The following is a 56,644-nucleotide window of genomic DNA, read 5'->3' as shown; positions in this document are numbered from 1 at the left end:
GAACCCTCCCGTGGGCGATGCAGGCGTGCCGGAATTTCCTATCCGCGGGCCGGTGACCCGCGGCAGCGTGGCACGCATGATCCTCATCACCGGTGCCACCGGCACCATCGGCAGTGACGTCGTCCGCCTCCTTGTCGCGCGCGGCGTCCCGCACCGCGCCCTGACCCGGGATCCGGCGCGCGCCCGATTCGGGCCCGGTACGGAGGTCGTGCGCGGCGACTATGACGACCCGGAATCGCTCACGGCGGCCGCCACCGGCGCCGACGCCGTGTTCATGGTCAACGCCCCGGGCGCCGCCGCCCCCGGCGCCCACGACCGGGCGCTGCTCGCGGCCGTCGGCGCGGCGGGGGTGCGGCGTGCGGTGAAACTGTCCGCGATCGGCACCGGGGAACCTGGCTCCGGCCGGTTCAGCGCATGGCACGTGCCCGGTGAACAGGCGCTGCGCGACGGTCCGTTGCGGTGGACCGTGCTGCGTCCGTCCATGTTCGCCTCGAACTTCCTGTGGTGGGCCGACGACATCCGGGCCGGCCGCCCCGTGCCCGACCAGTACGGCGGCGGCGCCCAGGGGGTCGTCGACCCGGCCGACATCGCGGCCGTCGCTGTCGAGGCGCTCCTCGCGGACGGCCACCACGGACGCACGTACACCCTGACGGGGCCCGAGGCGCTCGCGGTGCCCGACATGGCGGCGTGCGTCGGCAAGGCGCTCGGCAGGGAGGTCGCGTCGGCCGAGGTGTCGGAGGCGGACTCCCGGGCGTTCGTGATCTCCACCGGCATCCCGGCGGAGTTCGCGGACGGCGTCCTGGAAGGCCTCGCGTTCGTCCGCGCCGGGGGCAACGCCGTCGTCACCGACGATGTCGAGCGGGTGCTCGGGAGGCCGCCGCGCACGTTCGAGGAGTGGGCGCGCGAGCACCGGGCGGCCTTCGCGTAGGCGTCGACGGTGCGGCAGGGCGGCGCGATCCGGGGAGCCGGTCACAGACCGAAGACACCCGGGTCCGTCGCCAGCTCCTTGAAGACCTCCCTCGGATCCTTGACGAGTTTGCGCTCGGTGAGGTCCAACAGGCCGCCCACCGAAGTCACTTCGGCCGACACGGTGCCGTCACTCCTCCTCACCGTCTGCAGGATGCGGAACGTCTTGCCCTCGCCCCACTCGAAGACGCAGTCCACGTCCACCTCGTCACCGGCGCGCAGCTCGCGCAGATAGCGGATGTTCGTCTCCAAGGCGACCGGCCCCACCCCGTGGCCGAGCAGCTTGCTCTGCTCGATGCCGCCGTGCCGCAGGAGCGACCAGCGCGCGTGCTCGGCGTACTGCAGATACACCGCCTGGTTGAGGTGGCCCTGCGAGTCGGTCTCGTATCCACGGACCTCGATCCGGACGGAATACGGCTCTGCCACGGCGTTCCTTTCGATGAGGGGAGAGTGCGGGTCGACGAGGGGAGGGTACGGGGATGCGCGGACACGGTGCTGCGGCCGATCCATGACGGCGCTACGCCCGTCTGGGCGAGGCCAGCAGATAACGGCCGCCGCGCGCGGCCGCGTGCTCGCTCACCTGCCACCCGGCCCGCTGAAGTGCCGCCGCGCACTCCGCGAGGCCGGCCGGCTCCGGGTGGTGTACGGCGACGGCCTCGGGCTGCGGGGTGGCCGTCACGCGGTAGCCGGGCTCCGTGCCGCTCGCAGGCGGGCACTCTGCCGCCTCCAGGGCGAGCGCCGCCGCGTGCGGGAGACGGCCCCGCTCCCAGGCGCAGGGCCGGTCGGTGGAGCCGCCCGTATTGGTCATGCGGCGGATCTCCATGAGCCCCTGCCAGGCCGTACGCACCTCGCGCGCCCGCACCGGCGAGGCCACGGCGTCCGCCTCGCCGCCGAGGCGTGCCACGAACACGCCGTCGGACGCGGGCGGCGAGGACTCAGGCGGGGCGGGCTCCGGTCCGGCCCGGCGGACCAGGTGCCCGGCCGGCGTCAGGAAGTGGTCGTGCGGCGGCCGCGGATGCCGGAACGCCAGCTTCAGCACGACGAGCCGCGTCAACTGGGCCGCGCTGCCGCTGATCCGGCCGGTCCCGGGATCGGCGGCGTCGATGATGCGCCGCTGCGCGGCGGTCGGCGGTCTGGTCATGGCGCACCTCCTGCCGACGATGGTGCACGACGGCACTGACAACGGGCGCCCGAACGGATCAGCTGCTCGGCGGCCGCAGGTTCCAGCCGGAGACCACGGGCCTGCCGTGCTCGGTGCTCAGCCGGCTCACCGTGCCGGTCGCCAGCAGGAAGTGCGCGCCGCCCGACGGGGGCAGACCCAGGCGCCGGGCGGTCAGGACCCGCAGGAAGTGACCGTGCGAGACCAGGACGACGCTGCCCTCGTTGTTGGAGAGCGCCGCGTCCACCTTGGAGAGCATCCGGTCCGCCCGCGCGCCTACCTGTTCCGGGGTCTCGCCCGGGTGCTCGGGCGGTCCCGGCGGCACCCCGTCGTCGAACAGGTACCAGTCGGGGTGGGTGCGCTGGATCTCCCGCGTGGTCACGCCTTCGTAGCCGCCGTAGTCCCATTCCCGCAGGTCCGGGTCGAGGGTGAAGCGGTGCAGGCCGGCCAGCTCGGCGGTCTCCCGGGCCCGCTCAAGGGGGCTCACGAAGACGGCCCCGACGTGGTAGCTGCCGACGAGAGGCGCGACCCTGCGCGCTTCTTCGCGGCCGTTCTCGGTGAGAGGGATGTCGGTGAGGCCGGTGTGCTGACCGGTCAGCGCCCACTCGGTCTCACCGTGCCGGACGAGGAGCAGATCACCCACGGTGCACGCCTGTTCTGGGGGTCGGTTCGGGACAGGGACATTGTTGAACGAACCGTACACGGGGGCGCGGGCCGAGGGATGGCTCGGGCCCCCGTGCGAGGGCCCGCGGATCAGGGATTGTCGGACCCGGCCCGTAAGGTCTAGAGGTCCGACGGAGTGTGAGCCAGGTGAGCGGAGAGGGGAGGTGGCGTGGCCGTGCCGGAGCTGCCCGGCGTCGCCCTCGACGCTGCCGCCGTCTTCCTGCCCGCGGCCCTGCCGCGCGAGGGGAAGGTCGCGTTCTGGTCGCCGGACGGCGCGGGTCCCCCCGGCGCCGACACGGAGATCACGGTCGTGCGGCCGCACGGATCGGGGGTGCGCGGCCGCAAGGTGCCCGCGCTCGTCCTGCCGGTCGTCGACGCGCTGCCGCTGCTCGTGCGGGCCCGCCGCACCCGGGGCGCGCACCCCGCCGCGGCCGCCTGGGGCGCGGCCGCCGCGCACGCCCTGCACCTCGTGGCGCGCGGCCGGCTGCTGCCCGGACTCACCGCGTCCGACCACGACGCGTGGCGGGCGGGCCCGCTGGACGCGGACGACGTCGCGCAGCTCCACGGCATCGCCGCCGCCCTGCCTCCCGAGGGGTACGCGACACCGGTCCCCGGCCGCAGGCCGGTCCGGCTGCCCGAGCCCGAGGCACTGGTCCGCGCCTTCCTCGACGCGGTCGCCGACGCGCTGCCGCGCACCCCGGCCGCGGCGCATGCGGCGGGCGCCCCGTTCGCCGCCGTCGCCCCCCAGCACATCCCGCACGCGCGGCCCTGGGCCGTCGAGGCGGCGGCCGGGCTCGACGCGGGAGTGCGGATCTCCCTGCGCCTCGACCTGTCCCACCAGCTGCTGTTCGACGGGGCCGAGGAGAGCGAGACGCCGGACGAACCGGGGGAGCGCCGCGCCGCGGCCGCCGTCGTCCAGGTGCACAGCCTCGCGGACCCCACGCGCGTGGTGGACGCCGCGCACTTGTGGACGGGCGACGCCTCCGACCACTTCGGGCCGCGTGCCCGGATCGACGCCGTCCTCGCCGTGCGCCGGGCAGTAGCCGCCTGGCCGCCGCTCGGCCGGCTCCTGGAGCAGGACGTGCCGGACGTGCTCGCGCTCGCCGAGAGCGAGCTGATCGATCTGCTCGGTCCCGGCGCGGCCCGGCTCGCCGAGGCGGGCGTCACGGTGCACTGGCCGCGCGAGCTGGCCCGCTCGCTCACCGCGACGGCCGTCGTGCGCGCGCAGACCGCGCCCGGCTCTGCCACCGACGGCACGACCTTCTTCGACAGTGACGAACTGCTCGCATTCAACTGGCAGTTGGCGCTCGACGGGGACCCGCTCACCGAGTCCGAGATGGACCTGCTCGCCGAGTCGCACCGCGCCGTGGTCCGGCTGCGCGACCAGTGGGTCGTCGTCGACCCCGACCTCGTCCGCAAGGCGCGCAAGCGGGAGCTGGGCCTCCTGGAGCCCGTCGACGCGCTGGCCGTCGCGCTCACCGGCGAGGCCGACGTCGACGGGGAGCGGGTCGCGGCCGTGCCCACCGGCCGCCTCGCCGAGCTGCGCGACCGCCTCACCCGGGGCATCGACACCGTCGAGCAGCCCGAAGCCCTCCACGCGACGCTGCGCGACTACCAACTGCGCGGCCTGGCCTGGCTCGACCTCATGACCTCGCTCGGGCTCGGCGGCTGCCTCGCCGACGACATGGGCCTCGGCAAGACGGTCACGCTCATCGCCCTGCACCTGCGCAGGAACCGGACGGCGCCGACGCTGGTCGTCTGCCCGGCCTCCCTGCTCGGCAACTGGCAGCGGGAGATCGAAAGGTTCGCCCCCGGCGTCCCCGTGCGCCGCTTCCACGGCACCGACCGCACCCTGGACGGGCCCGGCGGCGGATTCGTCCTCACCACGTACGGCACCCTGCGCACCCGCGCCGCCGAACTCGCGGGCCACACCTGGGGCATGGTCGTCGCCGACGAGGCGCAGCACGTCAAGAACCCGAACTCGGCCACGGCGAAGGCGCTGCGCCAGATCGACACCCCCGCGCGCGTGGCGCTCACCGGCACCCCCGTGGAGAACAACCTGTCCGAGCTGTGGGCCCTGCTCGACTGGACGACGCCCGGCCTCCTCGGCCCGCTCAAGGCGTTCCGCGCCCGGCACGCGCGCACGGTCGAGGGCGAGGTCCCCCTTCAGGGACAAGGAGGCGTGAATCCCGAGGCGATCGAGCGGCTGGCCCGTCTCGTACGCCCGTTCATCCTGCGCCGCAAGAAGTCCGACCCGGGCATCGTGCCCGAGCTGCCGCCCAAGACCGAGTCCGACCACCCGGCGGCCCTCACCAGGGAACAGGCGTCGCTGTACGAGGCTGTAGTGCGCGAGTCCATGGCGAACATCGAGGCCGCCGAGGGCATCGGTCGTCGCGGCCTCATCATGAAGCTGCTCGCCTCCCTCAAACAGGTCTGCAACCACCCCGCGCAGTACCTCAAGGAGGGCGAGAGCGACGGCGGCCGGGCCCGCCTCGCGGGCCGTTCGGGCAAACTCGCCCTGCTGGACGAGCTGTTGGACACGATCGTCGCCGAGGACGGCTCCGGCGGCTCGGTGCTCGTGTTCACGCAGTACGTGACGATGGCCAGGCTCCTCGCCACCCACCTGGACACCCGCGGCATCCCCAGCATGCTGCTGCACGGCGGCACCCCGGTCGCCGAGCGCGAGCGCATGGTGGACCGCTTCCAGTCCGGCGAGGTCCCCGTGTTCCTGCTGTCGCTGAAGGCCGCGGGCACCGGGCTCAACCTCACGCGCGCGGGTCACGTCGTGCACTTCGACCGCTGGTGGAACCCGGCGGTCGAGGAGCAGGCCACGGACCGCGCGTACCGCATCGGACAGACCCAGCCCGTCCAGGTGCACCGCCTCATCACCGAGGGGACCGTCGAGGACAAGATCGCCGAACTGCTCGCGGCCAAGCGGGCGTTGGCCGACGCGGTGCTCGGCTCCGGCGAGGCCGCGCTCACCGAGCTGACCGACCGGGAGCTGACCGACCTGGTCTCGCTGCGGAGGGAATCGACATGAGCCCTTCTCGCCCTTCTCGCCCTTCTCGTCCTTCTGGTACGGGACAGCACAGCGCGCACATCCCGGGGCGGGCCCGCGCGGGGGAACAGGCGCAGGCCCGGCACATGGACACCCGCCGCACGTTCCCGCCGCTGCCGCCGCGCGCCCAGCAGGGCGACGGCGCCGCCCTGACCTGGTGGGGGAACGCGTGGGTGGACGCCCTGGAGGACACCGCCCTCGACCCGGCCCGCCTCGCGCGCGGCCGCGCCTACGCAGACCGCGGGCACGTCGACGCGATCACGGTCACCCCGGGCCGGGTCGTCGCCTACGTCCACGGCTCGCGGCCCCGCCCGTACCGCGCCGAACTGCGCCTGCGCACCTTGTCGGACGACGAGTGGACCCGCTTTTTGGAGACGGCCGCGGCCCGCCCCGACCACATGGCGTCCCTGCTCGACAAGGACGTGCCGCACGCGCTCGCCGCCGCCGTCGACCTGCTGCCCGCCGTCGACGAACTGGTCCCCGAGTGCAGCTGCCCGGACCGCGTCCACCCCTGCAAGCACGCGGCGGCGCTGTGCTACCAGACGGCGCGGCTCGTCGACGAGGACCCGTTCGTCCTGTTCCTGCTGCGCGGGCGCGGCGAGCAGGAGCTGCTCGCCGACCTCACGCGGCGCAACGCGTCGCACACCGCGCAGGAGCAGCGCACCGCCGAGACGCCGTCCCTCGACTCGGTCCCCGCGCGCGACGTGCTCGCCCGCGCCGCGCAACTCCCGCCGCTGCCACCGGAGTTCCCCGCTCCCGCGCACCCCGAGCGCCCGCCGTCCTACCCGCAGGCCCCGGGCGCCCCCGACCCGCTCGCGCTCGACCTGCTCGCCACGGAGGCCGCCGCCCGCGCGCACACCCTGCTGACCACGGGCTCGGACCCGCTCGCGGCCCTCACCCCCTGGCAGGACGCCGTCCGCCTGGCCGCCGCCCACCCCGGCTCGGGCCTCACCGCGGCCACCCGCGCGCTGTACGCCTCGCTCGCCCGCGGCACCGGACGCACCCCGGCCGACCTGGCCCGCGCGGTCGCGGCCTGGCGCCAGGGTGGCCTCGCGGGGCTGTCCGTCCTGGAGGAGGAGTGGGACCCGCCGGCGGGCCCCTTCGACCGCGCCCGCCCCGCCCTCCTCGCCACGGGCCACCCCGAGTTCCGCCCCCGCCGCAACCACCTGTCGACGCCGTCCGTCCAACTCCGGCTCGGCCGCGACGGGTTGTGGTACGGATACGAGTCCGACCCGGGCCGCGAGGACTGGTGGCCCAGGGGAGATCCCGGCCCGGACCCGGTGTCGGCCCTGGAGTCACTGCTCGGCGGGGTCTGACCCGGGCTCGCCCGTGAGTCCTCGCCGGTGGGCGATGGCCGCGGCCTGGGTGCGGGTGGCGGCGCCGAGTTTGGCCAGGATGTGCGAGACGTGGACGCCCGCCGTGCTGGGTGAGATGTGCAGACGTCCGGCGATCCGACGGTTGCTCAAACCCTCGGCGAGCAGAGCGAGTACGTCGTGTTCGCGTGCGGTGAGTCCGCTGTCGGCCGCGGGCGCGGACCTGGCGGCCAGGGCGATCCGGCGGGCCAGGGGAGCCGCGCCCAGGGCGGCGGCCAGCTCCGCGGCCTCATCGAGCAGAGCCGCGGCGCTCCGGTCACCCGCGGCGAGGGCCGTCTGCCCGCAGTGCAGCAGGCTCTGGGCCAGCTCGTAGGGCTGCCGCAGCTCCCTCCACGCGGCCACGGCCAGGTCCCAGCCGTCGTCGTCGAGCAGGGCGCGGAGGTGAACGCGCTGGGCTCGCTCGTACGGCCCTTCCTCTCCCAAGTCCGCATCCAATGCGGCCAGTTCGGAGCAGCGAGACGCGACCCGCTCCTTCGTCGAGGCGCCGCCGCGTGCGAGGCGCGCCCGTTGCACCACGGCTCCGGCGATCAGGACGGGACGGGCCTCGCTGCCGTGGATCTCGCCGAGTCCCGGATCGGCCAGGGCGACGGCGAGGAGCCGGTCGGCCCGTTCCGGATCCCCCTGGGCGAGGGCGAGCAGGCACAGCCATTGGCGGCGGTGGAACAGGCCGCCGGCGCGCAGGGCGTCCGCGGGCTCGGCCGCGGCGGCCCCGGCGGCCGTCACATCGCCGCGGAGCAGCGCCACGTACCCGCCCAGGGAGATCAGATCCTGCCGCGCGGACGGGGGCGGCTGCTCGGCGAGAGCCTCGTCGACGAGGGTGGCGGCCCGGTCCCACTGCCCGGTCAGGAGCAGCCCGCGTACGGCGTGACAGGAGAGATCGGCGCCTCTGCTCAGGCCGAGCCCGAACCGGCGGGCGAGCCGGATGCCGTCCATGGCCGCTTCGATGCCGCGCCGGTGCTCGCCGTTCCTCGTGTGCGCCGTGGACTCGTACATCGGCACGGTCAGTAGCAGGTCCTGGCTGTCGAGCCGCTCGGCGAGCTGCCGGGCCTCGGCAAGCGCCTCGATGTCGCGGCTACGGGCACCGGCGCCCAGGAGCCCGCGGACGGTGACCATCGCGTCGCCGGTTCGCCGGCCGATGCGCAGCGCCTCGGTGAACGACTGCCGGGCCGCGGCGGCGTTCGGCAGCAGCCCCATGGCCAGCACCCCGAGGACCCGCCCCCGCTGCAACTGGCCCGGGCCGTCGGGCAGCAGTCGCAGCGCGTGCTCGAAGTCGTCGATGCCGGTTCCGTCGAGCCGGTGCCGGAGCCTGCCCCGGTGTTCGAGGAGCAGAGCGGCGCGCTCGGGGGCGTCCCGCTCGTCGAGGGCGGCGAGACCGGCCGTGGCGTGGTCGACACCGCGCAGGTACTCCCCGCTGAGCATGCAGGACTCGGCCGCCTCGGTCAGCACGCCGACCCGGTCGGTGCCGGTCCGGTCCCGCGGATCCGGTACGTGGTCCCACAGTTCGAGGACCCGCCCGAGCATGCGGCCCTGCTCCTCGTAGGCGTAGGAGCGGCGGGCCCGGCCCGCGGCCCGGTAGGCGACGGTCAGGGCCTGTTCGTGATCCCCCGCCGCGTAGGCGTGCGCGGCCAGCTCGGCCGCGTGGGCGTCGTCGGAGCTCAGGGCCGCGGCGTAGCGGGCGTGCAGCCGCGTGCGTTCGCCGGGCAGCAGGTCCTCGTACACGGCCTGCCGGATGAGCGCGTGCCGGAACGCGTAGCCGTCGCCCGCCGTGACGAGCAGGCTCCGGTCGACCAGCGCGCGCAGCAGCGCGTCGAGGTCCGTGCCGCTCTCGTCGGCCACGTCCTCCAGGAGGCGGTGCGCGACGTGGTCGCCGCCCGCCGACACCAGGCTCAGCAGCCGGTGGGCGGGGGAGGGCAGCGCGTGCGGGCCCCGCAGGAGCAGCTCGCGCAGGCTGTCCGGCGTCTGCGCACCGCCGTGGGCGAGCGCCTCGACGAACAGCGGATTGCCGTCGCTGCGCCGGTGGACGCGGTGCACGGCGGCGGCGTCCGGTGCGGCTCCGAGAATCGCGGCCAGCTGGCGGCCGACGTCCTGTTCGGTCAGCCGGGGCAGTCGCAGAATGGTGGTGCGCGGGCCCCGGGCGAGTTCGGACAGCAGGGGGCCGAGTTGTCCGGTGCCCGTCCCGCCGGGCCGGTAGGTGGCGAGCAGCAGGACTCCGGGCCGCGTCAGGTTGCGGGCCAGGAACGCGAACAGTTCCCGGGAGGCGGTGTCCGCCCAGTGCAGGTCCTCGACAGCGACGACCAGCGGCCGGTCCACGGCCGCGTGCTCGACGAGGGCCAGGATCTCCTCGTAGAGCCGGTGCTTGCCGGTGTCGGCCCCGGCGGCCTCGCCGAGCTCGGGGAACCAGCGAGCCAGCTCGGGACAGTGGCCGGCCCGCGCCGCCCCGTCGCGGATCAACCGGCGCAGGACCGCCACGAACGGGGCGTACGCGAGCCCTTCGGCACCGAACTCCGCGCAGGCGCCCCGCACCGTCCGCACCGAGGTCTCCAGCGACTCGGTGAACTCGGTGAGCAGCCGCGACTTGCCGATCCCGGCCTCACCGGCGATCAGAGCGACCGCGGGCCCCCGCGACCGCGCGGCGTGCCACGCCTGCGCGAGCGCTGCCAGCGCGTCGTCGCGGCCGACGAACACCGGACTGACCACGCGTTCCGCCACCATCGCGCCAGCATATAAATACCGAACTCGCCCGATGCGGTACGGGTGTTCACGAGGTCAGGCTCGACCCATGAACACATCCCACCCGCTGCGGACCATCGAGGCCCACGAGTTCGACGCCTGGGCCCGCATGATCACTACGACGTACGGCCAGGACTGGCGCGAGGGCGCCCTGCGCAACGCCCGCTCGGTGCACGACCCGGCGCGCACGCTGGCCGCGTACGACGGCCGGGACATCGTCGGCGGCACGTCGATCTACGGCCGTACCGTGACGGTCCCCGGCGCCTTCGTCCCTGTCGCGGGCATCACGCTCGTCGCGGTTCTGCCCACCCACTGCCGGCGCGGCATCCTCACCGCGATGATGCGCGAGCAGCTCACCGGCCTGCACGAGTCGGGCGGCGAACCCATCGCCGCGCTCAACGCCGCCGAGGCCACCATTTACGGCCGCTTCGGCTACGCCATCGCGTCTCACCGCGCCGAACTCCGGTGCGACAAGCGGGATATGACGCTGCGCCCGGACGCCGACCCCGGCAACGGCCGCATCCGCCTGCTCGCCGGTGACGAAGCACGCCCCCTGCTCGAAAAGGTCCACGACACGGTGCGCCGCCAGGCGCCCGGCTGGGTCGACCGGACAGAGAAGTACTGGGACGCCCGGCTCCACGACGCCGAGCACATCCGCGACGGAGCGACCGAACTGCGCTACGCGCTGCACACCGAACCCGGCGGCGAGGCCACCGGCTACGCCCTCTACCGCTCCAAGGGAAGCACCGTCCAGATCGTCGAACTGGCCGCCACCACCCGCCAGTCGTACGCGTGCCTGTGGCGCTACTTCATCGACCTCGACGCCCACGACCGCCTCACCTGCGACGCGGCCGTCGATGAGCCGTTGCCGCACCTGCTGACCGACCCACGGGCGGCGCGCGCCTCGGTGGTCGACAATCTGTGGGTCCGCCTTGTCGACGTCGACCGGGCTCTCGCCGCACGCCGTTACGCGGCCCCGCTGGACCTCGTCATCGAGGTCGAGGACGCCTTCTGCCCCTGGAACGCGGGCCGCTACCAGCTGCATGCCGACGACTCCTCGGCCATCTGTGAACGCACCAGGGACCGCCCCGACCTGCGCCTCTCCGCCGCGGAACTGGGCGCTGCCTATCTGGGCGGCCCCACCCTGTCGGCCCTGGCGGCCGCCGGACGGATCGAGGAACTGCGCCCCGGCGCGGTGGCCGCCGCCTCGCTCGCCTTCCGCGGGACCCGCGAACCGTTCCACCCCTCCGGCGCGGCCTTCCCCGCCTTCTGAGCGGCGCGGCTACCGCACACGGCGACTACTGCACGCTCGGCGCCGCCGCCGCCACGAACGCGCTCAGCGCGTCCTTGCAGCGCTGCGAGCGCTGGTCGCGGTCCTGTTCGTCCGTGGACTCGTGCAGGCAGTTCGCCAACTCGAACGCGGTTTCGGCGAGTTGGCGTATCCGTGGTACGTCGCAGACCAGTTGGACCCGGGCCAGTGCCTGACGGGCCGCGATGCGGGCTTCGTACGAGGCGAAGCGGGCTGCCTCCGCCTCGGGTGCGCCGGGTTGCTCGTGGGCGCGGAACCAGCGGTCGTTCTGACCTCGCCGGTAGTCGAAGAGGGCGCCCGCGAAACCGCTGTAGCTCGCGATGCGTTCCTGGCGCAGTTGCTCGGCGCGGGCGAGCTCCGCGCCGCGCACCGTCGCACGCCCTTGGAAGTAGTGCGTGACCACCGAGCCGAGCAGGGTGCCGAGTACCGCTATCAGTGCCGCGTCCAAGGTCCCGTACTCCTCAATGCCGAACAATGCCGATCAGTGCGAATCACTGCCAACGGGCGATAAAACAGGTCGATTTCAAGCGCCCCCGTTGACTACCGTCAGGGGCGTGTCCACGAAACTCAATCAGATCATCGCTGTCGAGAAGGGCGTGAAGGCCAAGGCCCACCAGGACCTGACGGCAGCCCACCACGGATTGCAGAAGCCCGCGTTGCTGACCGGCATCGCGCGCACCTACCAGCCCAAGGACGAGGAGGGCGAGCAGTTGCCCCCGGAGTCCACGCGGGTGCAGGTGCGCGCCGAGGAAGTGCTGCGCAGGACCGCGGAGTCGCTCACCCGGCTCTTCGACGTGACCGCCACGAAGGACTGGGCGAACCGCGAGGCCCGCGCCGATGTGAGCGTCGACGGACAGGTTCTGATCGCCCAGGTACCGGTCTCCTACCTCCTGTTCCTGGAGAAGCAGCTGACCGACCTGAACACCTTCGTGCGCAGGCTGCCCGTGCTCGACGCCGCCGAGTCGTGGACGCAGGACCCCTCGACCGACGACTGGCGCACCGAGCCGGTGCGCACCGTGCGGACGAAGAAGGTGCCGCGCAACCATGTGAAGGCGGAGGCCACCGAGAAGCACCCGGCGCAGGTCGAGGTGTACTACGAGGACGTGCCGGTCGGCTACTGGACGACGGTGAAGTTCTCGGGCGCGCTGCCCGCCCGCCGGATCAGCCAACTCCTCGACCGGGTCGAGAAGTTGCAGCAGGCGGTGAAGTTCGCCCGGGAGGAGGCGAACGCGGCGGAGGTCACCGACCGCCGCGTCGGCGACCCGGTCTTCGGCTACCTCTTCGGCTGAACCGAACCGCTGTCACCTGGACATCTGCCACCATGAAGACTCCCCGGCCGTACGTCTCGTACGGCGGCCGGGGTGCGCGAGGAGCGCAAAGCTGAAACTGAAGCTTGTCGTGAAAGAGCGGTGCGCACAGAGCAGGACGCGTACCGCCGTCAATCTCAGACTCTCGCTCCAGACTCAGCATTCGCCACTCATCACCGGATCGACCGGGCCCGGCCCGGGATCCTGAATTGCCGGTTCGAATCCGGCCCGCCCAGCTCGATGGGCGGTAGTCCAACGGCAGGACGCGGGATCGTGAAACTGACCGGGGTCCTCAAGCGTGCCGGTGTGCGACACGAGTGGCATCACACGGGCCCGGGGGCCGGCTACGCCCCCGGGCCCACCGACATGCCCCGCCCCGCGAAGTACTCCCCGAACCGCTCCACCGGCAGCTCCGCCGTGCGCGTCGCCTGATCCGTGCCCGACGGGTTGTGGAAGTGGAAGCCCGCGCCGTCCGGCGTGCGGGCCGTGACCAGGACCAGGTGGCCGCCGCGGCCGGGGGCGGGTTCGTGGGGACGGCGGATCGCGTAGTGGACGGAGGCGATGACGAGCCGCCCCGCGTCGAGGAGTTCCCCGATGCCGTCCGTCGTCAGCTCGCGGTGCACCCGCGCGTCGACACCGAGCGCCTCCCGTACGTACTCGGCGGCCGGTGCGTAGATCATCCCGTGGATCTCGCCGTCGGCGTCCACGGTGTACGCGCCGAACTTCAGGGCCCCGTCGCGGAGTTCGAAGAGTGAGGGTGCGTCGGAGCCGAGCGCCATGCGCAGGCACGTCGCTCCGCACAGGTGCCCGCACCAGCGCGCGTAGTCCTCCACCGTCGCCGCCCCCGACTCCCGCCACGCGGGGTCCCGCGCCCGGTCGAACTCACCCGAGACGATCGGGCCGACCAGACCGGGCGAGGCGAACTGGGTATGGCTCGGGTACGCGCACGTGGTGCAGGACGTCACTGACTCTCCCGTCGGTCCGGCGAAGGCCGCGTCACTGGCGGTAGCCGCTCAGGAAGCGGCCGATCCGGCTGATGGCGGCGTCGAGATCGTCAGCGTACGGGAGGGTGAGAATGCGGAAGTGGTCGGGCCGCGGCCAGTTGAAGCCGGTGCCCTGGACCACCTGGATCTTCTCGCGCAGCAACAGGTCCAGGACAAACTTCTCGTCGTCCACGATCTTGTGGACCTTCGGGTCGAGGCGCGGGAAGGCGTACAGTGCGCCCTTCGGTTTGACGCAGCTGACGCCGGGAATCTCGTTCAGCTTCTCCCACGCCTTGTCGCGCTGCTCGTGCAACCGGCCACCGGGCATGGTCAGTTCGCGGATCGACTGCCGCCCGCCGAGGGCGGCCTGGATGGCGTACTGGGCGGGCGCGTTCGGGCACAGCCGCATGGAGGCGAGCATCGTCAGGCCCTCCAGATAGCTCTTCGCGTGCTGTCGCGGTCCGGTCACGACCAGCCAGCCCGAACGGAAGCCCGCGACGCGGTACGTCTTGGAGAGGCCGCAGAAGGTGAGGACGACGAGGTCCGGGGCGAGGGCGGCAGCGCTGTGGTGGACCGCGTCGTCGTACAGGATCTGGTCGTAGATCTCGTCGGCGAACACCATCAGGCCGTGCCTGCGGGCGAGATCGAGGATGCCCTCGACGATCTCCTTCGGATAGACGGCGCCGGTGGGGTTGTTCGGGTTGATGATGACGACGGCCTTGGTGCGGTCCGTGATCTTGGCCGCCATGTCGTCCAGGTCCGGGTACCAGTCCGATTGCTCGTCGCAGAGGTAGTGGACGGCCTTGCCGCCGGAGAGCGTGGTGACCGCGGTCCACAGCGGGAAGTCGGGCGCGGGGATGAGGACTTCGTCACCGTCTTCGAGCAGCGCCTGCACGGCCATCGTCACGAGCTCGGAGACGCCGTTGCCGAGGAAGACGTCATCGACGCCGACCTCCAGACCGAGGCCCTGGTAGCGCTGGGCGACGGCGCGGCGGGCCGAGAGGATGCCGCGCGAGTCGGTGTAGCCGTGCGCCTGCGGGAGCATCCGGATCATGTCCTGGACGATCTCCTCGGGCGCCTCGAAGCCGAACAGTGCCGGGTTGCCCGTGTTCAGGCGCAGCACGCTGTGGCCGGCCTCCTCGAGCGCGTTCGCGTGCTCGATCACCGGGCCGCGGATCTCGTAGCAGACCTCGCTGAGCTTGCTCGACTGCCGGAACTCCATGCGCGTGCCCTCCAGGCGGACCAGTGTGTTGTTACTTGGTTTTACCAAGCTGGAGCTTGGAAAGTCCAACAACTTGCATAGACTGCGAGCCATGCCACGTCGAAGTTACGACCAGTACTGCGCCGCAGCCCGCGCTCTCGACGCCGTCGGGGACCGCTGGACGCTGTTGATCGTCAGGGAGCTCCTCGCGGGTCCGCGCCGCTACACCGACCTCCATGCCGACCTGCCCGGCGTCAGCACGGACATGCTGGCCACCCGCCTGAAGGACATGGAGCGCGACGGACTCGCCGCGCGACGCAGACTCGCGGCTCCCGCTTCGGCGTACGTCTATGAACTCACCGCGCGCGGACAGCAGTTGCTGCCCGTCCTGCTGGCGCTCGGCGAGTGGGGCGCGTCCGAGCTGGGCGAACGCCGGCCCACGGACGCGGTGCGGGCGCACTGGCTGGCTCTGCCGGTGCTGCGCGAGCTGGCGGCGCTCGGTGAACCCGGAATCGTCGAAGTGGCCCTGGAGGAAGGGGCGTTCCACGTGCGGGTGGGCGGCGAACCGGTGTACGGCGAGGGGGCGTACGCGGAGGGTGAGCCCGATGTGCGGGTCACGCTCGACGGGGAGGTGGGCGGTGCGGTCGCCCGGGGGGCGGTGGGGTTGGTGGAGGCGGTGCGGGAGGGGCGAGTCGGTGTCGTGGGGGACGGGCCGCTGGCGAAGGTGCTACGCGGTGCAGATCCTTCGGATTCCTCAGGCCCCTCCGGCCACTCAAGCCCCTCCGACCACTCAAGCCCCTCCGGCGATTGAGGAGCGGGGTCCGGGGTGGAGCCCCGTGGCCTGCGCGCCGTAGGGGCTGATGTCGAGTTCACGGGTGCGCCGCCGTCGTGGCCGGTCGCGCAGTTCCCCGCGCCCCTGGCCGGACGGGGCGCACCCGGTGAGTTGAGTGCGCCCCTGGCAGGACGGGGCGCACCCGGTGACGCTAGATCGCGGGTGGTACGCGTCCGGGGCGGCCCGAGCCCCGGGTCAGCGCATACCCACCGATACCGGCGAGAGCGGCAAGCACCGCGCCCGCACCGGTCCAGACCCAGCGACTGGTCCACCAGCCGGAGGCCCAGTCGTGGTCGTCGGCGGCGACGGTCGACCCGGGAACCAGCGGGGTGGACAGCGAACCGTCCACCGCCGCCGCGCCGCCCATGTCCTTCGACGCGGCCTCGACCGACGCCGACACGGGCAGACCGAGATCGGTGTCGGCGAGCCCGGTCACCGTCAGGCGTACGTAATACGTGCCGGGCAGCGGGTCGTTCGCCCACGGCTCGGACCAGGCCCGCACCGCGCGCAGCGTGCACGCGAGGTCGACGTGCGCCGCGTCGGCGGCCACCGCTCGCGCCTGGGTCCCGTACATGCAGGACTGGCGGCGGCGCAGCCCGTCGTACACGTCGATCCGCCAGGTCTGCGCGCCGTGCCGGGCCTGCTCCTCGGGCAGGTCGACGGTGGCCTTCACCGTCGGCCGCTGCCCCGAGTCGGCCGCGAACGACCAGTACAGGTAGTCACCCGTCGACGCGCTCGCCGTCGCCTTCTGGTCCTGCGCGATCGAGGTGGCCGTACGGAACGACGTGCCCGCCTCCGTCGGCGCCTTCTTCGGGCCGTCGTCCCCGTCGTCACCACCGGCGACAGCGGTACCGGCGAACGCGGCCAGCGACGTGAGGCCCAGCAGCAGCCCCGTCAACAACCTTGTGCCTCGCATCAGTTGGTCCTCCATACGGCGACGCGCCAGCGCGAGATCCAGCCCCACAGCACACCCGCGAGGAAACCGACCACGACGAGTGCGCCCAGCAGCCACCAGCCGCGGCCCAGGCCGAACGCGGCCACGTCGGACGCCGCGTCAGGACCGTCCACCACGTCGACCGTCAGCTCGACCGGCAGACCCGGGGTCGTCTTCACGGAGGCGGGCGCGGAGTAGGAGTTCGAGACCTGGAGGCAGACCGTCTCCGGCTGCGTCTCGCCGTCGTCGGCCGACGAGTCCTGCTCGGCCTTCGGGTAGCGCAGCCCGGTGGAGACGACATCGGTGCGTCCGTCGCCGGACTCCTGGCCGCGGACGATCTCCCGGCCGTGCGTGGTGACCGCGCGCAGCAGCACGCCGTAGTCACGGTTCACGGCCCGGTCGGCCGAGACGCTCACGGAGGCGCGCAGTTCCTTGCCGGGCTCGACGTCCACCCGGTAGTAGCGGTGCTCGCCGAACTTCTCGCGGTCCGTGTAGAGGCCGGACTTCAGCTCGGGCGCGTCCGCGCACTGCGCGGCACCTTCGGTGGCGACGGGCGTGACCACGGGGTCGGCCGCCCGGTCCACCAACTGGCCGACCCTGTCGGTCAGTTCCTCCTTGTGCCGGACCGAGGTGTACGTGCCCCCGGTGGCGTCGGCGATACAGGAGAGCTGCGCGCGGGTCTTGGCGTCGGCCACCAGGCCGAGCGTGTCGATGGTGAGGCCGATGCCCTTCGCGGCGATCTCGCGGGCCACCTCGCACGGGTCGAGCGGCTGGCAGGTGTCCTCGCCGTCGCTGATGAGGACGATGCGGCGGGTGCCGCCGTCGTCGCCCTTGGCGCCCTTGTTCATGTCCCCGGCGGCCTTCAGCAGGGCCGGGCCGATCGGGGTCCAGCCGGTGGGCTGCAGCGTCGCGACGGCGGTCTTCGCCTCGGTGCGGTCCAACGGGCCTATGGGGTAGAGCTGCGCGGTGTCCTTGCAGCCCGTCTTGCGGTCCTCGCCCGGGTAGTTGGCGCCGAGCGTGCGGATGCCGAGCTGAACCTCCTCGGGCGTCGCGTCGAGGACCTCGTTGAACGCCTGCTTCGCCGCGGCCATCCGGGAGTCGCCGTCGATGTCGCGGGCGCGCATGGAACCGCTGACGTCCAGGACGAGTTCGACCTTGGGGGCGGGCGTGTCCCCGGCGGGCTCGTCGGCGGCCGCCGCGATGCCGGTGGGCGCGAGGCCGCCCAGGGCCAGGGCGGCGAACACGGCGCACGCGCCCGCCGCCAGCCGTTGTCTTGTGATCATCGGCGGATCCTATGGATCAAGACGGGGACACGCCAAAACGAGACCTCTCCTCGCGCCCCCGCGCCAACTCCCGTCCCCCGAAAGCGCCCCTCTTGTCCATCCCCGTCCACCAGGCCTCCATTCCGGCGGCGTCCAACGCACCCCAGTCCGGGGTTCCCGTCACCATCGCCTCTCCCATCCGGCGGCCCAGACCGACCATCGTGCGGCCCGCGGGAGTGCGGTCCGCGTCGTACGCCGCCAGGGCGTCGGGCACATCGGAGGCCGACGTCAGCGCGGATTCCAGGACCGTCGCGTCCTGGAGGGCCTTGACCGCGCCCGCGCCGGTGTGCGGCCGGGCCACCGTCGCCGCGTCGCCCATCAGGAGCATGCCGGGCGCCGTGTACCGGTCGGCCGTGAAGTCGTAGAGGGGCTGGAGGAACAGCTCGTCCGGGGTCGTCGCCATGACCAGGTCGGCCCAGAACGGGGGCAGCAACTCCGCTGCCACGTACGCCAGATGGTCCCGCAGCGCGTCCGACGCCGTACCGGGCGGCAGGCTCGTGGGAGAGGCGGAGAGCGCCGCGTCGTGGCCGGGCGGCGGCGCCGTGTACAGGATCCAGTTGGCGCGGTGCCCGCCGGTCGCCGGATCAGGGATGCGGTAGGCGACCAGGTGGCCGCCGGGGAACACGACATACGCGGCCTCGTCCTCGGCCCAGAGCTCCGGCGAGGCGAGCCGTTCGACGGGGAACGCGCCGCGCCACGCCACGTATCCGGCGTACGACGGGCGTACGTCACCGCCGGCCGCGGCCCGCACCACGGACCGGTAGCCGTCCGCGCCGATCACCAGGTCGAAGTGTTCGGGTGTACCGGAGCCGAGATCCACGAAGGCGCCCGCACCGTCCGGCGCCGCCGTCACCTGCTGGACCCGCGCCCCCGCCCGGAAGTCGGCGTCCGACGGGATCCGGCGCCTCAACTCCCCCCACAAAGGCCCCCAGTTGTAGGTACGGAAGGGCAACGGAGTCGTCCACAGCAGCCGCCCGGTCGGCTGCTCGGACCGCTCGTCCCGCACGTACCAACGCCGGGTCGTCATCTGCACCCACGGCATCCCCGCGTCCACATATCCGGACGCCTCCAGCTCCGCGTACCGGGCGTTGTGCAACGTCACCCCCACGCCCCGCTCGCCGAGCGGCCCTGCCGCGCGCTCGAAGACCGTGATGTCGCGCAGACCGCCGCGGTGCGCGGCGAGGGCCGCGGCGCACCCCGCGATGCTGCCGCCGACGACCGCGACGGATGCTGTGCTCTTGCCCATGTCCGTTTATCCGTTCCGTTCTGATAGCTGATAGCTGATAGCTGATGGCCGGTGACTGGTGACTGGTGACTGGTGACTGGTGACGGCCCCGCGGCGCCCACCGCGGGTGATCCTCGCAGGTGGGGGTCGCCGGGCGAGAACCTGGGGGACGCCCCGTATAGCCTGGCCGTGTGCTGAGAGAAGTCACCGCCACCCGCTACGTGAACCCGCTGCACGCCGGAGGCTCCGTACCCGGTGTGGTGGAGGCCGACGACCTGGGGACGTACGTCCTGAAGTTCACCGGCTCCGCGCAGGGCGTCAAGGCGCTGGTCGCGGAGATCGTCGTCGGGGAGCTGGCCCGGCGTCTCGGGCTGCGCTTCCCGGAGCTGGTGCTCGCCCACTTCGACCCGGCGGTCGCCGCCGACGAGCCGCACCAGGAGGTCCAGGATCTGCTGCGGGCGAGCGCGGGGCTGAACCTCGGCATGGACTTCCTGCCGGGCGCCGCGGACTTCACGCCGGAGATCGCCGGGGTGTTCCCGGTCGACCCGCTGGAGGCAGGCCGGATCGTCTGGCTGGACGCGCTCACCGTCAACGTCGACCGCACGGTGCACAGTTCGAACCTCATGGTCTGGCCCACGTCCGGCACGGCCCTGCCGAGGCTCTGGCTCATCGACCACGGCGCGGCGCTCGTCTTCCACCACCGCTGGGACGCGGCCGCGCCCGACAAGGCCTACGACTTCCGGCACCACGCGCTCGGCGGCTACGCCCCGGACACCCGCGCGGCCGACGCCGAACTGGCACCCCGTGTCACCGAGGAACTGCTGCGCGAGGTCGTCGCCCTGGTCCCGGACGCCTGGCTGACCGGCGAGCCGGGCTTCGACACCCCCGACGCGGTGCGCGATGCCTACGTCAGCTATCTGCTCGCCCGCGCGCGCAGCTCGGCGGCGTGGCTGCCCACCGACTTCCCTTCCCGGGACGAACTGGCGGCAGCGGATGCCCGGCGGGCTGCTGCCACGGAGCGAGGCCGCCCCGCTTGGTTGAAGCGGGTTCCGGATCTGCACGGGAAGCCTGCGGCTGCGCAGGACTGGTCCGTCCATCTGGGGTGATCCGGGGGCGGGGATCGTCTGCCTTGTGCGGCGTGCGGCCGTCCGCGGCTCTCGTCGTGGCTGGTCGCGCAGTTCCCCGCGCCCCTGAAGCATGCGGCTTCGCCGCAGCTCCAGCGGCAAAAACCCCCGGCACCGCACGGTGCCGGGGGCCTGGATACGGGTCGGTCAGCGGAGCTGCTCGTACGCCGGCAGCGTCAGGAAGTCCGCGTAGTCCGCGTCGAGGGAGACCTGGAGCAGGAGGTCGTGGGCCTGCTGCCACTTGCCGGCCGCGAAGGCCTCCTCGCCGATCTCGGCCTTGATGTTCGCCAGCTCCTCGGCGGCGACCTCGCGGGCCAGGTCGGCCGTCACGGTGACCGCGTCCCCGGCTCGCTCGACGACGACACCGGCGTTGATCCACTGCCAGATCTGCGAGCGCGAGATCTCGGCGGTGGCAGCGTCCTCCATGAGGTTGAAGATGGCGACGGCGCCGAGGCCGCGCAGCCACGCCTCGATGTAGCGGATGCCGACCTGAACGGCGTTGACCAAACCGTCGTAGGTGGGCTTCGCGTCGAGCGAGTCGATGGCGATCAGGTCACCGGCGGCGACCGACACGTCCTCGCGCAGCCGCTCCTTCTGGTTCGGCTTCTCGCCGAGGACCGCGTCGAAGGAGGCCATCGCGATCGGAACGAGGTCCGGGTGGGCGACCCACGAGCCGTCGAAGCCGTCGCCGGCCTCGCGGTCCTTGTCGTTCTTGACCTTCTCGAACGCGACCTTGTTGACCTCGGCGTCCTTGCGCGACGGGATGAAGGCCGCCATGCCGCCGATGGCGTGCGCGCCGCGCTTGTGGCAGGTGCGCACGAGGAGTTCGGTGTACGCCCGCATGAACGGGGCGGTCATCGTCACCAGGTTGCGGTCCGGCAGGACGAACTTCTGGCCGCCGTCGCGGAAGTTCTTGACGATGGAGAAGAGGTAGTCCCAGCGTCCGGCGTTGAGACCGCTCGCGTGGTCGCGCAGCTCGTAGAGGATCTCCTCCATCTCGTACGCGGCCGTGATCGTCTCGATGAGGACCGTGGCGCGGACGGTGCCCTGCGGGACGCCGACGTAGTCCTGGGCGAAGACGAAGATGTCGTTCCAGAGGCGGGCCTCCAGGTACGACTCCGTCTTCGGCAGGTAGAAGTACGGGCCCTTGCCGAGCGAGATGAGGCGCTGGGCGTTGTGGAAGAAGTAGAGGCCGAAGTCGACGAGGGCGCCGGGGACCGGCGTGCCGCTCTCGTCCACGAGGTGGCGCTCGTTCAGGTGCCAGCCGCGCGGGCGCATCACGACGGTGGCGAGCTGGTCGGCGTCCTTGAGGGCGTACGACTTGCCGGTGCGCTCGTCGGTGAAGTCGAGGGAGCGGTTGTAGGCGGAGGTCAGGTTGAGCTGGCCGCCGATCACGTTCTCCCAGGTCGGCGCCGACGCGTCCTCGAAGTCGGCGAGCCAGACCTTCGCGCCCGAGTTGAGCGCGTTGATCGTCATCTTGCGGTCGGTCGGGCCGGTGATCTCGACGCGGCGGTCGTCGAGCGCGGCGGGAGCGGGGGCGACCTTCCAGGAGTCGTCCGCGCGGATCGCGGCGGTCTCCGGGCGGAAGTCGAGCGTGGAGGTGCGGGCGATCTCGGCGCGGCGCTCGGCGCGGCGGGCGAGGAGCTCGTCACGCCGGGGCGTGAACAGCCGGTGCAGCTCGGCCACGAAGGCGAGGGCCGCATCGGTGAGCACCTCGTCCTGCCGGGGCAGGGGCGAGGCGTCGACGATGGCCAGCGGGGACGGCGCTGGTGCGGACATGAGGCTGTCACTTCCTTCAGCGAGCGGCGGCGCGGGCGGCACGCGGTGCCAAGGCGCCTGGGTACGGCTGTCGGCCCCGTTCTCGGGGACCGGCCCTTCTCAGCAGTGGATATTAGTTTCCTTATCGTGGAAGTTCAATCGTTTGTTGATGTCGAGATTCTCTGAGTCGACAGATCGTGGCGCTCAGTGCCACGCCTCTCACTCAAGGTGGCTTCACTCGAGGTGGCTTCACTCAAGGTGGCGGAGGTCTGCCGCCGTGTCGATGTCGTACGCCTGCGCCACATCCCCGCACTCCACCAGTTCCACGGCTCCCGCGTGTTCCTTCAGGTAGGCGCGCGCTCCCCGGTCCCCGTCCGCGCTCGCCGCGATCCCCGCCCAGTGGTCCCGCCCGAACAGCACCGGATGTCCGCGCTCCCCGTCGTACGCGGCCGCCACCAGGGACGCGGGCGAGCGGTACGCCGCACGGACCCGAGCCACCGCGGCGGCGCCGATGCCCGGCTGGTCCACGAGGAGGACGAGCGCGGCGGCCGCGCCGCTTCCGGTATCCGGGTCGGTGAGGGAGTCCAGGCCTGCCCGCAGAGACGACCCCATACCCTCTTCCCACGCCGGGTTCTCCACGATCACGCACCCTTCGAGGTCGGCCCGCGCCCGTACGTCACCGGACGCGGCTCCGAGTACCACGTGCAGCGGCCCGCAACCCCCCTCGCGCAACATGCGCACCGCGTGCTCCAGGAGCGGGCGTCCGCGATGGGGCAGCAGGGCCTTGGGGCGCCCACCGAGCCGCCGCCCGCCGCCCGCGGCGAGCAGCAGTCCGGCGATCCCGTCCGTTTCTCTGGTCGTCATGCCCCCTGCATACAGCACAGGCCGGGCCGACGCCCGCACACGTGAAGTTGCCTTACGCAACGGACTGGCGCGAAAGGCGGTCGTGGCGTTAACTGGGCGCCCTCGAACCCGAGTTGGGCGCTCGATCAGCGCCCCGCGCGGGTTTGCGGCGAAGGCGTACGACGGGCGCACAACGAGGTGCGAGGGGGATACCTGTGTTGCGGAGCGTGGAGCACAGACAGGGGCGGACTCCGGTGACCGGCAGCGACGAGGATCCGCGGGTGGCGGAGCTGCGCACGGCCGTGTCCCGGCTGCGCCGCGAACTGGCCGCCCACCCGGCCGAGTTCATGGACCGGGGCATCGCCGAGGACGAGCTCGCGGCCCTCGACGCCATGGCGGACGGCGGCAGCCCCGAGGTGCCGCGGCTGCGCCGGTCACTGCTGCTGATCGCGGGGGCGATCGGTTCGGTGAGCGCCCTGTCGGCGGCGCTCACCCAGGTCCGCGGGGCGATCGAGCTGTTCGGGGGACCCGGATCCCGGGGCTGAGGGGTTCGAAGGCAGGCTCTCAGGCCACCCAGTGCGGTCGGCCCGGCTCGTCACCCGCCGGGCCGACCCCCGCGTCGACGGCCGCGGCGACCCGCCGCACCGCCTCCTCGGCGACCTCGGCCGGCTGGGTGTAGGGCCAGCGCAGCCGGTGCTCGAACGTGCCGGGGTCCGCGCCGAACCGTGACCCGCCCTCGATCCGCACCCCGTGCCGCAGCGCCGCTCCGGCCAGTGCCGAGGCGATCGGCCGGCCGAGATCGATCCAGAGGGACATCCCGCCGGGTGGCACCTGCCAGCGCCAGTCCGGGAACTCCTGGCCGAGCAGGCCGGTCAGCCGGTCGCGCTGGGCGCGCAGCAACGGAAGCCGCCGGCGCAGGATCTCCTCCTCGCGGCCGAGCAGCCGCAGGGCCACCAGCTGGTCGAGAACGGAACCGGACATGTCGGCCATCACCCGCTGCGCCGTCAGCTCGGTGATCAGCCGCGCACCCGCCCGTACCCAGCCGACCCGCAGACCGCTCCAGTGCCCCTTGCTCAACGAGCCGACGGTGACGATCTGTTCACCGCCGTGCGGCGCCAGCGAGGCGAACGGCGGCGGCGTCGGGGTGTCGAGCGCGATGTCCGCGATCGTCTCGTCGACGACGAGCCAGGTGCCGGTCGCGCGGGCGGCGGCGATGATCTGCCGGCGCTGGTCGGGTGGCATCAGCCGGCCCGTCGGATTCTGGAAGTCCGGGATGAGATAGGCGAGCCGGGGCGCCGACTGCCGCAGGATCGCGCCGAACAGTTCGGCGTCCCACCCGTCCTCCGTCACCGGCACGGGGGCGGTGCGCAGCCCCAACTGCCGGATGACGGAAAGGGCGTTGGCGTACGAGGGGTTCTCCACCGCGATCCGGTCGCCGGGTCTGCCGAGCAGGGTGAGGGTGAGCGCGACCGCCTGCTGGGCGCCGGACGTGACCAGGATCTGCTCCGGCCGCGTCGGCAGACCGCGCCGCGTGTACCGCTCGGCGATCGCGGCCCGCAGCTCCGCCAGACCGTACGGGTGGTAGCCGGGCGTCAGCGCGTGCCGGGCCACGTCCGCGCTCGCGGCGGCGTAGGCGGCGGCCAGCTCGTCCGCCAGCGCGCCGGGAGCCGCGATGGCCAGATCGATGACGTCCTCCCCGGCTTCCGGCGTGCGCACGCTCGTCAGGCGCGCGCCCTCCGGCAGCTCGGTCCACGTTCCGGCCCCGCGCCTGCTGCGCGCGTACCCGCTCTCCCGCAGCAGGTCGTACGCGGCCGTCACCGTGGCCCGGCTGACCCCGAGCGCCGTCGCGAACTCGCGCTCGGCCGGCAGCCGCGTGTGCAGCGCCACCCGTCCGTCGAGGAGCAGCGTCCGCATACCCTGCGCGAGCCCGCGATAGCCCGGCCGCTCCCCGGCGACGCCCGTCACCAGAGCGGCGAGGCGCTTGGCTCCCGGCCGCCCGGCCGCACTGTCCAGGCCGTGGACTCCTGTGCCGACCGCCATGCCACATTCCCGTCATTGGCCCTGCTGTCCAGGCCAATCAATCTACAGACTCGGAAGTGGCCGACCAAAGGTGGCCCGGGTGGGAACGAGGAGGCACATCATGCACGCCGACAGGAGCGGCTTCAGCGACCGGTACGAGCGCGAGATGCAGCGCCGCGCCGAGGAATCGCCGGGCGGGCGTCTGTGGGGAACCCGTCGCCGGCCCCGCTCCCCGGCCGCGCCGGACCGGCCGGGCCGGGTCGTCGTCGGCGTCAGCGGCTCTCCGGCGAGCCGCGTCGCCCTGCGCTCGGCGGCGGCCGAGGCGAGGAACTCCGGGCGGGAACTGGTGGCGGTGCTGGCCTGGGCGCCACCGGAGGGCGAGGGCATGTACGGGCGCCGGCCGGACCGTGCGTGGGCCGAGCAGTGGCATTCCTTCGCGTGCGCCGAGCTGGCGCGGGCCGTCGAGGAGACGCTGGGCGGACCGCCGACCGGCCCGGACCTGTCGCTCCGTGTCGTACGCTCCCGCCCTGGCCCCGCGCTGACCGCCCTGGCGGCGCGCTCCGAGGACCTCATCGTCATCGGCGTACGAGGCCGCCGCAGCGGGGTGCATCGTTTCGTCCGGCGGCACGCGGTGTGCCCCGTCCTTTCGGTTCCGGTGCGCGCGGTCGGGCGGGCGGAGCTGCGTGCGCTGCGCCATATGACCCCTGCGGACTTCTGAGCCCGCACCCCTATCGGGGTCTCAGCAAACCTCGCTGATGAGCTCGGGCCACGGCCGACGTCCGCGAGTCAACCCCCAACTTCGCGTAGATATGCACCAGATGGGACTTGACCGTGGCCTGACTCAAGAACAGCTGGCGAGCGATCTCCGCGTTGGACAGTCCGTCCCGCACCAGCTGAAGGACCTCAAGCTCCCGCCGGCTCAACGCCTCGGAGGGCGCCCGCAACCGGTCCATCAGGCGGAGCGCGATCGCCGGGGCGAGCGCGGAGCGGCCGGAGGCGGCCGTGCGGACGGCGGCCGCCAGTTCCTCCGGCGGCGCGTCCTTCAGCAGATAGCCGGAGGCCCCGGCCTCCACCGCCGCGAGAATGTCCGCGTCGGTGTCGTACGTCGTCAGGACGAGCACGCGCGGCGCCCCGTCCAGGGCCGCGATCCGCGCGGTCGCCTCGGCGCCGTGCATACCCGCGCCGAACTGCAGGTCCATCAGTACGACCTCCACCGCTCCGGCCGCGGCCAGCTCGACCGCCCGCTCCGCCGTGGCCGCCTCCGCGACGATCGTGAAGTCCGGCTCGGCGTCGAGGACGGCCCGCAGACCGGCACGTACGACGGGATGGTCGTCGGCGAGCAGCAGCCGGATCACGCGCCACCCCCGGCGGGAACCGGCAGGGTGACGGCGACCGCGGTGCCCCGGCCGGGCGCCGACTCGACCGTGAACGTGCCGCCGAGCGCGCGCACCCGTGCCCGCATCGCGGGCAGCCCGAATCCGCCGTCGCTGCCGTCGGGCACGGCCGGATCCGGGTCGAATCCGCGACCGTCGTCCACTACGTCCAGGGCCACCGAGGTCTCCATGAAGCTGAGGGTGATCTCCGCGCGGCGCGCGCCCGCGTGCCGCAGTGTGTTGCCGAGCGCCGACTGGGCGATCCGCAGCAGCGCCACCTCGTAGGGGGTGGGGAGTTCGAGCGGGGTGCCGCTGGTGGTGAAGCGGGCGGTCAGGCCGCCGGCCGTGGCGCACAGCCGCTCCAGGGCCCCGGCGAGGGAGCCGTTCGCCAGGTCGGGCGGGGTGAGGGCGCGGACGAAGCGGCGGGCCTCGGCGAGGTTGTCCTGCGCGGTCGACCGGGCCCGCTCGACGTGGGCGGCGGCCGGAGAGGTCCCGGGCAGATCGCGCTGGGCGGCGCGCAGCAGCAACTGGATCGAGGACAGCCCCTGCGCGAGGGTGTCGTGGATCTCGCGGGCGAGCCGCTCGCGCTCGGCGAGGGTGCCCGCGGCGCGCTCCGCGGCGGCGAGGTCGGCGCGGGTCGCGACGAGTTCCTCGATGAGCCGGCGCCGCCGCTCGCTCTCCCGGTACAGCGCCTGATAGCCGAGCACGGTCGCCACGGCGACGGCCGCGCCGAGCAGAGGGCCGATGAACGCGCCCGGGTTGAACCCCCCGTCGTGTCCGATGTACGAGGCGATGGCCGCGCCCGCCGCGAGCGCCACCGCGGGGACGCCCCACCGCACGGGCAGCAGGTGCAGGAGGAGGAAGTAGAGCGGGAAGGCCAGCCACAGCGCGTCGGGGGAGAGCGCGAGCAGCACCGCCCAGACCGCGCCCAGCGCGCCGAGCCAGCACGCGGCGCCCGAGCGCGTGGCGCGTACCGCGGGGATCAGCGGGCCCGCCGCGTAGACGCCGCCCAGGACCACGGCCACGGCCACGACAGTGGCGACCGGCTCGGGCGAGCGCCCGGCCAGGCCGCGCACCACGACCAGCGCGAGCAGCCCCGCCATCAGCAGATGCAGGCAGAGGCGCAGGGCGCGCAGGGCGGGGGTGAGGGAACGTGGATCCATACTGCTCACCAGCGTACGAAGCGGAGCGCCGGAACCCGGTCAACCGAAAGTTTGAAAGGGGTGTCCTCCCTTCGATTCGGGTGAGGCGTGCTGTGGCGCGATGCCCGCGCGGGGCCGGGGCAGCAGGGTGGATGCCATGTTCGTCGCATGGAGAGACCTACGGTTCGCCAGGGGCAGATTCGCCCTGATGGGAACCGTGATCGTACTGATCACGCTGCTGGTGGGGCTGTTGTCGGGGCTGACCGCCGGGCTGGCCCGGGACAACACGTCGGCGCTGACCGGGCTGCCCGCCGACCACCTCGCGTTCGCCCGCCCGGCCGGGGGCCAGTCGGTGTCGTTCACCGGCTCCACCGTCCAGCGCGCGCAATGGCAGGAGCTGGCCCGGCAGCCCGGAGTCACCGGCGCGCGGCCGCTCGGCATCGGCACCGTCAACGCGCGGTCCGGCGCCCACACCGCGGCCGTCTCCGCGTTCGGCGTCGAGGAGAGGTCCGGCCTCGCGCCCGACGCAACCGCACCCGGCACCGCCGTGCTGTCGCACAAGGCCGCCGACGAGCTGGGCGTCGGCGCGGGCGACCCCCTCACGCTCGGCGGTACGACCCTGAAGGTCACGGCCGTGTCCGGAGACGCCTCCTACAGCCACACCCCGGTCGTCTGGACCGACCTCGGCGACTGGCAGGCGCTCGCGCCCCGCGCCGCAGGAAGCGGCGAGCAGGCCACCGTCGTCGCCCTCGACACCACCTCGGAATACGACGCGGCGCGCGCCGACCGGGCCGCGGGCACCTCGACCACGACCGTGCCGGGCGCCCTCGAAGCCATAGGGTCCTACCAGGCCGAGAACGGCTCGCTGCAGCTGATGCGCGGCTTCCTGTTCGCCATCTCGGCCCTCGTCATCGGGGCGTTCTTCACGGTGTGGACGATCCAGCGCAGCGGCGACATCGCCGTCCTGAAGGCGCTCGGCTCCTCCACGTCCTATCTGCTGCGGGACGCGCTCGGCCAGGCCGTCGTGCTGCTCGTCGGCGGCACCGCCGTGGGAACCGCCCTCGCCGCGCTCATCGGGGCGTTCGTGCCGGACAGCGTGCCGTTCGTGCTGGAGCCGCTGACCAGCGTCGGCCCCGCCGCCGTCATGACCGTCCTCGGCGTCTGCGGCGCCGCCCTGTCCATCCGGCGGATCACCGCCGTCGACCCCCTCACCGCACTCGGGAGCGCCCGATGACCCTGCAGCTCGACGACATCACCCTCACCTACGCCGACGGGGAGGGCCGGCTGACGGCCCTTGACCGGGTGAGTCTGACGGTCCCCGCCGGGACGGTGAGCGCCGTGGTGGGTCCATCGGGTTCCGGCAAGTCCAGCCTCCTCGCGGTCGCCGCGACCCTGGTCACCCCCGACAGCGGGCGCGTGCTGATCGACGGGACCGCGGCGACGGGGCTGAGCCGGGCCGCGGCGGCGGAGCTGCGCCGCCGCGCCGTCGGCATCGTGTTCCAGCAGCCCAACCTGCTGCCGTCCCTGACCGCGCTTGAACAGCTCCAGGTCATGGCGCACCTGGACGGCCGCCGCCCCCGTGAAGTACGGGGCCGCGCCGCGGAGTTGCTGGACGCGGTGGGCCTGGGCGGCCTGGCCCATCGGCGGCCCCACCAACTCTCCGGCGGTCAGCGCCAGCGGGTCAATATCGCGCGGGCGCTGGTGAACGCGCCGCGGGTGCTGTTGGTGGACGAGCCGACCAGTGCGCTGGATTTTGAACGGGGTTCTGCCGTACTGGAGTTGCTCGCGCTGCTGACCCGGGAGCGGGGGGTTGCGACGGTGCTGGTCACGCATGACCGGGGGCGGTTGGGCTTCGCCGATCAGGTGGTGGAGATGGTGGACGGATGTCTGACGGGTGTCGGGTGAGCGTTGCCGACCGCGGGCCGGTGGGGGCTGGTCGCGCAGTTCCCCGCGCCCCTGAAATGCGCACTGCGTGCGGCATTTCGTCCTGAAGGCGCGGCGAAGCCGCATGCCTTCAGGGGCGCGGGGAACTGCGCGAGACGTCACGACGAAGGCCGCGCTCGGCAACGCACCGCAACCCGGCACACGCGACTGCTAAGACGCGGCGCCCGAGCTGGCCAGCGCCTCCGACAATTCGCGGGCCACCTGCTGAAGCACCGGCACGATCTTGTCCGTGGCCGCCTCCGTGACGCGTCCCGCCGGGCCGGAGATCGAAATGGCCGCCGCCGTGGGCGAGTTGGGCACCGGGACGGCGAGGCAGCGCACGCCGATCTCCTGCTCGTTGTCGTCGACCGCGTACCCGGAGCGGCGCACCTCCTCCAGCGCGTCGAGGAAACCGTCGGCCGTGGTGATCGTCTTCTCCGTCGCCGCCGGCATCCCGGTCCGCGCGAGCAGCGAGCGCACCTCGTCGGCGGGCGTGTGCGCGAGCAGCGCCTTGCCCACGCCGGTGGAGTGCGGCAGCACCCGGCGTCCGACCTCGGTGAACATCCGCATCGAGTGCTTGGAGGGCACCTGGGCGACGTAGACGATCTCGTCCCCGTCGAGCAGCGCCATGTTCGCCGTCTCGCCGGTCTCCTCGACGAGCCGGGCGAGATAGGGACGCGCCCAGGTGCCGAGCAGGCGCGCGGAGGACTCGCCGAGGCGGATCAGGCGCGGGCCGAGCGCGTAGCGGCGGTTGGGCTGCTGGCGTACGTAGCCGCAGGAGACCAGGGTCCGCATCAGGCGGTGGATCGTGGGCAGGGGGAGACCGCTGCTCGCGGAGAGTTCGCTGAGGCCCACCTCGCCGCCGGCGTCGGCCATCCGCTCCAGGAGGTCGAAGGCGCGCTCGAGGGACTGCACACCACCGCTGGGCGCGGACTTGGCGGCATCAGTGGTGCTGGCGTCGGACGTCGGCACAGCGCGTTCCTTTCGAGGACAAGCGGGTGATGCTGCAGCCTACCGGCGGGTTCCCGGCCGGTGATCCCTTGACCTCGAAGTTCGTCGGTAGCTACATTCTGCCTATCGGAATAATAATTCCACTTTGTGGAAACGTCCAGAGGTCGCGCGAGGCGCCCGGTGGGCGCGGCGGACCCTTGACGGACCGCGAACGAGGAGTGAAGACTCCTTCAACAGAACGTTGAAATAGAACGTCGGAACAGAGGAGGTCCAGGGTGTCGGACGTCGAAGTCGAACTGATGCTGCGCTCGACCCGCGTCATCACCCCCGACGGTACGCGGCCCGCGTCGGTCGCCGTCGCCGCGGGCAAGATCGTCGCGGTGCTCGCGCACGACGCGGAGGTACCGGCCGGCGCCCGTGTCGAGGACTTCGGCGACCACGCGCTGCTGCCCGGCATCGTGGACACGCACGTCCACGTGAACGACCCGGGGCGCACCGAGTGGGAGGGCTTCTGGACCGCCACCCGCGCCGCCGCGGCCGGCGGCATCACGACCCTCGTCGACATGCCGCTGAACTCCCTGCCGCCGACCACCAGCGTCGCCAACCTCCGTACGAAGCAGGAGGTCGCCGCCGCCAAGGCGCACATCGACGTCGGCTTCTGGGGCGGCGCCCTGCCCGACAACGTCAAGGACCTGCGGCCACTGCACGACGCCGGCGTCTTCGGCTTCAAGTGCTTCCTGTCGCCGTCCGGCGTCGACGAGTTCCCGCACCTGGACAGCGACCGGCTCACCGCCTCCATGGCCGAGATCGCCGGCTTCGGCGCCGACGGGGGCCTGCTCATCGTGCACGCCGAGGACCCGCACGAGCTGGACGCGGCCCCGCACACCCACGGCCCCAAGTACGACGACTACCTCGCGACCCGGCCGCGTATCTCCGAGGACGCCGCGATCAAGGGACTCATCGAGACCGCCAAGCGGATCGGCGCCCGCGTCCACATCCTGCACCTGTCCTCCTCCGACGCGCTGCCGCTGATCGCCGCCGCCAAGGCCGAGGGCGTCAAGCTGACCGTCGAGACGTGCCCGCACTACCTCACGCTCACCGCCGAGGAAGTCCCGGACGGGGCAAGCGAGTTCAAGTGCTGCCCGCCGATCCGCGAGGCCGCCAACCAGGACCTCCTCTGGCAGGCGCTCGCCGACGGCACCATCGACTGCGTCGTCACCGACCACTCGCCGTCCACCGCCGAGCTGAAGACCGACGACTTCGCCACCGCGTGGGGCGGCATCTCCGGCCTCCAGCTCAGCCTCTCCGCCATCTGGACCGCGGCCCGCGAGCGCGGGTACTCCCTCGACGACGTGGTCCGCTGGATGTCGTCCCGCACCTCGGAGCTGGTCGGCCTCGACGACCGCAAGGGCGCCATCGCCGTCGGCCGCGACGCCGACTTCGCGGTGCTCGCCCCCGACGAGACCTTCACCGTCGACCCGGCCGCGCTCCAGCACCGCAACCGTGTCACCGCCTACGCGGGCAAGACGCTGCACGGCGTCGTCAAGTCGACCTGGCTGCGCGGCGAACGCATCGTCGCCGACGGCGAGTTCACCGCCCCGCAGGGCAAGCTGCTCGAAAGGACCAAGTAGAACCGTGGCCGCATCCTCCGAGATACCCCGCTTCACCGGCGACGCCAGCCCCTTCGGCGGCGGCGACCCGTACGCCGACTACCGCACCGCCGACTTCCCGTTCACCCGGTACGTCGACCTCGCGGCGCGCACGCTCGGCGCCGGGGTGATCGCCGCGAACGACGAGTTCTTCGCGCAGCGCGAGAACCTCCTCGTGGCCGGGCCCGCCGAGTTCGACCCGGAGCACTTCGGCCACAAGGGCAAGATCATGGACGGCTGGGAGACCCGCCGTCGCCGCGGCACCGGCGCCGACCACCCGTGGCCCACCGCCGATGACCACGACTGGGCGCTCGTCCGGCTCGGCGCCCCCGGCGTGATCCGCGGCATCGTCGTCGACACGGCCCACTTCCGCGGCAACTACCCGCAGGCGGTCTCGGTCGAGGCGGCCACGGTGGCGGGCGCGCCGACGCCCGACGAACTGCTCGCCCCCGACGTGAAGTGGACCACCCTCGTCCCCCGCACGGCAGTCGGCGGCCACGCGGCCAACGGCTTCGAGGTCGACGCCGAGCAGCGCTTCACGCACCTGCGCGTCAACCAGCACCCCGACGGCGGCATCGCCCGCCTGCGCGTGTACGGCGAGGTCGTCCCGGACCCGGAGTGGCTCGCCACGCTCGGCACGTTCGACGTCGTCGCCCTGGCCAACGGCGGCCGCGCCGAGGACGCCTCGAACCTCTTCTACTCGCCCGCCTCCAACACCATCCAGCCGGGTTACTCCCGCAAGATGGACGACGGCTGGGAGACCCGGCGCCGCCGCGACAACGGCAACGACTGGATCAGCTACCGCCTCGTCGCCCAGGCACAGATCCGCGCCCTGGAGATCGACACGGCGTACCTGAAGGGCAACAGCGCCGGCTGGGCGTCCGTCTCCGTCAGGGACGTCTCCGAGAGCGGGGACGGCGACTGGGTCGAGGTCCTGCCCCGCACCCGCCTCCAGCCCGACACGAACCACCGCTTCGTGCTCGACGCCCCGGCCGTCGGCACCCACGCGCGCGTCGACATCTTCCCCGACGGCGGCATCTCGCGGCTGCGCCTGTTCGGCTCCCTCACGGATCAGGGAGCTTCCCAACTCGCGGCCCAATACGCGGAGTTGGGTGCGTAGGCTCCCCCCCCCGCAAGGACGTGCGGGGCACGCCGGCCCGACAGCACCGGTGTGCCCCGCACGGTCGTGCCCGCCTGCCTACGCGGCGTGCCCGCCGTCCACCGCGAGCTCCGCGCCCGTCACGTACGTGGCCGCGGGACCCGCCAGGTACGCCACCGTCCGGGCCACCTCGTCCGCCGTGCCGAACCGGCCGAGCGCCGTCATCTCCGCCTGGCCCGACGCGTACGGGCCGTCCGCCGGGTTCATGTCCGTGTCGATCGGGCCCGGGTGGACGATGTTCGCCGTGATGCCGCGCGCGCCGAGCTCCCTGGCCAGCGCCTTCGTCAGGCCGATCAGGGCCGACTTGCTCATCGCGTAGAGCGTGCCACCCGGTCCCGGTACGTACTTGGCCATGCAGGTGCCGATCGTGACGATGCGGCCGCCCGTGTCCATGACCGGGGCCGCGGCCTGCGAGGCGAGGAAGACGCCGCGTACGTTCACGGCGAGCACCCGGTCCACGTCGGCGAGGGTCAGGCTCTCCAGCGGGCCGAGGACGCCGATGCCGACGTTGTTGACGAGGACGTCCAGGCGCCCGAGCCGGTCCGTGGTCAGCGACACCGCGTCCGCCGCCTCGCCCGCGTCCGCCGAGTCGGCGCGCACCGCGAGGCCGCGCCGCCCCAGGGCCTCGACCCGTCGGACCACCTCATCGGCGGCCTCCTTGCCCTGGACGTAGGTGACCGCCACGTCGAAGCCGTCCTCCGCGAGCCGCAGCGCCGTCGCCGCACCCACGCCGCGGCTGCCGCCGGTCACCAGAGCCACCTTGCTGTTCATGATCTCTCCTGAGGTCATCGGTTGCCGTTCTGCTGTTCTGCCGTCCTGGGTTCGAGTACAGCGGCGTACGCGGGCGGAAGCTGGCGGCAATCGGACGCTGAGATCTGAGGGGGACCGGAGGGGGAGACCAGGTGCGGGGACCGATGAGTTCCGGGCGGAGGGCAGGTCTTCAAGGGCAGAAGCGTCCGCATGCACGTTCACCTTTCACCAGACGGAGCCCGCCATGAAGCTCACCCTCACCCAGTTCGTCACCCTGGACGGCGTGTACCAGGCGCCCGGCGGCCCCGAGGAGGACCGCTCCGGCGCCTTCGAGCACGGCGGCTGGTCGTTCCCGTACGACGACGAGGACTTCGGCACCTTCGTCACCGAGAACTTCGGGCGGGTCGACGCGTTCCTGCTCGGCCGCCGCACGTACGACATCTTCGCCGGGTACTGGCCGCAGCACACCGATCCGTCGGACCCGGTGGCCGGCAAGCTCAACGCCCTGCCGAAGTACGTCGCCAGCAAGACGCTGACCAGCGGCGACTGGGCCGGTACCCGGTTCATCGGCGGCACTGACCTCGTCAAGGACGTCACCGCGCTCAAGGAGCAGCCGGGCCGCGAGCTGCAGATCCACGGCAGCGGCGCACTCGCCGCGTACCTGCTCAGGCACGACCTGATCGACACCCTGCACCTGCTGACGTTCCCGGTCGTGCTCGGCACCGGCAAGCGCCTCTTCGGGGACGGGCCCGTGCCCACCGCCTTCCGGCACGCGGCCACCCGCGTCACCAGCAAGGGCGTCGTCATCTCCTCGTACGACCTCGAAGGGCGCCCCGCGTACGGCAGTTTCTGATGGTCGGTGCGCCTGCGTCGGGCCGGCCCGACGCAGGCCGGGGCGAGGGGCGGCAAGTTAACTCATGGAAAACAAGCTGTAGTTGGTGTTGACGTGTACCCGTCTACGCGCGTCACACTAGGGGCATGAAGATTCCCCCACGCTTCATCAGCGTCGCTGCCCTCGCCGCCGCTCTCTTCGTCGGCGGTCCCCTCACAGCCACCGCACAGGCCGCCCCCGCTCCTGTGGCCGCCTCCGCCTCCATGGGCTCCGCCGCCGCGGTCGGCGACATCTGCTACTCCGCCCTGCCGTCGCAGGCGCACGACACCCTGGACCTCATCGCGCAGGGCGGCCCGTACCCGTACGACCAGGACGGCGTCGTCTTCCAGAACCGCGAGGGCGTCCTGCCGTCGCAGTCCACCGGCTACTACCACGAGTACACGGTCATCACGCCGGGCTCCTCCGACCGCGGCGCCCGCCGCATCGTCACCGGCTCGGCGAGCCAGGACTACTACACGGCCGACCACTACGAATCGTTCGACCTCGTCGACCACGACTGCTGAGTCTCCGGCTCGTCCGAGTCTCTGGTTCCGCCCGGGTCTCTAGCTCGTCTTCTGGCTCTCGGCGGCCGCGAACAAGGCGATCGCGAGCACGATCAGCGCGATGCTGCCGTACACCTCGCGGCCGTCGAGGAAGCCGATGTGCTGGATCAGGCCCCAGCCGAGCCAGCCGGTGAATTCGTGGATCAGGCCGACCGCACCCTGGATCAGCGCGAGGCCGCCGACGATCTCGAGGCCCTGCCGCAACTGGTTCTTGTTCATGCCAGGAACTCTCGCCCCGCGGACCCCCCACTCACATCGGCCGCGGGGCGAGGCACGCAGGCAGCAAGTCGCTCCCCGGGCGACCGGGGGCCGACCAAAGTCGTTCGCCTCGCGACTTTGGTCGTCTTCCGTCCGCTCGGGCGGTACGGGGCCCCGGCGATGCGTAGATTTGTCGACCATGGAGGCATCGGAGCAGACGGGAACCCCCGAACGGGCGGGAACCCCCGAGGACGCGGTCGGGCCGCCGCCGCGGTGGCGCCGCCGACAGCGGCCACCGGCCGCGGCCGGTGAACTCGACCTCGACCCGGACGGCCGCCCCGGCCGCCGACGGCGCACCGCCCGGGACTGGATCGTCGACTTCAGCTGCTTCCTCATCGCCGTCGGCATCGGCATGATCGCCGCCGACCAGCTCGACCGGAACCCGAACATCTCGCACGACTTCGCCACCATCGACCAGCTCGTGGGCGCCCTGGCCTGCGCCGCGGTCTGGCTGCGCCGCCGCTGGCCGCTCGGCTTCGCCCTCGCGATGGTGCCGGTCAGCGTCCTGTCCGACAGCGCGGGCGGCGCGGTGGCGATCTCCGTCTTCACGCTGGCCGTCCACCGCCCGTTCCGCTACGTGGGCTGGGTCGCCGGCGTCTCCATGGCGCTGGTCCCGGTGTACTTGGCGGTCCGCCCCGACCCGAGCTCGCCCTACCTGGTCTCGGTCGCCTTCGCTGTGATCATCGCGGCGACCTGTGTCGGCTGGGGCATGTACGTACGCTCCCGGCGCCAGCTCCTGCTGTCGCTGCGGGACCGCGCGCACCGCGCCGAGACCGAGGCGGCGCTCCGCGCCGAACGGGCCCAGCGGCTCGCCCGTGAGGCCATCGCCCGCGAGATGCACGACGTCCTGGCCCACCGCCTGACGCTGCTGAGCGTGCACGCGGGCGCCCTGGAGTTCCGGCCCGACGCGCCCCAGGCCGAGATCGTCCGGGCCGCGGGTGTCATCCGGGAGAGCGCGCACGAAGCACTGCAGGACCTGCGCGAGATCATCGGCGTGCTGCGCGCCGCCGACCACGGCGAGGACTCCGGCCGCCCCCAGCCCACGCTCGCCGCCCTGGAGACCCTGGTCGCCAAGTCCCGCGAGGCCGGCATGAAGGTCGGCCTCGACCAGCACGTCACCGATCCGGCGGCCGTGCCCGCCTCCACGGGCCGCACCGCCTACCGCATCGCGCAGGAGGGCCTGACCAACGCCCGCAAGCACGCGCCCGGCGCCGAGGTGGCGGTCACCGTCGACGGCGCCTGCGGCGACGGCCTCACCGTCACGGTCAGCAACCCGCCACCGCCCGGCGAGGTACCGCACGTCCCCGGCTCCGGGCAGGGGCTGATCGGCCTGACCGAACGGGCCGTCCTCGCGGGCGGCCGCCTCGACCACGGACCGGCACCCGACGGCGGGTTCGTCGTCCGGGCCTGGCTGCCGTGGAGCGGCTGACCGGCCCGCACGACGATGATCCCGGCTTGGCTACGGTGGGGCCCATGAACGCGATCCGTTTGCTGCTCGTCGACGACGACCCGCTGGTCCGCTCGGGCCTGACCCTGATGCTGGGCGGCGCGCGGGACGTCGAGATCGTCGGTGAGGCGGCCGACGGCGAAGAGGCCCTCGCGGTCGCCGGTACGGTCCGGCCCGACATCGTCCTCATGGACATCCGCATGCCGAACATGGACGGGCTCACGGCCACCGAACGGTTGCGGGCGCGCGCGGACGCCCCCGAAGTGGTCGTCCTCACCACGTTCCACGCGGACGAGCAGGTACTACGGGCGCTGCGCGCGGGCGCCGCCGGCTTCGTCCTCAAGGACGCCACGCCCGCCGAGATCCTCGACGCCGTGCGCAGCGTCGTGGCGGGCGACCCCGTACTCTCGCCCGCCGTGACCCGCCAGCTGATGACCCACGCCGCGGCCTCCGAGCGCGACGTCCGCGCAGCGGGCGCCCGGCGCCGCCTGACGGGCCTGGCCGACCGCGAGCGCGACGTCGCCGTCGAGATCGGCCGCGGCAAGTCCAACGCGGAGATCGCCGCGACCCTCTACCTGAGCGTCGCCACCGTCAAGGCGCACGTCTCCCGCATCATGACCAAGCTCGACCTCAACAACCGCGTACAGATCGCGCTGCTCGTCCACGACGCGGGCCTGCTCGACACCTGACCGTCCGTACCTGGCAGGCCGGGGAATCACGGTAAATTTCACACCGTGATCAAAGACATGCTCTAAGTGTTGGGGTGAAGGGGTCGAGGGGTGGAGCGAAGGATGGCAGGACCACGTCGGCGTACGGTGCGCGATCTGCGCCGCAACAACCGGGCCACCGTACTGAGCAAGCTCTACTTCGACGGACCGCTCAGCAGACAGGAGTTGGGCCCGCTCACGGCCCTCAGCTCGGGCTCCATCAGCAATGTCGTCGCCGAGCTGGTCGCCGAGGGGCTCGTGGAGGAGGCGGGCTCCGTGGACTCCGACGGCGGCCGCCCGCGTACCCTGCTGCGCGTCACGCCCGGCAGCGGGCACGTCGTCGGGGTGGACGTCGGCGAGACCCGGGTCCGCGTCGAGCTGTTCGACCTGTCGCTGAGCGAACTCGCGCGCGTGGAAGCCCCGTTGCCCGTCGCGGCGCCGGACGGCACGTACGACGCCGATGAGGTCGTACGTCTCATCGCGGGCGGCCTCACCCAGGTCCTGGCCGGGGCCGATGTGCGGCCCGCGTCGCTCATCGGCGTCGGTGTCGGAGTGCCCGGCATAGTGGACGCCTCGGGCGCGTCCGGCGCCGTCGTGCACGGCCAGACCATCGGCTGGGCGGCCGTGCCCCTGGAAGCGATGCTGCGCGCGGCCGGCGAACTCCCGCCGGAGACCCCGCTGTTCGTGGACAACGGCGCCAAGACCCTCGGCCGCGCCGAGATGTGGTTCGGAGCGGGCCGCGGCGCCCGCAACGCGGTGATCACCCTCATCGGCTCCGGCGTCGGCGCCTGCGTGATCGCCGACGGCGTGCCCTACCAGGGCTCCTCCAGCAGCGCGGGGGAGTGGGGCCACACCGTCCTCCAGGTCGGCGGGCGGCCCTGCCGGTGCGGGTCCCGCGGCTGCCTGGAGGCGTACGTCGGCGCGGAGGCGCTCCTCGAACGGTGGCGGGAGACGGGCGGCACCTGGACGTCGCCGGACGAGGAGGGCGCGCTCGCCGAACTCCTGGCCGCCCCCGGCACCGGCCAACTCCTCGACGAGACCGCCGAGTTCCTCGGCGCGGGCATCGCCGACCTGGTCAACCTCTTCAACCCGGAGCGGATCGTCCTCGGCGGCTGGGCCGGCCTGCTGCTCGGCCCACGGCTCATCGAACCGGTGCGCCGGGCCGCCGCCGCGTACGCGCTGCGCCACCCGTTCGCGCAGACCACCGTCGAACTCGGCCGCCTCGGCGCCGACGCGGTCACGGTCGGCGCGGCGACGCTGCCGCTCGCCCGGTTCCTGGAGACCGGCGGGGCCGAGCGGGAACGGATCGTGGGCAGGGCGAGTTGGATGGGGTGAGAGCAGTGCGGTGGCGGGACGAGGACGGGAGCACGCGGCCATGGCAGACCTGAGCGAGATCGTCGACCTCGGTGAATTCGCGGACAGCGCGCGGTCGTTCTACGCCGACCCGTACCCCGTGTACGACGCGCTGCGCAGGCGCGGCACCGTGCACCGTGTGCGCACGCCGGGCCCGGGGCCCCAGGAGGAGCTCTACCTGATCGTCGGGCACGAGGCGTCCCGGGCCGCGTTCACCGACCCGCGCCTGGTCAAATCCCCGCCCTGGGGCTTCGACGACGACGTCATCGGGCGGCATCTGCTCTTCGCGGACGCGCCCGAGCACGGCAGGCTGCGCTCCCTGGTCACCCGGGAGTTCACCGCGCGCCGGGTCGCCGGGCTCGTGCCGCGCATTCAGAAGATCACGGACGAGCTGCTCGACGACATGGTGCCGCGGGGCTCCGCCGACCTGATCGCGGCGCTGGCCTTCCCGCTCCCGCTCGTCGTCATCTGCGAGCTGCTCGGCGTTCCCGACATCGACCGGGACCGCTTCCGCCGGATGTCGACGCAGGTGGTCGCGCCGACGAGCGGCGACGAGTCGGACGTCTATGTCGAACTGGCCGAGTTCCTCGACGCGTTGATCGAGGACAAGCGCTGCTCGGAGCCGGCCGACGACCTGTTGAGCGCGCTCATCAGGACCACCGCGGAGGACGGTGACCGGCTCTCCCCGTCCGAGCTGCGCGGCATGGCGTTCCTGCTGCTGGTCGCGGGCCACGAGACGACGGTGAACCTGATCGGCAACGGCGTACGCGCGCTGCTCTCGCACCCCGATCAACTGGCCGCCCTGCGCGCGGACATGAGCCTCCTCGACGGCGCGGTGGAGGAGATGCTCCGCTACGACGGCCCGGTGGAGACCGCCACCCACCGCTTCGCCGCGGGCCCCGTCGAGATCGACGGCGTGCTGATCCCGGCGGACGCGCCCGTCCTGATCGGCATCGGCTCGGCGGACCGCGACCCGGACCGCTTCGCGCACCCCGACGACTTCGACTTCCGCCGCGACGCGCGCGGGCACATGGCGTTCGGCCACGGCATCCACTTCTGCCTGGGCGCCCCCCTGGCCCGCATCGAGGGCCGCACGGCGATCCGCTCCCTGCTGGAGCGCTGCCCGGACCTGGCCCTGGACGGCGCACCGGACACCTGGCTGCCGGGAGTGCTGATGCGCGGAGTCCGGGAGCTGCCGGTGCGCTGGTAGAGCCGACGTTCCGTCAGCCGCGAGCGACGCCGCCGAAAAGCAACCCCGCCAGGGGCGCGGGGAACTGCGCGACCAGCCATGACGAACGGGCACGGGACCTACGAGCTCCACCTGCGACGGCGATCGAAAGGGACGGGCCCGAGCCGATCAAACCCCGGCCACCTCCGCCACCCGCACGGCCCTCCGCTCGGCCCGCGACAGCTCACACGCCTCCGCGACCCGCAGCGCCGCCAGCGCCTCCCAGCCGTCGCACGGATTGGGCCGCTCCCCGCGCACCACGTCGACGAAGGCCTTCAACTCGGCCTCGTACGCGGGCGCGAACCGCTCCAGGAAGCCGGGCCACGGCTTCGCGGCGGCCGGGGGGCCCTCCGGCTCCGTGGAGGCGATCGGGGTGCGGTCGTCGAGGCCCACGACCACCGTGTCGCGCTCGCCGGAGAGTTCCATCCGCACGTCGTACCCGGCGCCGTTGCACCGCGTCGCCGTGGCCGTGGCAAGGGTTCCGTCGTCCAGGGTCAGGACCACCGCCGCCGTGTCGACGTCCCCCGCCTCCCGGAACATCGAGGGCCCCGCGTCGGACCCGGTCGCGTACACCTCGACGACCTCGTGCCCCGTCACCCACCGCAGGATGTCGAAGTCGTGCACGAGGCAGTCCCGGTAGAGGCCGCCGGAGAGCGGCAGGTACGCGGCCGGGGGCGGCGCCGGGTCGGACGTCATCGCCCGCACGGTGTGCAGCCGCCCGAGCGTGCCCGCCCGTACGGTCTCGCGCGCGGCCGCGTACCCGGCGTCGAAGCGCCGCTGGAAGCCGAGTTGCAGGACGGTGCCCGCCGCCGCGACCTCGTGCAGCGCGGCCAGTGTCCCGGGCAGGTCGAGGGCGATCGGCTTCTCGCAGAACACGGGCAGTCCGGCCCGCGCCGCCCGCCCGATCAGCTCGGCGTGCGCGGCGGTGGCCGCCGTGATCACCAGGGCGTCCACGCCCCACGTGAAGAGTTCGTCGACGCTGGGCGCCGCGGTCGCCCCGATCCGGTCGGCGAGCGCGACGGCGCGCGCGGGCTCGGCGTCGGTGACGACGAGCGAGCCGACCTCCCGGTACCGCTCCAGCACACCTGCGTGAAAGGTTCCGATCCGGCCCGTTCCGATGAGTCCGATGCGCATGGACCCAACGTGCCGTCCCGCTCAAGTGCTGTCAATCCTTTGTCCTGACAAACACCCGCTCGAGACCTGCGGTGCTTTGTCCGGACAATCGAACTTCAGGACTTCCCGTCAACATCTCCCGCCGCTACGCTCGGCACGTGGCCAAACCCCTAGCCGACCCGACCGTCCCGCTCGAACTCAGCGTCGACCGCAGCAGCCCGGTCCCGCTGTACTTCCAGCTCTCCCAGCAGCTGGAGTCGGCGATCGAGCGCGGCGCCCTGACCCCCGGCAGCCTGCTGGGCAACGAGATCGAGCTGGCCGGCCGGCTCGGTCTGTCCCGGCCCACCGTCCGTCAGGCCATCCAGTCCCTCGTCGACAAGGGACTGCTCGTGCGGCGCCGTGGCGTCGGCACCCAGGTCGTGCACAGCCAGGTCAAGCGCCCCCTCGAACTGTCCAGCCTCTACGACGACCTGGAGGCCGCGGGTCAGCGCCCCGAGAGCCGGGTCCTGGTCAACACGCTGGTGCCCGCGTCCGCCGAGATCGCCGCCGCGCTCGCGATCGGCGAGGGCGAGGAGGTGCACCGCGTCGAGCGGCTGCGTCTGGCCCACGGCGAACCGTTCGCGTACCTGTGCAACCACCTGCCGACCGGCCTGCTCCCGCTGGAGGACGCGCGCCTGGAGGCCACCGGCCTGTACCGGCTGATGCGCGCGGCAGGGATCACGCTGCACAGCGCCCGCCAGTCCGTCGGCGCGCGCGCCGCCACGGCCGCCGAGGGCGAGCGCCTCGCCGAGCCGGCGGGCTCGCCGCTGCTGACGATGGAGCGCACGACGTTCGACGACAAGGGCCGCGCGGTCGAGTTCGCCTCGCACACGTACCGGGCCTCTCGCTACTCCTTCGAGTTCCAGCTCCTCGTACGTTCCTGAAGGCGATTGCGGGCGATCGGCGACCGTAGTCCGAATGTTCTGACAAAGTCATTGACGCTGCGAGGGGACCCCGCTACAAACTCCTCCAGCCGCACCGCGCGGCCGGAGGAGAGGTGGCTCCACGATGCGCACGCGTATGCCCCGTACAGCTCGCACGGCCGCGGCCCTCGTCGCGGTGATCGCCCTCGCCGCCGGATGCAGCGGATCGGGCGGCAAGGATTCCGAGAACGCCGAGAACGGAGCGAACGGCGCGGACAGTTCCCAGGGCGGCAAGGGGGTCTCCACGCCCCGCCTCAAGATCGCGATGATCACGCACTCCGGTGAGGGCGACACCTTCTGGGACATCGTGCGCAGCGGCGCCGAGCAGGCCGCCGACAAGGACAACGTCGACTTCCTCTACTCGAACGACAACGAAGCCAAGGGACAGGCCGAACTCGTCCAGGCCGCGATCGACAAGAAGGTCGACGGGATCGTCGTCACGCTCGCCAAGCCGGAGGCCACGCGGGCGGTGCTCGCCAAGGCGAAGGCCGCGGGCATCCCGGTGGTCTCGATCAACTCGGGCTCGGAGTTCTCGCAGAAGTTCGGCGCGCTCAGCCACATCGGCCAGGAGGAGGCCGTCGCCGGTGAGGCCGTCGGCACCAGGCTGGCGCAGGAGGGCCGCAAGAAGACCCTGTGCGTCATTCACGAGCAGGGCAACGTCTCGCTGGAGCAGCGCTGCGCGGGCGTCAAGAAGACCTTCAAGGGCACCGTCGAGAACCTGAACGTCGACGGCACGAACGCCCCGAACGCCCAGTCCTCCATCGAGGCCAAGCTCCAGGCCGACACGTCCATCGACGCGATCGTGGCGCTCGGCGCCCCCGTGGCCGCCCTCGCGGTGAAGGCGAAGGGTGACGCGGACAGCAAGGCGGAGATCGCCACCTTCGACCTGAACGCCGAGGTCGTCCGGCGGCTGAAGGCGAAGGAGGTCACCTTCGCGGTCGACCAGCAGCCGTATCTGCAGGGCTATCTGGCGGTCGACGAACTATGGCTCCACGAGACCAACGGCAATGTGCTGGGCGGCGGGAAACCCGTGTTCACCGGACCCGCGCTCGTCACGGCCAAAGACGTGCCCCAGCTGGAGAAGTACACCGCGCGCGGTACCCGGTGAACCGTTGGATGATCCCCGTGACTCATACTTGTGCGTTTGGGACCGCGAAGCGGTCTTCAAGGACCGGTGACCGGTCCACCGGGACCGGCTCCTCGCCGCCCCCGGTGTATGACGCAGCAGACCTAGAAGGGCACGGCCTCGTGGCACGGTTTCGGACCTGGGTGAGCATCGCCGTAGCGGGGGCGCTCGGCCTCTCGCTGGCGGGATGCAGCAGCACCGGCGGCAAGCGGGCGGAGGACGCCAGGAAGGCACAGACCGCCCAGGGCAAGGCCGCGGTGAACACCCCGCGCTGGACGTTCGCCATGATCACCCACTCGGGTGACGGCGACACCTTCTGGGACATCGTCCAGAACGGCGCCAAGCAGGCCGCCGTCAAGGACAACATCAACTTCCTCTACTCGCACAACGACGAGGCGAACCAGCAGGCGCAGCTCGTCGATGCCGCTATCGACAAGAAGGTCGACGGCATCATTGTCACGCTCGCCAAGCCGGACGCGATGAAGGCGGCCCTGACCCGCGCCGAGAAGGCCGGCATCCCGGTCATCACGGTGAACTCGGGCTCCGCGGAGTCCAAGAAGTTCGGCGCGCTCACCCACATCGGCCAGGACGAGAAGATCGCGGGCGAGGCCGTCGGCGAGGAGCTCAACAAGCGGGGCAAGAAGAAGGCCCTGTGCATCCTGCACGAGCAGGGCAACGTCGGCCACGAGCAGCGCTGCGCGGGTGCCAAGGAGACCTTCAAGGGCACGATGACGAACCTGTACGTCGAGGGCACCAACATGCCCGACGTGCAGTCCTCCATCGAGGCGAAGCTGCAGTCCGACAGTTCCGTCGACGCGGTCGTCACGCTCGGCGCCCCCTTCGCGGCCACCGCGGTGAAGGCCAAGGAGGACGCGGGCAGCAAGGCCGAGATCGACACGTTCGACCTGAACGAGAAGGTCGCCCAGGGCCTCCAGGACGACTCGCTGGGCTTCGCCGTCGACCAGCAGCCCTACCTTCAGGGCTACGAGGCCGTGGACCTGCTCTGGCTCTACCGGTACAACGCCAACGTGCTCGGCGGCGGCAAGCCGGTCCTCACAGGACCGCAGATCGTCACCAAGGACCAGGCCGCCAAGCTCGCTGACTACGCGAAGCGGGGGACACGATGACGACCACGACTCCCGAGCCGCAACTCGACGAGCGTGTGCTGAGAACCTCGCCCTGGAAGAAGCTCCTCGGCCGTCCCGAGCTCGGCTCGATCGTCGGCGCCGTCGCCGTCTTCATCTTCTTCGCGATCTTCGCGGACAGCTTCCTGCGGGCCGCCAGCCTCGCGACCGTCCTCTACGCGGCCTCGACCCTCGGCATCATGGCCGTCCCGGTCGCGCTGCTGATGATCGGCGGCGAGTTCGACCTGTCGGCGGGTGTCCTGGTGACGTCGTCGGCGCTGATCTCGTCCATGTTCAGCTACCAGATGACGGCGAACACCTGGGTCGGCGTAGGAGTGTCCCTCCTCGTCACCCTCGCCATCGGCGTCTTCAACGGCTTCATGCTCACCCGCACCAAGCTGCCCAGTTTCATCATCACGCTGGGCACGTTCCTGATGCTGACCGGCATGAACCTGGGCTTCACCAAGCTGATCAGCGGCACGGTCTCGACGAAGTCGATCTCCGACATGCAGGGCTTCTCCTCCGCGAAGTCCGTCTTCGCCTCCACGTTCACCATCGGCGGCGTCGACTTCAAGATCACCATCATCTGGTGGCTCGCCCTCATCCTGGTCGCCACCTGGATCCTGCTGCGCACCCGCGTCGGCAACTGGATCTTCGCGGTCGGCGGCGACCTGGACGCGGCCCGCGCGGTCGGCGTCCCGGTCAACAAGACCAAGATCGGCCTGTACATGGGTGTCGCCTTCGGCGCCTGGATCTCCGGCCAGCACCTGCTCTTCTCGTACGACGTCGTGCAGTCCGGCGAAGGGGTCGGCAACGAGCTGATCTACATCGTCGCTGCCGTCATCGGCGGCTGTCTGATCACCGGCGGCTACGGCTCGGCGGTCGGCGCGGCCATCGGCGCGCTGATCTTCGGCATGACCAGCAAGGGCATCGTGTTCGCCGAGTGGAACTCGGACTGGTTCAAGTTCTTCCTCGGGGCGATGCTGCTCCTCGCGACCCTGCTCAACGCGTGGGTCCGCAAGCGCGCGGAGGCGATCAAGTGAGCACGGACGACGCACTGACCCCGGACGAAGCGACCACCGAGGCGCGTACGCCCCTGGTCGAACTCACCGGCGTCAGTAAGTACTACGGCAACATCAAGGCCCTGGAGGACGTCTCGCTCGTCGTGAACGCGGGCGAGATCTCCTGCGTCCTCGGCGACAACGGCGCCGGCAAGTCCACCCTCATCAAGATCATCGCGGGGCTGCACCGGCACGACGCGGGCTCCTTCACGATCGACGGCGAGGAGGCGAAACTGGCCAACCCGCGCGAGGCCCTCGACCGCGGCATCGCCACGGTCTACCAGAACCTCGCCGTCGTCCCGCTGATGCCGGTGTGGCGCAACTTCTTCCTTGGCTCCGAGCCGACGAAGGGCAAGGGCCCCTTCAAGCGCCTGGACGTCGACCTCATGCGCCGGACGACCCGCGAGGAACTCCTGCGCATGGGCATCGACCTGCGCGACGTCGACCAGCCCGTCGGCACGCTCTCCGGCGGTGAGCGCCAGTGCGTCGCCATCGCCCGCGCCGTCTACTTCGGCGCGAAGGTCCTGGTCCTCGACGAGCCCACCGCCGCGCTCGGCGTCAAGCAGTCAGGCGTCGTCCTGAAGTACGTGGCCGCGGCGCGGGACGCGGGCCTCGGCGTGGTCCTCATCACGCACAACCCGCACCATGCCTACCTGGTCGCCGACCGGTTCGTCCTGCTCAAGCGGGGCGCGATGTTCGGCAGCCACACGCGGGACGAGATCACCCTCGACGAGCTGACCCGGCAGATGGCGGGCGGCAACGAGCTGGACGACCTCCGTCATGAGCTGGAGCGCGCGCCTGTGCCTACGCATTTGGGCGGGCATGGGGCCGGCGGGGCCGAGAAGTAGCGCGGGTCCGCTGTGGCGCGGGTCAGCCGTTGCGCGGGCGTTGCGCGGGTTCGCCGTGGCGCCGGGGGTCCATAGGCGTCTGCGGACCGGTGGGGGCTGAGCGCGCCCCGCGCCCCTGAGATGCGCACTGCGTGCGCCATCTCAGAGGGCGCGTAACGCGCCCCATGGGGCTGCGGCGGAGCCGCATGCCTCAGGGGCGCGGGGAACTGCGCGAGAAGCCCCACCGGGCCGCGGCCGCGTACGAGAGGCGCGCCACCCGGCCCCTGGGTCGCGACCCGAACCATAGAAACCCGGCATGCGGCGGAGCCGGTGCGTGAGGCAGAATCGCCGCAATGAGCACCTACCGCGACCTAGCCCACCGGGGCAGCGCCCGGGCCACCGTCCTGCGGACGGTCGGCACCCGGGAGCGCCGCTCGCACCTGACGGCCCCCCGCGTCCCCACCGTCGGCATCGACATCGGCGGCACGAAGGTGATGGCGGGTGTCGTGGACGCGGACGGCATCATCCTGGAGACGCTGCGGGTCGAGACGCCCGACAAGTCGAAGAGCCCCAAGGTCGTCGAGGACACCATCACCGAGCTGGTCCTCGACCTGTCCGACCGGCACGACGTCCACGCGGTGGGGATCGGCGCGGCCGGCTGGGTCGACGCGGACCGCAACCGCGTCCTGTTCGCCCCGCACCTGTCCTGGCGCAACGAGCCGCTGCGCGACCGGCTCGCGGGCCGTCTCTCCGTCCCGGTCCTGGTCGACAACGACGCGAACACCGCCGCCTGGGCGGAGTGGCGGTTCGGCGCGGGCCGCGGCGAGGAGCACCTCGTCATGATCACCCTCGGCACCGGGATCGGCGGCGCGATCCTGGAGGACGGGCAGGTCAAGCGCGGCAAGTTCGGCGTCGCAGGCGAGTTCGGCCATATGCAGGTCGTCCCCGGCGGACACCGCTGCCCGTGCGGCAACCGCGGCTGCTGGGAGCAGTACAGCTCAGGCAACGCGCTGGTCCGCGAGGCCCGCGAGCTCGCCGCCGCCGACTCCCCGGTCGCGTACAACATCATCGAGCGGGTCAAGGGCAGCGTCCCCGACATCACCGGGCCGCTCATCACCGAGCTGGCCCGCGAGGGCGACGCCATGTGCATCGAGCTGCTCCAGGACATCGGCCAGTGGCTCGGCGTCGGCATCGCCAACCTCGCCGCCGCCCTCGACCCCTCCTGCTTCGTCATCGGCGGGGGCGTCTCCGCCGCCGACGACCTGCTCATCGGCCCCGCCCGCGAAGCCTTCAGGCGGCACCTCACCGGCCGCGGCTACCGCCCCGAGGCCCGCATCGCCCGCGCCCAGCTCGGCCCCGAGGCCGGCATGGTCGGCGCCGCGGACCTCGCCCGCCTGGTCGCCCGCCGCTTCCGTCGCGCCAAGCGCCGCCGCGTGGAGCGTTACGAGCGCTACGAGAGGTACGCCCGCACGCTCGGCGACGCCGAGGGCCAGTGAGACCGGAGCGACAGGAATGCCAGCAATGACGACCGTGCCCCGCCAGCCCTCGTCCCCGGACGAGGAGCCGCCGCGCCAGGACCGGGGCCGGGTGATCCGCCGCCGCGCCCTCACCCTCCTGACGATCGTGCTGCTCATCGGGATCCCCGCCGGATACCTGGTGATCTCCGCGAACCAGAGCCGCAACAGCGGCAAGGACAAGGAGGCCAAGTACTCGGCGACCGGGCTGACCATCGGCTGGCCGTCCAAGGTCCAGCGCCGTCTCTACGGGATTCCGGTCCCCCCGTCCTCCCGCGACGTCGCCTACTACGAGACGAACAACTACAAGGTCAGCCGCCTGTACACGCAGTTCCTCACCGACGACGACGGCCTGGACACGTTCCTGAAGAAGATCAACAGCGACGCGGCCGAGCTCAAAGAGGGCGACCTCGCGATCAGCGACCGCGACCGGGACGTGGCCGGCTGGGATTTCACAGGACCCGGCCCCTGGTACGGCCTGACCCACACCGAGAAGGACCCGTCCCCGAACCAGACCGTCGTGGTGAACCGCTCGAATCCGGACCACCCCATGGTCTACGTGGTCTCGATGACGCACCCCTGAGAGCCTGCCTTGAACCCCGGTCAGGTCGACCAGATGACGCCGCCGTTCTGCACGATGACGACCTTGCCGTCGGCCCGCAGGAGCAGTTGGGCGCCCTCGTGGCCGTGGCTCTTGGAGGCCCAGATGGGGCGGTCGTCGCCGTTGTGGATGACCAGGTTGCCGTCGGTCTGGAAGATGGCCCGGTGGTTGGCGCCGAAGGTCATGGCCGCCCAGATGGGCTTGTCCTTCTCGTTGTAGACGACGAGGTTGCCGTCGGCCTGCATGACCATCCGGATGCGGTTGGTCGTCCAGGCCTGATTGACCTCGAGGACGCTGGGCGCGGAGACGGTCGCGGTGCTCCAGTGCGGTTGCGGGGCCGCCTTGGGGGTGGGCTTCTTCTTGGGCGGCGCGCTCGTCGCGGTCTTCTGGGGGACGGGCACGGCGGCCGGGGGCTTCGCGGTGACCGTCGGCACCGGGCTCTTCTTCGGCGGGTCTTTGTGGGGGGACGCACTGGGCGTCTCGGCCACGTAGTCGCCCAGGGCGGCGGGAGCGGACTCCGGGTTCAGGACGGTGTCGGCGCCCGCCGCGCTCTTCACCGTGTCGCTGCGGCCGTCGTCCCCCGCCCCGATCAGCAGCAGCGGTATCGCGATCAGGGCGGCGCCCGCGACCGCCGCTCCCGCCAGGACCGGCTTGCGGGGCCGTCCGCCGTTGACGCCGGTGCCGGACTTGGTACCCGACGGCGTCGTCCCGACGGCCGCCGCCACAGCGACGGACTTCTTGGGTGCTTCGACGGTCTTCTCGGCCAAGGCGGGTGCTGGTGCCGAAGCGGGTGCGGGTGCGGGTGCGGGTGCTTGTGCCGGGGCCGTGGTGGGCTCGGCTTCCTGATGACCTTCGGCGGCGTGACCCTCGGCGGCCGGGCTCGGCGTTTCCGCCTCCGGTGCCGGGGGCCCGGTCTCTTCCGCGTGGGCGGCGGCCGCCTTCGCGTTCGCGCCGGCGGCCTGGGGCTCGGGGGACATGCGGTACTCCTCCTCGGTGGCGGAGCTGTCGGTGGCGGAGCTGTCGGCGGGGGAGAGGCCCATCTCGTACGGCTCGGGCCGGACGGCCGGAAGGCGCCGTACGCCGAAGTGGCCGACGGCGTAACCAACTTAGCCCGTCGCCGGAACGACAACCCTCCCTTCCCTCCCAACCCTCCTGACCGGGCCGTCACTTTGTCCGCTCTCGTCTCACAACTCCCGTAAAGTTCAGGACTCGGGCAGAGAACGGGCACGTGGAAGCCCGATCCGGAGCTTTCCCGGCGCCCTGTCAAAGAGGCGCGTGTGGCATCCTGTTGGCTCCCTGACTTGATCAGTGTCGGCGTGTGCGCAAGCCGTTCGGCACCCAAGAATTCGTACGGACCACGAGAGTTCAGGTGGAGATGCGGCCCGGAGAACGGCAAGAGGGCAGGCATGCGGACGAACCCACCGCGGCCACCGACGTCCCCGACATACCCGAGGCCGTGCGGGCCGCCGCACGGCTGGCGCCGGGGCACTGGGTCGGGGTGGTCGACCCGGAGTGGACCGAGGAGCGGACGCCACCGCAGTGGGCGGTGCTGGGGGAGTGGCAGTCGGACGGGGACGGGGCCGTCGCGGAGTACCGCGCCAACCCGGAGTACCGGCCCTCGGCCCGGGCCCTCGGCTGGCCCGAGCCCACCGACCCGGTGGACGCGGCGGCACAGCGGGCGGCCGCCGGCTACGGCTCGGTGGACGAGGCGCTGGCGGTGCTCGCGGAGACCGAGGTCACCGTGGTGCGCGCACCGGACGGCGCGCCGCTCACGGCCGCGGGCGAGGACGGGGCGCCCGTGGTGCTGTTGTTCACCTCGTCGGCACACGCGTTCATGTCCCCGGCACTTCGGCATGACACGCTCCCGGCCCGGGAGTTGGCCCGTTCGCTGAGCGGTTCCGGCACCTTGCTGCTGGCCAACGCCGGAGCGGCGGCCCCTCTGCTCGTCCCGGCGGACCGTCTCCTCGCTCCCGTGGCCGAGCCGGCCGCCGAGGGCGCAGGGGCCCTCCCCGGCACGGCAGTCCATACCGCTCCTCCGGTCGAGGTCCCCGCCGCGGACCGGACCGCCAGCTCTCCTGAACTCCGGCCCCACATTCCCGGGAGGACCCCGTGACGCGCACGTCCCGCACCGACGGCGAGGAGACGGCCGTGACCGCCGCCGCCTCCGCTGCCTCCACCGCCGAGACCGGGCCCAAGTCCGAGCCCGTAGAGGCGAAGTCGGAGCCCGAGGCCGGTACGAAGGCCGTCGCCGGTGGCGCCGAGGCCGGTACGAAGCCGGCCGCTCAGGGCTCGACCTCGACCTCTACCCCGACGCCGACCTCGACCGTAAAAGCAGAGGCCGAGACAGAGGCGAAATCTGAGGCAGAGGCGGAGCCAAAAGCAGAAGCCGGAAGTGAGGCCGGGAGCGAGGCCGACCCCGGCGCCGCCGCCGCGGCCAAGAGCCGGCTGCCCGCGCTCGTACGGACCATGACCGCGACCGCGATCGACCAGCCGGACCAGCGGGCCAGGCCGGTGGGACGGCCGGGCAAGGCGGTGCTGGCCGGCGCCGCCGTGATCGGGGCGCTGCTCGTCTCGGTGCCGTTCCTGGTGCTCGGTGGGGACGACGACAACAACGACCGCAAGGAGACGACGGCGGCGGGCACCGTGCTCGACGGGAGCGCGCAGGACACGCCGGGCGCGTTCTCGGAGGCCACGCCCAGCGGCAGCGCCTCGGCCGACGGCAAGAAGGACGCCAAGAAGAGCGAGAAGGCAGGGAACACCGTTCCCGAGATCCCCGCGGGCAAGAGCGGGAGCGCGGACGAGCCGAAGGCCGACGCCGATAAGAAGACCGCGGAGACGCAGAAGCAGACGAAGAAGCAGAGCGACACCAAGAAGTCCGACAGCAAGAAGAACACGACCGCCAAGGCGCCTGCCGTGACGTTCAGCGGCCCCGTCTCCTTCCGTAGCCCGCTCTCGGGGCGCTGTCTCGACGTGCCGAACGCCAACTTCACCGACGGCAAGAAGCTGATCATCTGGGACTGCACGGGCCTCGAGGCGCAGCGCTGGCAGATCGGCTCCGACGGCACCATCCGCATCGGCGGCCTGTGCCTGGACGTCGCCAACGCGAACTTCACCCCCCACGCCCTCATGCAGATCGCCCGGTGCAACGGCACCAGCGCCCAGAAGTTCGTCCTGAACTCGCGCCACGAGATCTTCAACACCGGCTCGGGCCTGTGCGTGGACATCAAGGGCAGCAACCCGAACAACAAGACCCCGGTGCAACTGTGGACCTGCAACGGCGCCGACGCCCAGAAGTGGTACTTCTGACCGGCCGCCGTGGTGCGGGGGCGCCGAGCCGGGCGTCCGCCCGCCCCGAGCGCAAGGCATGATGAGATCGTCGGCTCGCCGACACGCGCCCCGGCAAAGCGGGGGCGCCCGCTGAAGACGCCGCCACGGCAAGGAGGTTGGTGCGTGTCGCGCCAGGTACTGACGGTCGGTCCAGGGGACCAGGACCGCTACCGGACGATCGGTGAGGCACTCGCTGCCGCCCGGACCGGCGCGCTCATCAGCGTCCGGCCCGGGACATACACGGAGAATCTGGTGATCCACACCCGGGTCACCCTCACCGCCGCCGAAGGACGCGGGACGGTGGAGATCCGGCCGCGCTCGGGCAGCGTGCTCGCGTTGCGCGCCGACGCCGTGATGCTCACCGAGCTGACCCTGCGCGGCGGCGACGCCGAACAGCCGGCCGTGGACGTACGGCGCGGGCAGGCCGCCCTCGACGGCTGCGAGATCATCGGCGCCGCCTGGACCGCGCTGCTCGCCGGCGGCACCGGTTCGCTCGCGCTGCGCGAGTGCCGGGTGAGCAACCCGAAGGGCGCGGGCGTCGTGGTCACCTCGACCACGCCCACCACCGTGGAGTCCTGCACCTTCGAGCACCTGGGCACCAGCGGCCTGGTCGTCGCGGAGCAGGGCGAGGCGCGGGTGCGCGGCTGCACGGTGCGCGACGCCCGCGGCAACGGCGTGCTCGCCAATGGCGAGTCCCGCGGCACCATCGAGGACTGCGACATCTCCTCCACGGACAAGCCCTCGATCGCCCTGGAACAGAACAGTTCCCTCTCGGTGATCCGCACCGTGGTGCACGACACCAGCACGGGCGTGCATCTCAGCAGCGCGGGCCGCACCACCCTTGAGGACGTCCGCGTCAGCGGAGCCTCCGGGCACGGGATCGCGCTGGCCGCGGGTACCGACCCCGTGCTGCGCCGCTGCCGTGTCTCGCGCTCCCGCGGCCACGGCGTGCTCGTCACCGACCGGGCGCGCGGCACCTTCGAGGACTGCTGGGTGGACGGCGCGGGCAGCGCCGCGCTGCGCGTCGCCGGGGCCGCCTCCCCGGCACTGACCGGCCTGACCGTGCGCGACTGCGAGCACGCCGGACTGCTCCTCGAGGAGGACGCGGCACCGGAGCTGGACCGCCTCGAGGTGATCGGTGGCTCGCCCGCGATCGCGCTGAGCGGCGGCGCCAACCCGATGCTGCGCAGGGCCCGCCTCGTGGAACCCGCGGGCGACGGCATCACCGCGGCCAAGGACGCCCGGGGCCGCGTCGAGGACTGCGAGGTCGTCCGGCCGAAGGGCGCGGGCGTGCGCGTGTCCTCCGGCAGCACCCTGTACCTGGCCGGTGGCGGGGTCTCCGACTCCGCGACCGGCGGCCTGGTCGTGGAGGACGGCGGCAACGTCACGGTCCGCGACTTCCGCGTGGAGATATCCGGCGAGGAGGGCGTCCTGGTCGCCGCGGGCGGCGAGTTGACCGCCAACCGTACGTCGGTGCATGCCGCGAAGGGCCACGGCTTCCTGCTGAGCGAGGGCGCACTCGCCTCGCTCAGCGGCTGCGAGGCCACCGGCGGCGCCCAGGACGGCTTCCGGGTCGAATCCACCGCGCCGGTCTCGCTCGTCAACTGCCTGGCCCGGGAGAACGAGGGCGGCGGCCTGGTGCAGACCGCGCCCGGCGACCGGCTCGCCGTCGACGGCCTGAACAGCACCGGCAACGGCAAGCGCGACGCCTGGGGCAGCGGCAGTGCCGAGAACACCGACCCGGCCGGATCGGGCGCCGCCGACGGGCCCGCGCCGGACCGCGAGGACGGCCCGCTCGGCGCCCTCAACGCGCTGATCGGCCTGGAGAACGTCAAGCAGCAGGTGCGCACCCTGGTCAACCTGACCCAGCTCGCCCGGCGCCGTGAACAACTCGGCATGCTGGCCCCGCCGATGAGCCGCCACCTGATCTTCGCCGGGCCCCCCGGCACCGGTAAGACCACCGTCGCCCGCCTCTATGGCGCGATCCTCGCCGAACTGGGCTCGCTGCGCAGCGGGCACCTCGTGGAGGTCTCCCGCGCCGACCTGGTCGCCCAGGTCGTCGGCGGTACCGCGATCAAGACGAGCGAGACCTTCCAACGGGCCCTCGGCGGCGTGCTGTTCATCGACGAGGCATACACGCTCACCTCGGACAGCGGCAACGGCGGCGCCGACTTCGGCAAGGAGGCGGTGGACACCCTGCTGAAGCTGATGGAGGACCACCGCGACGAGGTGGTGGTGGTCGCGGCCGGCTACTCCCGCGAGATGGAGTCCTTCCTCGGCTCCAACCCGGGCCTGGCCTCCCGCTTCTCACGGACCGTCGAGTTCGAGAACTACTCGGTGCCCGACCTGGTCGCGATCATGGAGAGCATGTGCGCCCAGCACCAGTACGAACTGGGGGAGGGCACCGCGGCGGCCCTCGCCGCGCACTTCGAGGCGCTGCCGCGCGACGCCGGCTTCGGCAACGGCCGTGCCGCACGCGGGGTGTTCGAGGAGATGGTGGACCGCCAGGCGGTCCGGCTCTCCGCCCAGGACCAGGTCGGTGAGCACGACCTGCGGCTGCTGCTGCCGGACGACGTCTCCGCGACCGCCGCGGGCACGAGTGCCGGTACCGCCGTACCGGACGACGACCCGCTGACCCGCCTCGGCGACATGATCGGCCTGTCCGAGGTGAAGCGCGACGTCGCCGACCTGGTCAACCTGATCACCACCGCCCGCCACCGGGCCGCCGCCGGACTCCCGGTGCCCTCGCTCAGCCACCACCTGGTCTTCACAGGACCGCCCGGCACCGGCAAGACCACCGTCGCCCGCCTCTACGGAGAGATCCTGACCCAGCTCGGCATCCTGGAGCGGGGCCAGATGGTCGAGGCGGCCCGCGCCGACCTGGTCGGCCGCTACATCGGCCATACCGCCCAGCTGACCCGCGAGGTCTTCGAACGGGCCCGGGGCGGTGTCCTGTTCATCGACGAGGCGTACACCCTCACCCCGCGCGGCGAGGGCGCCGACTTCGGGCAGGAGGCGGTGGACACCCTGCTGAAGCTGATGGAGGACCACCGCGACGAGGTGATCGTCATCGTCGCCGGCTACACCGACGAGATGGAGCGCTTCCTCGGCTCCAACCCGGGCCTCGCCTCCCGCTTCCCGCGCCGGATCACCTTCGACGACTACTCCTCCGAGGAACTGGTCACCATCGTGCGTGCCCAGGCCACGAGCATGGGCTACGAATGCGGCCCCGGCACCGGCCCGCTGCTCAAGGAGTACTTCGACGCGCTGCCCCGCGACCGCTCGTTCGGCAACGCGCGCCTGGCCCGCCAGATGGTCGACCTGATGGTCACCCGGCAGGCGGGACGGCTCAGTTCGCTGACCGCGCCCACCCTCGACGACCTGCGTGTCCTGTCGCCCGAAGACGTGAGCGCGGCGGCCGCCCCGAAGGCGGCCCGGTGAGGCCGCCCGCCCGCAGGGGCGCCCGCCTGCTGTCCGGCGCGGGGCTCGCCGCCGCCCTGCTGCTGCCCGCCGTCGCACCGGCCGGGGCGGCCGACGGCAAGAGCCAGGAACTGCCCGCCATGCCCTCCGCGTTGGACCCCGACGCCGAGCAGACGAACTGCGTCCCCGCCTCCAAGGAGACGGCGAAGAAGCAGGACTGGTCGCGCCAGCGCCTCGACCTGGACCGGATGCACCGGCACAGCACCGGCGAGGGAGTGACCGTCGCCCTGATCGACACCGGTGTCGCCCCCGGCGCCGCCGGACTCGACGGACGGGTCACCGCCCAGGGCAGCGCCGCCGACGACTGCGTCGGGCACGGCACCTTCCTCGCCGGGCTGATCGCCGGGACCGGCGGGGCAGGGCCGCGCCTGGCCGGAGTGGCCCCGGCCGCGAAGATCCTGGCGCTGCGCGGCACCGACCGGCTCGGCGAGGCGAGCGCGGGCCTGGTCGCCACGGCGCTGCGCGAGGCGACCGCGGCCCACGCGGACGTGATCGCCGTCGGGGTGGCGCTGCCCGGCCGCGACAAGGACGTCACCCGCGCGGTCGCCGAAGCGCGCGACGCGGGCGCGGTGGTGGTCGCCGCGGCCACCCCGGACCCGGCCTCTTCGACGGCCGGCGGCGACAAGGTCCCGGCCCGCACGTACTGGCCGGCCGGTGAGCCCGGTGTCCTCTCGGTCGCCGGCATGCTCCCCAGCGGCGCCCGCCCGGACAACTCCCTGGCCACCGACGGCATCGACCTGGCCGCCCCCGGCGCCGGAGTGGTCTCGGGCGGCCCGCGCGGCACCGGGCACTACCTCGGCAGCGGGGCCTCGGTGGCCGCCGCCTACGCCGCAGGCGCCGCCGCCGCGGTGCGCGCCGTCCGCCCCGACGACTCCGCCGACGCCGTCACGCGCCGCCTGACCGCCACCGCGTACCCGGCCGACATCCCGCAGCTGGACCCCTACGCCGCCGTCACGGCCGTGCTGGACGGCTCCGGCTCCGGCTCTGGTGCGGCGGCGGGCGCAGCGCGCGCCGTGGACCCCGTGACCGTCCGCGACACCTCGGGCGCCGACCGCGCCACCGGCCGCGCCACCCTCTTCGTCCTCCTCGGCTCGGCCGCTGTCCTCGCCGCGCTCTGGGCCGGGTTCGCCCTGTCCCGGGCCCGCGCGCGGGGCTGGCGCCCGGCACAGGCGGACGCGGCAACCAGCGACTGAACGGCTGAACGACTGAGCGGCGGGGGGGGGGGCGGGGGGGGCCCCCCCCCCCGGGGGGGGGGGGCGGCCCCGAAAGCAGCGCCGGGGGCCCTCCCCCGCGGCCCCCGCCCACCCCGCCGGGGGCGTACGCGCCCCC

50 protein-coding genes are annotated in these 56,644 nt (G+C 72.5%); 30 read left to right on the top strand and 20 right to left on the bottom strand.

Annotation, left to right across the window (positions count from 1 at the left end; all coding sequences use genetic code 11):
• The first annotated feature begins 76 nt into the window (after window positions 1–76).
• A complete protein-coding gene (locus ACIREE_RS14985) occupies window positions 77–928 on the top strand; it encodes an NAD(P)H-binding protein (RefSeq protein WP_404151081.1) in 852 nt (283 codons plus the stop codon).
• Between the two features lie 41 nt (window positions 929–969).
• Here the strand turns inward: ACIREE_RS14985 and ACIREE_RS14980 are convergent, their stop codons facing one another.
• The 3 genes from ACIREE_RS14980 to ACIREE_RS14970 all read right to left on the bottom strand — a co-directional run bounded on the left by ACIREE_RS14980 (window position 970) and on the right by ACIREE_RS14970 (window position 2,768).
• Window positions 970–1,392, bottom strand: coding sequence for an acyl-CoA thioesterase (locus ACIREE_RS14980; protein ID WP_404151079.1), 423 nt, complete (start codon window positions 1,390–1,392; stop codon window positions 970–972).
• A 91-nt stretch (window positions 1,393–1,483) separates the two neighbouring features.
• Window positions 1,484–2,107, bottom strand: a complete 624-nt coding sequence (locus ACIREE_RS14975) for a hypothetical protein (protein ID WP_404151078.1) — start codon at window positions 2,105–2,107, stop codon at window positions 1,484–1,486.
• Between the two features lie 58 nt (window positions 2,108–2,165).
• On the bottom strand, window positions 2,166–2,768 hold the full coding sequence (locus ACIREE_RS14970) for a histidine phosphatase family protein (protein WP_404151076.1): 603 nt from the start codon (window positions 2,766–2,768) through the stop codon (window positions 2,166–2,168).
• Window positions 2,769–2,957: 189 nt separating this feature from the next.
• Between ACIREE_RS14970 and ACIREE_RS14965 the strand changes: the two genes are divergently transcribed.
• Together ACIREE_RS14965 and ACIREE_RS14960 are read left to right on the top strand one after the other, a co-directional pair.
• Window positions 2,958–5,828, top strand: coding sequence for a DEAD/DEAH box helicase (locus tag ACIREE_RS14965; protein ID WP_404151074.1), 2,871 nt, complete (start codon window positions 2,958–2,960; stop codon window positions 5,826–5,828).
• Complete coding sequence (locus ACIREE_RS14960) at window positions 5,825–7,162, top strand: SWIM zinc finger family protein (RefSeq protein ID WP_404151072.1); 1,338 nt, start codon at window positions 5,825–5,827, stop codon at window positions 7,160–7,162. Before ACIREE_RS14965 ends, ACIREE_RS14960 begins: the two co-directional genes overlap by 4 nt.
• Here the strand turns inward: ACIREE_RS14960 and ACIREE_RS14955 are convergent.
• Window positions 7,142–9,931: an ATP-binding protein gene (locus ACIREE_RS14955; RefSeq protein ID WP_404151070.1), complete on the bottom strand. Its 2,790-nt coding sequence runs from the start codon at window positions 9,929–9,931 to the stop codon at window positions 7,142–7,144. The genes ACIREE_RS14960 and ACIREE_RS14955 overlap by 21 nt on opposite strands.
• Before the next feature lie 67 nt (window positions 9,932–9,998).
• Here ACIREE_RS14955 and ACIREE_RS14950 point away from each other — a divergent pair, with 67 nt between their 5' ends.
• On the top strand, window positions 9,999–11,222 hold the full coding sequence (locus ACIREE_RS14950; protein ID WP_404151068.1) for a GNAT family N-acetyltransferase: 1,224 nt from the start codon (window positions 9,999–10,001) through the stop codon (window positions 11,220–11,222).
• Between the two features lie 25 nt (window positions 11,223–11,247).
• Here ACIREE_RS14950 and ACIREE_RS14945 read toward each other — a convergent pair whose 3' ends face one another.
• Window positions 11,248–11,706 (bottom strand): hypothetical protein, encoded by a 459-nt coding sequence (locus ACIREE_RS14945; RefSeq protein ID WP_404151066.1) that lies wholly within the window; start codon window positions 11,704–11,706, stop codon window positions 11,248–11,250.
• Between the two features lie 106 nt (window positions 11,707–11,812).
• On the opposite strand from ACIREE_RS14945, the gene ACIREE_RS14940 reads away from it, so the two are divergent.
• Window positions 11,813–12,547, top strand: coding sequence for a hypothetical protein (locus ACIREE_RS14940; protein WP_404151065.1), 735 nt, complete (start codon window positions 11,813–11,815; stop codon window positions 12,545–12,547).
• A 362-nt stretch (window positions 12,548–12,909) separates the two neighbouring features.
• On the opposite strand, the gene ACIREE_RS14935 is transcribed toward ACIREE_RS14940, so the two are convergent.
• Both ACIREE_RS14935 and ACIREE_RS14930 read right to left on the bottom strand, forming a co-directional pair.
• On the bottom strand, window positions 12,910–13,530 hold the full coding sequence (locus ACIREE_RS14935) for a peptidase (protein ID WP_404151063.1): 621 nt from the start codon (window positions 13,528–13,530) through the stop codon (window positions 12,910–12,912).
• 31 nt (window positions 13,531–13,561) lie between these two features.
• A complete protein-coding gene (locus tag ACIREE_RS14930) occupies window positions 13,562–14,770 on the bottom strand; it encodes a pyridoxal phosphate-dependent aminotransferase (RefSeq protein WP_404151061.1) in 1,209 nt (402 codons plus the stop codon).
• Window positions 14,771–14,861: 91 nt separating this feature from the next.
• On the opposite strand from ACIREE_RS14930, the gene ACIREE_RS14925 reads away from it, so the two are divergent.
• Entirely contained in the window at window positions 14,862–15,560 is a 699-nt protein-coding gene (locus ACIREE_RS14925; RefSeq protein ID WP_404151059.1) for a winged helix-turn-helix transcriptional regulator, read from the top strand.
• Between the two features lie 172 nt (window positions 15,561–15,732).
• Here the strand turns inward: ACIREE_RS14925 and ACIREE_RS14920 are convergent, their stop codons facing one another.
• The 3 genes from ACIREE_RS14920 to ACIREE_RS14910 are packed head-to-tail and all read right to left on the bottom strand — an operon-like array spanning window position 15,733 to window position 19,083.
• A complete protein-coding gene (locus tag ACIREE_RS14920) occupies window positions 15,733–16,497 on the bottom strand; it encodes a hypothetical protein (protein WP_404151057.1) in 765 nt (254 codons plus the stop codon).
• The gene (locus ACIREE_RS14915; RefSeq protein ID WP_404151055.1) at window positions 16,497–17,798 is read right to left on the bottom strand and encodes a VWA domain-containing protein; all 1,302 of its coding nucleotides are present in this window, start codon (window positions 17,796–17,798) and stop codon (window positions 16,497–16,499) included. The genes ACIREE_RS14920 and ACIREE_RS14915 overlap by 1 nt, the downstream gene beginning before the upstream one ends.
• A gap of 16 nt (window positions 17,799–17,814) precedes the next feature.
• Window positions 17,815–19,083, bottom strand: a complete 1,269-nt coding sequence (locus tag ACIREE_RS14910; RefSeq protein ID WP_404151053.1) for an FAD-dependent monooxygenase — start codon at window positions 19,081–19,083, stop codon at window positions 17,815–17,817.
• Between the two features lie 170 nt (window positions 19,084–19,253).
• Here ACIREE_RS14910 and ACIREE_RS14905 point away from each other — a divergent pair, with 170 nt between their 5' ends.
• Window positions 19,254–20,168: a HipA family kinase gene (locus ACIREE_RS14905; protein WP_404151051.1), complete on the top strand. Its 915-nt coding sequence runs from the start codon at window positions 19,254–19,256 to the stop codon at window positions 20,166–20,168.
• Window positions 20,169–20,333: 165 nt separating this feature from the next.
• Here ACIREE_RS14905 and aceB read toward each other — a convergent pair whose 3' ends face one another.
• Window positions 20,334–21,965 (bottom strand): malate synthase A, encoded by a 1,632-nt coding sequence (gene aceB / locus ACIREE_RS14900; RefSeq protein WP_404151049.1) that lies wholly within the window; start codon window positions 21,963–21,965, stop codon window positions 20,334–20,336.
• 228 nt (window positions 21,966–22,193) lie between these two features.
• Entirely contained in the window at window positions 22,194–22,808 is a 615-nt protein-coding gene (locus ACIREE_RS14895) for an NTP transferase domain-containing protein (RefSeq protein WP_404151047.1), read from the bottom strand.
• A gap of 233 nt (window positions 22,809–23,041) precedes the next feature.
• On the opposite strand from ACIREE_RS14895, the gene ACIREE_RS14890 reads away from it, so the two are divergent.
• Entirely contained in the window at window positions 23,042–23,332 is a 291-nt protein-coding gene (locus ACIREE_RS14890; RefSeq protein WP_404151045.1) for a DUF5955 family protein, read from the top strand.
• 19 nt (window positions 23,333–23,351) lie between these two features.
• On the opposite strand, the gene ACIREE_RS14885 is transcribed toward ACIREE_RS14890, so the two are convergent.
• A complete protein-coding gene (locus ACIREE_RS14885) occupies window positions 23,352–24,827 on the bottom strand; it encodes a PLP-dependent aminotransferase family protein (protein WP_404151043.1) in 1,476 nt (491 codons plus the stop codon).
• A 100-nt stretch (window positions 24,828–24,927) separates the two neighbouring features.
• Here ACIREE_RS14885 and ACIREE_RS14880 point away from each other — a divergent pair, with 100 nt between their 5' ends.
• On the top strand, window positions 24,928–25,524 hold the full coding sequence (locus ACIREE_RS14880; RefSeq protein ID WP_404151041.1) for a universal stress protein: 597 nt from the start codon (window positions 24,928–24,930) through the stop codon (window positions 25,522–25,524).
• 10 nt (window positions 25,525–25,534) lie between these two features.
• Here ACIREE_RS14880 and ACIREE_RS14875 read toward each other — a convergent pair whose 3' ends face one another.
• Together ACIREE_RS14875 and ACIREE_RS14870 are read right to left on the bottom strand one after the other, a co-directional pair.
• Entirely contained in the window at window positions 25,535–26,161 is a 627-nt protein-coding gene (locus tag ACIREE_RS14875; RefSeq protein WP_404151039.1) for a response regulator, read from the bottom strand.
• Window positions 26,158–27,342, bottom strand: a complete 1,185-nt coding sequence (locus ACIREE_RS14870; protein ID WP_404151037.1) for a sensor histidine kinase — start codon at window positions 27,340–27,342, stop codon at window positions 26,158–26,160. The genes ACIREE_RS14875 and ACIREE_RS14870 overlap by 4 nt, the downstream gene beginning before the upstream one ends.
• 136 nt (window positions 27,343–27,478) lie before the next feature.
• On the opposite strand from ACIREE_RS14870, the gene ACIREE_RS14865 reads away from it, so the two are divergent.
• Together ACIREE_RS14865 and ACIREE_RS14860 are read left to right on the top strand one after the other, a co-directional pair.
• Window positions 27,479–28,555 carry an ABC transporter permease gene (locus tag ACIREE_RS14865; RefSeq protein WP_404151035.1) on the top strand — a complete coding sequence of 359 codons (1,077 nt, stop codon included), beginning with the start codon at window positions 27,479–27,481 and terminating at the stop codon, window positions 28,553–28,555.
• Window positions 28,552–29,226 (top strand): ABC transporter ATP-binding protein, encoded by a 675-nt coding sequence (locus ACIREE_RS14860; protein WP_404151033.1) that lies wholly within the window; start codon window positions 28,552–28,554, stop codon window positions 29,224–29,226. The genes ACIREE_RS14865 and ACIREE_RS14860 overlap by 4 nt, the downstream gene beginning before the upstream one ends.
• 189 nt (window positions 29,227–29,415) lie before the next feature.
• Here the strand turns inward: ACIREE_RS14860 and ACIREE_RS14855 are convergent, their stop codons facing one another.
• Window positions 29,416–30,216, bottom strand: coding sequence for an IclR family transcriptional regulator (locus ACIREE_RS14855; RefSeq protein WP_404151031.1), 801 nt, complete (start codon window positions 30,214–30,216; stop codon window positions 29,416–29,418).
• A 278-nt stretch (window positions 30,217–30,494) separates the two neighbouring features.
• On the opposite strand from ACIREE_RS14855, the gene allB reads away from it, so the two are divergent.
• Both allB and alc read left to right on the top strand, forming a co-directional pair.
• Window positions 30,495–31,826, top strand: a complete 1,332-nt coding sequence (allB, locus tag ACIREE_RS14850) for an allantoinase AllB (protein WP_404151233.1) — start codon at window positions 30,495–30,497, stop codon at window positions 31,824–31,826.
• Between the two features lie 4 nt (window positions 31,827–31,830).
• Complete coding sequence (gene alc / locus ACIREE_RS14845; protein ID WP_404151029.1) at window positions 31,831–32,964, top strand: allantoicase; 1,134 nt, start codon at window positions 31,831–31,833, stop codon at window positions 32,962–32,964.
• A gap of 78 nt (window positions 32,965–33,042) precedes the next feature.
• Here alc and ACIREE_RS14840 read toward each other — a convergent pair whose 3' ends face one another.
• Window positions 33,043–33,774 carry a 3-oxoacyl-ACP reductase family protein gene (locus ACIREE_RS14840; RefSeq protein WP_404151027.1) on the bottom strand — a complete coding sequence of 244 codons (732 nt, stop codon included), beginning with the start codon at window positions 33,772–33,774 and terminating at the stop codon, window positions 33,043–33,045.
• Window positions 33,775–33,997: 223 nt separating this feature from the next.
• Here ACIREE_RS14840 and ACIREE_RS14835 point away from each other — a divergent pair, with 223 nt between their 5' ends.
• Together ACIREE_RS14835 and ACIREE_RS14830 are read left to right on the top strand one after the other, a co-directional pair.
• Window positions 33,998–34,606 (top strand): dihydrofolate reductase family protein, encoded by a 609-nt coding sequence (locus ACIREE_RS14835; RefSeq protein WP_404151025.1) that lies wholly within the window; start codon window positions 33,998–34,000, stop codon window positions 34,604–34,606.
• 125 nt (window positions 34,607–34,731) lie between these two features.
• Window positions 34,732–35,148, top strand: coding sequence for a ribonuclease domain-containing protein (locus ACIREE_RS14830; RefSeq protein WP_404151023.1), 417 nt, complete (start codon window positions 34,732–34,734; stop codon window positions 35,146–35,148).
• Between the two features lie 39 nt (window positions 35,149–35,187).
• On the opposite strand, the gene ACIREE_RS14825 is transcribed toward ACIREE_RS14830, so the two are convergent.
• Window positions 35,188–35,406 carry a hypothetical protein gene (locus tag ACIREE_RS14825; RefSeq protein ID WP_404151021.1) on the bottom strand — a complete coding sequence of 73 codons (219 nt, stop codon included), beginning with the start codon at window positions 35,404–35,406 and terminating at the stop codon, window positions 35,188–35,190.
• A gap of 178 nt (window positions 35,407–35,584) precedes the next feature.
• On the opposite strand from ACIREE_RS14825, the gene ACIREE_RS14820 reads away from it, so the two are divergent.
• From ACIREE_RS14820 to ACIREE_RS14805, 4 genes are all read left to right on the top strand, one after another.
• Window positions 35,585–36,874 carry a sensor histidine kinase gene (locus ACIREE_RS14820; RefSeq protein WP_404151019.1) on the top strand — a complete coding sequence of 430 codons (1,290 nt, stop codon included), beginning with the start codon at window positions 35,585–35,587 and terminating at the stop codon, window positions 36,872–36,874.
• A gap of 44 nt (window positions 36,875–36,918) precedes the next feature.
• A complete protein-coding gene (locus tag ACIREE_RS14815) occupies window positions 36,919–37,581 on the top strand; it encodes a response regulator (protein WP_404151017.1) in 663 nt (220 codons plus the stop codon).
• A 102-nt stretch (window positions 37,582–37,683) separates the two neighbouring features.
• Window positions 37,684–38,934: an ROK family protein gene (locus ACIREE_RS14810; protein ID WP_404151015.1), complete on the top strand. Its 1,251-nt coding sequence runs from the start codon at window positions 37,684–37,686 to the stop codon at window positions 38,932–38,934.
• Between the two features lie 40 nt (window positions 38,935–38,974).
• Entirely contained in the window at window positions 38,975–40,162 is a 1,188-nt protein-coding gene (locus tag ACIREE_RS14805) for a cytochrome P450 (protein ID WP_404151013.1), read from the top strand.
• Between the two features lie 147 nt (window positions 40,163–40,309).
• Here the strand turns inward: ACIREE_RS14805 and ACIREE_RS14800 are convergent, their stop codons facing one another.
• Window positions 40,310–41,314 carry a Gfo/Idh/MocA family oxidoreductase gene (locus ACIREE_RS14800; protein ID WP_404151012.1) on the bottom strand — a complete coding sequence of 335 codons (1,005 nt, stop codon included), beginning with the start codon at window positions 41,312–41,314 and terminating at the stop codon, window positions 40,310–40,312.
• Window positions 41,315–41,451: 137 nt separating this feature from the next.
• Here ACIREE_RS14800 and ACIREE_RS14795 point away from each other — a divergent pair, with 137 nt between their 5' ends.
• From ACIREE_RS14795 to ACIREE_RS14765, 7 genes are all read left to right on the top strand, one after another.
• A complete protein-coding gene (locus ACIREE_RS14795; RefSeq protein ID WP_404151010.1) occupies window positions 41,452–42,216 on the top strand; it encodes a GntR family transcriptional regulator in 765 nt (254 codons plus the stop codon).
• A 136-nt stretch (window positions 42,217–42,352) separates the two neighbouring features.
• Entirely contained in the window at window positions 42,353–43,363 is a 1,011-nt protein-coding gene (locus ACIREE_RS14790; protein WP_404151009.1) for a sugar ABC transporter substrate-binding protein, read from the top strand.
• Between the two features lie 140 nt (window positions 43,364–43,503).
• The gene (locus ACIREE_RS14785) at window positions 43,504–44,508 is read left to right on the top strand and encodes a sugar ABC transporter substrate-binding protein (protein ID WP_404151007.1); all 1,005 of its coding nucleotides are present in this window, start codon (window positions 43,504–43,506) and stop codon (window positions 44,506–44,508) included.
• Window positions 44,505–45,548, top strand: a complete 1,044-nt coding sequence (locus tag ACIREE_RS14780) for an ABC transporter permease (protein ID WP_404151005.1) — start codon at window positions 44,505–44,507, stop codon at window positions 45,546–45,548. The genes ACIREE_RS14785 and ACIREE_RS14780 overlap by 4 nt, the downstream gene beginning before the upstream one ends.
• Window positions 45,545–46,414 carry an ATP-binding cassette domain-containing protein gene (locus tag ACIREE_RS14775; RefSeq protein WP_404151004.1) on the top strand — a complete coding sequence of 290 codons (870 nt, stop codon included), beginning with the start codon at window positions 45,545–45,547 and terminating at the stop codon, window positions 46,412–46,414. Before ACIREE_RS14780 ends, ACIREE_RS14775 begins: the two co-directional genes overlap by 4 nt.
• A 332-nt stretch (window positions 46,415–46,746) precedes the next feature.
• Window positions 46,747–47,889 carry an ROK family glucokinase gene (locus ACIREE_RS14770; RefSeq protein ID WP_404151002.1) on the top strand — a complete coding sequence of 381 codons (1,143 nt, stop codon included), beginning with the start codon at window positions 46,747–46,749 and terminating at the stop codon, window positions 47,887–47,889.
• A gap of 25 nt (window positions 47,890–47,914) precedes the next feature.
• Window positions 47,915–48,490 (top strand): sugar kinase, encoded by a 576-nt coding sequence (locus tag ACIREE_RS14765; protein ID WP_404151000.1) that lies wholly within the window; start codon window positions 47,915–47,917, stop codon window positions 48,488–48,490.
• Between the two features lie 20 nt (window positions 48,491–48,510).
• On the opposite strand, the gene ACIREE_RS14760 is transcribed toward ACIREE_RS14765, so the two are convergent.
• Entirely contained in the window at window positions 48,511–49,548 is a 1,038-nt protein-coding gene (locus tag ACIREE_RS14760; protein ID WP_404150998.1) for a mannose-binding protein, read from the bottom strand.
• Between the two features lie 335 nt (window positions 49,549–49,883).
• Between ACIREE_RS14760 and ACIREE_RS14755 the strand changes: the two genes are divergently transcribed.
• The 4 genes from ACIREE_RS14755 to ACIREE_RS14740 all read left to right on the top strand — a co-directional run bounded on the left by ACIREE_RS14755 (window position 49,884) and on the right by ACIREE_RS14740 (window position 56,508).
• The gene (locus ACIREE_RS14755) at window positions 49,884–50,621 is read left to right on the top strand and encodes a type VII secretion system-associated protein (protein ID WP_404151231.1); all 738 of its coding nucleotides are present in this window, start codon (window positions 49,884–49,886) and stop codon (window positions 50,619–50,621) included.
• Window positions 50,618–51,814, top strand: coding sequence for a ricin-type beta-trefoil lectin domain protein (locus tag ACIREE_RS14750; protein ID WP_404150996.1), 1,197 nt, complete (start codon window positions 50,618–50,620; stop codon window positions 51,812–51,814). Before ACIREE_RS14755 ends, ACIREE_RS14750 begins: the two co-directional genes overlap by 4 nt.
• A 144-nt stretch (window positions 51,815–51,958) precedes the next feature.
• Window positions 51,959–55,276, top strand: coding sequence for a right-handed parallel beta-helix repeat-containing protein (locus ACIREE_RS14745; RefSeq protein ID WP_404150994.1), 3,318 nt, complete (start codon window positions 51,959–51,961; stop codon window positions 55,274–55,276).
• Window positions 55,273–56,508 (top strand): S8 family serine peptidase, encoded by a 1,236-nt coding sequence (locus ACIREE_RS14740; protein WP_404150992.1) that lies wholly within the window; start codon window positions 55,273–55,275, stop codon window positions 56,506–56,508. The genes ACIREE_RS14745 and ACIREE_RS14740 overlap by 4 nt, the downstream gene beginning before the upstream one ends.
• Window positions 56,509–56,644 lie beyond the last annotated feature (136 nt).

Source organism: Streptomyces sp. NPDC102467 (assembly GCF_044765445.1).
GTDB lineage: Bacteria > Actinomycetota > Actinomycetes > Streptomycetales > Streptomycetaceae > Streptomyces.
Note: the sequence above shows the minus strand (reverse complement) of the source record. Positions and strands in the feature narration are given on the sequence as shown.

Excerpts from the sequence above, each read along its gene's own strand:
- ACIREE_RS14930 (WP_404151061.1), bottom strand. The coding sequence starts at position 14,770 with ATGGAGTTCCGGCAGTCGAGCAAGCTCAGCGAGGTCTGCTACGAGATC.
- ACIREE_RS14950 (WP_404151068.1), top strand. The coding sequence starts at position 9,999 with ATGAACACATCCCACCCGCTGCGGACCATCGAGGCCCACGAGTTCGAC.
- ACIREE_RS14825 (WP_404151021.1), bottom strand. The coding sequence starts at position 35,406 with ATGAACAAGAACCAGTTGCGGCAGGGCCTCGAGATCGTCGGCGGCCTC.
- ACIREE_RS14805 (WP_404151013.1), top strand. The coding sequence starts at position 38,975 with ATGGCAGACCTGAGCGAGATCGTCGACCTCGGTGAATTCGCGGACAGC.
- ACIREE_RS14780 (WP_404151005.1), top strand. The coding sequence starts at position 44,505 with ATGACGACCACGACTCCCGAGCCGCAACTCGACGAGCGTGTGCTGAGA.
- ACIREE_RS14840 (WP_404151027.1), bottom strand. The coding sequence starts at position 33,774 with ATGAACAGCAAGGTGGCTCTGGTGACCGGCGGCAGCCGCGGCGTGGGT.
- ACIREE_RS14895 (WP_404151047.1), bottom strand. The coding sequence starts at position 22,808 with ATGACGACCAGAGAAACGGACGGGATCGCCGGACTGCTGCTCGCCGCG.
- ACIREE_RS14815 (WP_404151017.1), top strand. The coding sequence starts at position 36,919 with ATGAACGCGATCCGTTTGCTGCTCGTCGACGACGACCCGCTGGTCCGC.
- ACIREE_RS14865 (WP_404151035.1), top strand. The coding sequence starts at position 27,479 with ATGTTCGTCGCATGGAGAGACCTACGGTTCGCCAGGGGCAGATTCGCC.
- allB (WP_404151233.1), top strand. The coding sequence starts at position 30,495 with ATGCTGCGCTCGACCCGCGTCATCACCCCCGACGGTACGCGGCCCGCG.
- ACIREE_RS14770 (WP_404151002.1), top strand. The coding sequence starts at position 46,747 with ATGAGCACCTACCGCGACCTAGCCCACCGGGGCAGCGCCCGGGCCACC.
- ACIREE_RS14925 (WP_404151059.1), top strand. The coding sequence starts at position 14,862 with ATGCCACGTCGAAGTTACGACCAGTACTGCGCCGCAGCCCGCGCTCTC.
- ACIREE_RS14860 (WP_404151033.1), top strand. The coding sequence starts at position 28,552 with ATGACCCTGCAGCTCGACGACATCACCCTCACCTACGCCGACGGGGAG.
- ACIREE_RS14955 (WP_404151070.1), bottom strand. The coding sequence starts at position 9,931 with ATGGTGGCGGAACGCGTGGTCAGTCCGGTGTTCGTCGGCCGCGACGAC.
- ACIREE_RS14885 (WP_404151043.1), bottom strand. The coding sequence starts at position 24,827 with ATGGCGGTCGGCACAGGAGTCCACGGCCTGGACAGTGCGGCCGGGCGG.
- ACIREE_RS14870 (WP_404151037.1), bottom strand. The coding sequence starts at position 27,342 with ATGGATCCACGTTCCCTCACCCCCGCCCTGCGCGCCCTGCGCCTCTGC.
- ACIREE_RS14880 (WP_404151041.1), top strand. The coding sequence starts at position 24,928 with ATGCACGCCGACAGGAGCGGCTTCAGCGACCGGTACGAGCGCGAGATG.
- ACIREE_RS14765 (WP_404151000.1), top strand. The coding sequence starts at position 47,915 with ATGACGACCGTGCCCCGCCAGCCCTCGTCCCCGGACGAGGAGCCGCCG.
- ACIREE_RS14820 (WP_404151019.1), top strand. The coding sequence starts at position 35,585 with ATGGAGGCATCGGAGCAGACGGGAACCCCCGAACGGGCGGGAACCCCC.
- ACIREE_RS14985 (WP_404151081.1), top strand. The coding sequence starts at position 77 with ATGATCCTCATCACCGGTGCCACCGGCACCATCGGCAGTGACGTCGTC.
- aceB (WP_404151049.1), bottom strand. The coding sequence starts at position 21,965 with ATGTCCGCACCAGCGCCGTCCCCGCTGGCCATCGTCGACGCCTCGCCC.
- ACIREE_RS14835 (WP_404151025.1), top strand. The coding sequence starts at position 33,998 with ATGAAGCTCACCCTCACCCAGTTCGTCACCCTGGACGGCGTGTACCAG.
- ACIREE_RS14830 (WP_404151023.1), top strand. The coding sequence starts at position 34,732 with ATGAAGATTCCCCCACGCTTCATCAGCGTCGCTGCCCTCGCCGCCGCT.
- ACIREE_RS14960 (WP_404151072.1), top strand. The coding sequence starts at position 5,825 with ATGAGCCCTTCTCGCCCTTCTCGCCCTTCTCGTCCTTCTGGTACGGGA.
- ACIREE_RS14810 (WP_404151015.1), top strand. The coding sequence starts at position 37,684 with ATGGCAGGACCACGTCGGCGTACGGTGCGCGATCTGCGCCGCAACAAC.
- ACIREE_RS14915 (WP_404151055.1), bottom strand. The coding sequence starts at position 17,798 with ATGATCACAAGACAACGGCTGGCGGCGGGCGCGTGCGCCGTGTTCGCC.
- ACIREE_RS14760 (WP_404150998.1), bottom strand. The coding sequence starts at position 49,548 with ATGGGCCTCTCCCCCGCCGACAGCTCCGCCACCGACAGCTCCGCCACC.
- ACIREE_RS14790 (WP_404151009.1), top strand. The coding sequence starts at position 42,353 with ATGCCCCGTACAGCTCGCACGGCCGCGGCCCTCGTCGCGGTGATCGCC.
- ACIREE_RS14920 (WP_404151057.1), bottom strand. The coding sequence starts at position 16,497 with ATGCGAGGCACAAGGTTGTTGACGGGGCTGCTGCTGGGCCTCACGTCG.
- ACIREE_RS14800 (WP_404151012.1), bottom strand. The coding sequence starts at position 41,314 with ATGCGCATCGGACTCATCGGAACGGGCCGGATCGGAACCTTTCACGCA.
- ACIREE_RS14910 (WP_404151053.1), bottom strand. The coding sequence starts at position 19,083 with ATGGGCAAGAGCACAGCATCCGTCGCGGTCGTCGGCGGCAGCATCGCG.
- ACIREE_RS14975 (WP_404151078.1), bottom strand. The coding sequence starts at position 2,107 with ATGACCAGACCGCCGACCGCCGCGCAGCGGCGCATCATCGACGCCGCC.
- ACIREE_RS14755 (WP_404151231.1), top strand. The coding sequence starts at position 49,884 with ATGCGGCCCGGAGAACGGCAAGAGGGCAGGCATGCGGACGAACCCACC.